We start from the raw sequence: 56,830 nt of genomic DNA on the forward strand, positions 1-56,830 counted from the left end.
GCAGCGACCTGGAGCTGTTCATGCGCCTGTCCAAGCGCACCGATATCGCCAGTCCCGACCAGGCGCCGCTGACGATCCTGGTGCCGGCGTTCGTCACGTCCGAACTGAAGACGGCGTTCCAGATCGGCTTCATGATTTTCATCCCGTTCCTGATCATCGACCTGGTGGTCGCTAGTATCCTGATGGCCATGGGTATGATGATGCTGTCCCCGCTGATCATTTCCCTGCCGTTCAAGATCATGCTCTTCGTGCTGGTAGATGGCTGGGCCTTGATCATCGGCACCTTGGCGGGCAGTTTCGGCGGTGTTTAGACCAATTGCGCGGGTAGGACAATATGACGCCTGAAGTAGCGGTAGACCTGTTCCGCGAAGCGCTCTGGCTGACCACGGTAATGGTTGCCATCCTGGTTATCCCGAGCCTGCTGGTGGGGTTGTTGGTGGCGATGTTCCAGGCCGCCACGCAGATCAACGAACAGACCCTGAGCTTCCTGCCGCGCCTGCTGGTGATGCTGGTGACGCTGATTGTAGCCGGTCCCTGGCTGGTTCAAACCTTCATGGAATACATCCTGCAGTTGTACGGCAGTATTCCGCAGTTGATCGGCTGAGCCGATGTCGATGCTCGAGCTGACGGACACCCAGATCAGTACTTGGGTGGCGTCGTTCATCCTGCCGCTGTTCCGCGTCGCCGCAGTGCTGATGAGCATGCCGGTTTTTGGTACGACCCTGGTCCCGACTCGGGTGCGCCTGTATCTGGCCCTGGCGATCACAGTGGTCATCGCCCCGGGACTGCCGCCGATGCCGCCCGTCAACACCCTGGACCTCAGTGCGCTAATGTTGGTGGCCGAACAGATTCTTATCGGTGCCTTGATGGGCTTCTCGTTGCAGTTGTTCTTCCAGGCATTTGTGGTTGCCGGACAAATCATCTCGATCCAGATGGGCATGGCGTTCGCCTCCATGATCGACCCCACCAACGGCGTAAACACCGCGGTGATCGGGCAGTTCCTGACGATGCTGGTGACACTGTTGTTCCTCGCCATGAACGGACATCTGGTGGTGTTCGAAGTGCTGACCGAGAGCTTCACGACGATGCCGGTGGGCAGCGCGATGCTGGTGAACCATTTCTGGGATATTGCCGGCAAGCTCGGCTGGGTCCTCGGCGCGGCGATGCTGCTGGTGTTGCCGGCGATCACCGCACTGCTGGTGGTCAACATTGCCTTTGGCGTAATGACCCGGGCGGCACCGCAATTGAACATCTTTTCCATCGGTTTTCCGCTGACCCTCGTGCTGGGCATGGTGATTTTCTGGGTCACCGTGGGGGACATTCTCAACCAGTATCAGCCGCTGGCCACCCAGGCCTTGCAGCTGCTACGCGATATGGCACAGGCGCGCTGAACCATGGCTGAAAGCGAGAGTGGCCAGGACAAGACAGAAGACCCCACGGAGAAACGCAAGAAAGAATCCAGGGATAAAGGCGAGGTCGCACGTTCCAAGGAGCTCAATACACTTGCGATCATGCTCGCCGGCGCTGGCGGCTTGCTGATTTATGGCGGTGGGCTGGCTTTGGATTTGCTGGAAATCATGCGCCTGAACTTCTCTCTGCCCCGAGAGGTGCTGCTGAGTCCTGGCGCGATGACGCAGTACTTGTTGAATTCGGGCAAGATCGCAATCATTTCGATGCAGCCGATCCTGATTTTTTTGCTGCTGGCGGCGTTTCTGGGGCCAATTTCCTTGGGCGGATGGCTGTTTTCCGGTAAGACCATGGCCCCGAAATTCAGCCGGATGAACCCCGCTGCGGGCCTCAAGCGCATGTTCTCTACCACGGCTGTGATGGAGCTGCTGAAGGCGCTTGGGAAGTTTCTGCTGATCCTGTTCGTTGCGCTGACAGTGTTGCAGGCTGACATCGACGACCTGCTGCGTATCGCCCATGAGCCGCTGGAACAAGCCATTATCCATAGCGTGCAGCTGGTTGGCTGGAGCACCTTGTGGATGGCCTGCGGCCTGATTCTGATTGCCGCCATCGACGTGCCGATCCAGCTTTATCAAAGCAAGCAAAAGCTGATGATGACCAAGCAGGAAATTCGCGACGAGTACAAGGAGCAAGAAGGTAAGCCCGAAGTCAAACAGCGGATCCGTCAGTTGCAGCGCGAAGTGTCCCAGCGGCGCATGATGGCGGCCATCCCCGACGCCGATGTGGTCATCACCAACCCGACCCATTTCGCCGTGGCGCTCAAGTACGACCCCGAAAAAGGCAACGCACCGGTGTTGCTGGCCAAGGGTAGCGATTTCCTGGCCCTGAAGATTCGTGAAATCGCCGTGGCCAACGAAGTGATGCTGCTCGAATCTCCGGCGTTGGCGCGGTCGATCTACTACTCCACCGAGCTCGACCAGGAAATCCCGGGTGGCCTGTATCTGGCCGTGGCCCAGGTGCTGGCCTACGTCTACCAGATCCGTCAGCACCGCGCTGGCAAGGGCAAGCGCCCCGAACCGCTCAAGGATCTGCCGATTCCGCCGGATCTGCGGCGCGATTCCTGAGTCGGTCGGCACCCCTCCAAACCTATCTAATCCAACCTCCGGCAAAAGTTGGAAGGCTTCTTGCAATACCCCGTCTGCGCCCCTTCCGGGCGTCAAAAGTTTGCTTCACAGGAACGGGGAATTTTGGTGGATCGCTCTCAGTTACTCAGCAATGCGCGCAGCAATGTAGCAGACCTCAGCCGGGGTAATCTGGGCGTGCCGCTGTTGCTGCTGATCATGCTCGCCATGATGATGCTGCCGGTACCGCCGTTCTTGCTGGACGTGTTCTTCACGTTCAACATCGCCTTGTCGATCGTCGTTTTGCTTGTCTGTGTGTACGCTCTGCGACCATTGGATTTTGCGGTATTCCCGACCATTCTGCTGGTGGCGACGCTGATGCGATTGGCGCTGAACGTGGCGTCGACGCGAGTCGTCATGATCCATGGTCACGAGGGGCACGCCGCCGCTGGTAAGGTGATCCAGGCCTTCGGCGAGGTGGTGATCGGTGGTAACTACGTGGTCGGTATCGTGGTCTTCGCCATTTTAATGATCATCAACTTCGTCGTGGTGACCAAGGGTGCCGGGCGGATTTCCGAGGTGAGCGCGCGTTTTACCCTCGACGCGATGCCCGGCAAGCAGATGGCAATCGACGCCGACCTCAACGCCGGCCTGATCGACCAGGGCCAGGCCAAGGCCCGTCGTCTTGAAGTCGCCCAGGAAGCCGAGTTCTATGGTTCCATGGACGGTGCCAGCAAATTCGTGCGCGGCGACGCCATCGCCGGCCTGTTGATTCTGTTCATCAACCTGATCGGCGGCATGGCCGTCGGTATCTTCCAGCATGGAATGACCTTCGGTGACGCCGGCAAGGTCTACGCCTTGCTGACCATCGGTGACGGTTTGGTGGCGCAATTGCCATCACTGTTGTTATCCACAGCCGCCGCCATCATGGTGACCCGTGCTTCGGGCTCCGAAGACATGGGCAAGCAGATCAACCGCCAGATGTTCGCATCGCCCAAGGCCCTGGCCGTGGCCGCTGGCCTGATGGCGGTAATGGGCCTGGTGCCGGGCATGCCGCACTTTTCCTTCCTGACCATGGCTGCCCTGGCGGCTGGCGGCGCCTACCTGTTCTGGAAGAAGCAGAACGTGCAAAAGGTCCAGGCGTTGGAAGAGGTCAAGCGCCAGCAGGAACTGCTGCCGTCGCCGGCGCGCGCCATGGAAACCAAGGAACTGGGTTGGGACGACGTGACGCCGATCGACATGATCGGCCTGGAAGTCGGCTACCGCCTGATTCCTTTGGTCGACCGCAACCAGGGTGGTCAATTGCTGGCGCGGATCAAGGGCGTACGCAAGAAGCTCTCCCAGGACCTGGGCTTCCTGATGCCCACCGTGCACATCCGCGACAACCTCGACCTGGCACCGAGCGCCTATCGCCTGACGCTCATGGGCGTGATCCTGGCCGAAGCCGAGATCTACCCGGACCGCGAGCTGGCGATCAACCCGGGGCAGGTCTACGGTTCGCTCAACGGCATTACCGCCAAGGATCCGGCTTTCGGCCTGGAAGCGGTGTGGATCGAAATCAGCCAGCGAGCCCAGGCCCAGTCCCTCGGTTACACCGTGGTGGACGCCAGCACTGTGGTCGCGACTCACTTGAACCAGATTCTGTACAAGCACTCCAGCGAGCTGATCGGCCACGAGGAAGTCCAGCAACTGCTGCAAGTACTGGCCAAAGGCTCGCCGAAGCTGGCGGAAGAATTGGTGCCGGGCGTGGTTTCGCTGTCGCAATTGCTCAAGGTATTGCAAGCGCTGCTGGCCGAACAAGTCCCGGTTCGCGACATTCGCAGCATCGCCGAAGCGATCGCCAACAACGCTTCGAAGAGTCAAGATACCGCCGCCTTGGTGGCTGCGGTGCGAGTCGGCGTATCCCGCGCAATCGTCCAAAGCATTGTAGGCACTGAGTCCGAGCTGCCTGTGATCACTCTGGAACCAAGGTTGGAACAGATATTGCTCAATAGTTTGCAGAAGGCAGGACAAGGCTCGGAAGAGGGTGTCCTGCTGGAGCCAAGCATGGCCGAGAAGCTGCAACGTTCGTTGATCGATGCGGCCCAACGGCAAGAGATGCAAGGCCAACCGGTGATCCTGCTGGTGGCCGGTCCGATTCGCGCGATGCTCTCGCGATTCGGGCGCCTCGCGGTCCCGGGGCTGCATGTGCTGGCGTACCAGGAAATACCGGACAACAAGCAAGTGACCATCGTTGCGACAGTAGGGCCCAACGGCTGAGGTAGTGGTTTATGCAAGTGAAGCGTTTTTTCGCCGCCGATATGCGTCAGGCCATGAAACTGGTTCGTGACGAGCTGGGCGCTGAAGCAGCCATCATCGGCAACCGTCGTATCGCCGGCGGTGTCGAGCTGACGGCAGCTCTGGATTACAAATTGTCGGCGCTGGCCCCACGGGTTCCCAACATGGAACTCGAGGATGAGCTGCGCAAGACCCAGTCGCGCATCGCCAGCGCCCAGGCCGAACTGAGCCTGCGCAGCAGCGAAGGCGAGGGCAGCGCTGGCACCAATCGCCAATTGTTCGCCGGTCAGCCATTGACTGCCGGCCTGCCGCTGACCGCTGCCGAACCGCTGATCGAGCCAGCCCTGGCCGAGCCGCGTCGTCCGGCACCGGTGCAGGCAGCGCCAGCGGCGGGTGTTGACCCACGTGCCCTGGACTCGATGCGTTTCGAACTCAACAGTTTGCGCGAGCTGATGGAAGTCCAGCTTGGCTCGCTGGCCTGGAACCAACTGCAAGGTAGCCGTCCGGCCCAGGCCAACCTGTGGCGTCGCCTGCAACGCATTGGCCTGTCCGGTCCGTTGTCGCGGGACCTGCTGGCGCTGATCAACGGCATCGAAGAGCCTCGCCAGGCCTGGCGCATGTTGCTCGCGCACCTGGCGCGGATGATCGCCACGCCGGAAGTCGAGCCATTGGAAGAGGGCGGTGTCATCGCCATGGTCGGCCCGGCCGGCATGGGCAAGACCACCACCCTGGCCAAGCTCGCGGCTCGTTATGTACTCAAGTACGGCGCTCAGAGCATCGCCCTGGTGAGCATGGACAGTTTCCGCATCGGCGCCCAGGAACAACTCAAGACCCTGGGTCGGATCCTCAATGTGTCGGTGACCCATGTGGATCCGGGCCAATCCCTGGCCCAGGCGCTGGAGCCTTTGATGCGCAAGCGCGTCGTGCTGATCGACACCGCCGGCCTGCAAGCCAGCGATCCGGCCCTGCGCATGCAGCTCGAAAGCCTGGCCGGGCGTGGCATCAAGTCAAAAAATTATCTCGTGTTGGCAACCACCAGCCAGAAACAGGTTCTAACCGCCGCATACCACAGCTACAAACGCTGCGGGCTGGCCGGCTGCATCCTGACTAAACTGGACGAAACGGCAAGCCTGGGCGAGGTGTTGAGCCTGGCAATCGGTCATGAACTACCGGTGGCCTACCTGACCGACGGACCGCGGATCCCGGATGATTTGCATCTGCCGCGCCGTCATCAACTGGTCAGTCGTGCCGTGAGTGTGCAAATGCAGGAAGAACCCAGCGAAGAAGCCATGGCTGACATGTTCGCTGATATCTACCACAGCCCGACCAAGCAGGTTGGCTGAGGTAATCATGAATATTTTTTGTACCTACATCGATGGTCTGCCATGCATTGTTCCGAGTGAACGCGCAGCCAGTAATGTGGCCTCCGTCTAAGTAAGACAAGGTAAAGAACGAACATGGGCAGCATGCATCCCGTACAGGTGATCGCGGTGACCGGCGGCAAAGGTGGCGTCGGGAAGACTAACGTGTCAGTGAACTTGTCCCTGGCTCTGGCAGAGCTTGGCCGACGGGTCATGCTGCTGGACGCCGACCTGGGCCTGGCGAACGTCGACGTGTTGTTGGGGCTTACCCCCAAGCGCACGCTGGCGGACGTGATCGAAGGTCGCTGTGAACTGCGCGACGTGCTCCTGCAGGGGCCGGGCGGGATTCGCATCGTGCCGGCTGCCTCCGGCACCCAGAGCATGGTTCACCTGACGCCGGCGCAGCACGCGGGCCTGATCCAGGCTTTCAGCGACATCGGTGACAACCTCGATGTGCTGGTGATCGACACGGCTGCCGGCATCGGCGACTCGGTCGTCAGTTTCGTGCGCGCCGCCCAGGAAGTGCTGCTGGTGGTGTGCGACGAACCGACGTCCATCACCGACGCGTATGCCCTGATCAAATTGCTTAACCGCGACTATGGCATGAACCGCTTTCGCGTCCTGGCCAACATGGCCCAGAGCCCGCAGGAAGGTCGCAACCTGTTCGCCAAGTTGACAAAGGTCACGGATCGCTTCCTGGACGTCGCCCTACAATACGTTGGCGCAGTGCCTTACGACGAAAGCGTACGCAAGGCAGTCCAGAAGCAACGTGCCGTTTATGAAGCCTTTCCACGTTCCAAATGCGCGCTGGCGTTCAAGGCGATCGCCCAGAAGGTCGATACCTGGCCACTGCCGGCCAACCCACGCGGGCATCTGGAATTTTTCGTCGAGCGTCTTGTGCAACAAACAGCAGGGCCCGTGTTATGACAGCCAGCGGTTACAACCATCTCTACAAAAAATCGGCACGGGACGCCCAGTACGAATTGATCGAGCGCTACGCGCCCTTGGTCAAGCGCATCGCCTATCACTTGCTGGCGCGCCTGCCGGCCAGTGTCCAGGTCGAAGACTTGATCCAGGCGGGCATGATCGGCTTGCTCGAAGTGTCGAACAAATACGACGCGAGCAAGGGCGCCAGTTTCGAGACGTACGCCGGTATCCGCATTCGCGGGGCGATGCTCGATGAGGTCCGCAAGGGCGACTGGGCGCCGCGTTCGGTGCATCGAAATACGCGTATGGTCAGTGACGCGATTCGCGCTATCGAAGCTAAAACCGGACGTGACGCTAAAGATCACGAGGTTGCGGCCGAACTCCAGTTGAGTCTCGATGATTATTACGGGATTTTGAACGATACCTTGGGCAGTCGCCTGTTCAGTTTCGACGACCTCTTGCAGGACGGCGAACACGAAGGGCTGCACGAGGATAACGCGAGTGCTCACATGGAGCCGTCGCGTGACCTGGAAGATGAACGTTTCCAGAGCGCGCTGGCGGATGCGATTGCCAATCTGCCGGAACGTGAGCGACTGGTCTTGGCGCTGTACTACGACGAAGAGCTGAACCTCAAGGAAATCGGTGAGGTCCTGGGGGTCAGCGAATCGCGGGTCAGCCAGTTACACAGCCAGTGCGCGGCCCGCTTGCGGGGGCGTTTGGGGGAGTGGCGAGCGCGCTGACGGGCAGTGTGGGGACGCTGCGAGCGGGGTGGCATGGCATGTGTGTGCCGGGCCAGTCTCATCCGTTGTGCTCCAGACCGTTGTCGAGTGTTATGCCGGAATTGATTGAAATGGCGCGTCCAGGTGCTGGGCGCGTTTAAGACTGCTTGGAGGTCGAATTGGACAAGAACATGAAAATCCTCATCGTTGATGACTTCTCAACGATGCGGCGGATCATAAAAAACCTGTTGCGTGACCTCGGGTTCACCAACACGGTCGAGGCCGACGATGGCATCACTGCCATTCCCGTCCTCAATAGCGGGAGCATCGACTTTCTGGTGACTGACTGGAACATGCCTGGCATGACCGGTATCGACTTGCTGCGCCACGTGCGCGCCGACGAAAAACTCAAGCACCTGCCGGTGCTGATGGTCACCGCCGAAGCCAAGCGCGAGCAGATCATCGAAGCGGCCCAGGCCGGTGTAAACGGCTATGTGGTCAAACCCTTCACGGCCCAGGCGTTGAAAGAGAAGATCGAAAAAATCTTCGAACGCATCGGTTAACGGCGCCACGGGGGAGCTATGGACAACGAATCTTCAATGGGCGATTTCGAATCGACCCTGAAAAAACATGCCCGCGAACTGGTCGACAGCCTTGAAAAGGGCCGCTTCGGCGATGCGGTTCAAATGATTCATGAGCTCAACCAGACCCGCGATCGGGGCCTGTACCAGGAAGTCGGCAAGCTCACCCGTGAACTGCACAGCGCGATCGTCAATTTCCAGATCGATCCGCATATGCCGCAGGCCGAGGAAGTCTCGCAGATCACCGACGCTACAGAGCGTCTGGGTTATGTGGTCAAGCTGACCGAAGCCGCGGCCAACCGCACCATGGACCTGGTGGAAAGCGCAACACCCCTGGTCAACGGCCTGAGTGATGAAGCCCAGGCGTTGAGCACCGATTGGGGACGGTTCATGCGTCGCGAAGTCGGCGCCGAAGAGTTCCGGGAACTGGCCCGTCGGGTCGACGGTTTCCTGACGCGCAGCAGCACCGAGAACCGTGCCGTGGCGAGCAACCTCAACGACATTCTGCTGGCCCAGGATTACCAGGACCTGACCGGTCAGGTAATCAAGCGCGTGACCCAACTGGTCACCGAAGTGGAAAGCAATTTGCTCAAGCTGGTGTTGATGGCCAGCCAAGTCGACCGCTTTGCCGGCATCGAACACGACCGTGAAGCGATGCTTGCTGAAAAAGATCCACAAAAACATCTCTCTCAGGGTGAAGGTCCGCAGATTCATGCCGATAAAAGAGAAGACGTTGTGTCCGGTCAGGACGATGTGGACGATTTGCTGTCCAGCCTTGGATTTTGAGTTTTAGCCCTATTTTAGGAGCAGCCATTAATGAGCTTCGGCGCCGATGAAGAGATCCTTCAGGATTTCCTGGTTGAGGCCGGCGAGATTCTAGAGCAACTTTCCGAACAACTGGTCGAGCTGGAAAGCCGACCTGATGATGCGGATCTGCTCAATGCAATTTTTCGCGGTTTCCACACTGTAAAAGGAGGCGCCGGCTTCCTCCAGCTCAACGAGCTGGTGGAGTGCTGCCACATTGCCGAGAACGTGTTCGACATCCTGCGCAAGGGTGAGCGTCGCGTTGATTCGGAGCTGATGGACGTGGTGCTCGAAGCGCTGGATGCGGTCAATAGCATGTTCAGCGAAGTGCGCGAGCGTTCGCCGATCACCGCTGCCACGCCTGAGCTGCTCGCCGCGCTGTCGCGCTTGGCGGAGCCGCAATCGGCTGACGAAGCCGCGCCAGCCGAACCTGTGGCTGAAGAGCCGGTTGCCGAGGAATCCGGTGACATTACCGATCATGAATTCGAATCGCTGCTGGACTCGCTGAACGCCGTCAAGGCCCAGGCCGAGGCTCCGGCCGCGCCTGCTGCGCCAGCCACCGGCGCAGCTGCCAGCGACGAAATTACCGACGCCGAGTTCGAGTCGCTGCTCGACCAGCTTCACGGCAAGGGTCAGTTTGCTGCCGATGCCGTCGCAGCCCCGGCGGCCCCGGCCCCGGCCGCGCCAAAGGCGGCTGGCGATAATTCCGACATTACCGATGATGAATTCGAGGCGTTGCTCGATCAGCTGCATGGCAAGGGAACCTTTGCCGTCGATGCGCTGGATTCGGCCATCGCTTCCGCGCCGACCCCGGCCAAGCCAGCCGCCGCGGCAGCTGGCAGCGACCTGATCAGCGACCACGAATTCGAATCACTGCTCGACGAGTTGCACGGCAAGGGCAAGTTCAGCGAAGTCGGTACGGCCTCTGCTGCGCCGGCGGCTACCGCTGCGGCTGTCGCCAAGGCCGCGCCAAAACCGGCCGCCAAGGCGCCCGAGCCCAAGGCCGAGACACCCAAGCCCGCCGCTGCTGCACCGGCGCCTGCCCGTGCGCCGGCTGCTCCGCCCGCGGAAAAACCGGCCAGTGAAGCCGAGACTACCGTTCGGGTCGACACCGCGCGCCTGGACGAGATCATGAACATGGTCGGCGAACTGGTGCTGGTGCGTAACCGTCTTGTGCGCCTGGGCCTCAACAGCCAGGACGAAGCCATGTCCAAGGCCGTGTCGAACCTCGACGTGGTCACGGCCGACTTGCAGACCGCGGTCATGAAGACCCGGATGCAGCCGATCAAGAAAGTCTTCGGGCGCTTCCCGCGCCTGGTTCGCGACCTGGCTCGCCAGCTCAAGAAAGAAATCAACCTGGAACTGGTGGGTGAAGAGACCGACCTCGACAAGAACCTTGTCGAGGCCCTGGCCGACCCGCTGGTCCACTTGGTGCGCAACGCGGTCGACCACGGCATCGAGTCGCCGGAAGAACGCGAGGCCTCCGGCAAGGTTCGCGGCGGCAAGGTGATCCTGGCTGCCGAGCAGGAGGGTGACCACATCCTGTTGTCGATCTCCGACGACGGCAAGGGTATGGACCCGAATGTGCTGCGCGCCATCGCGGTGAAACGCGGCGTGATGGACAAGGATGCGGCCGATCGCCTGAGCGAATCCGAGTGCTACAACCTGATCTTCGCCCCGGGCTTTTCGACCAAGACCGAGATTTCCGACGTGTCGGGTCGTGGCGTGGGCATGGACGTGGTGAAAACCAAGATTTCCCAGCTCAACGGCTCGATCAACATCTATTCGACCAAGGGCCAGGGCTCGAAGATTGTCATCAAGGTCCCGTTGACCCTGGCGATCATGCCGACCCTGATGGTGATGCTGGGCAACCAGGCCTTCGCCTTCCCGCTGGTCAACGTCAACGAGATTTTCCACCTCGACCTGTCGCGCACCAACGTGGTGGACGGCCAGGAAGTGGTCATCGTCCGGGACAAGGCGCTGCCACTGTTCTACCTCAAGCGCTGGCTGGTCAGCTCCGCCGCTCATGTCGAGCAGGGCGAAGGCCATGTGGTGATCCTGTCGGTGGGCACCCAGCGGATCGGCTTCGTTGTCGATCAGTTGGTGGGCCAGGAAGAAGTGGTCATCAAGCCATTGGGCAAAATGCTCCAGGGCACCCCAGGCATGTCCGGCGCCACCATCACCGGCGACGGCCGCATCGCGTTGATTCTCGATGTGCCTAGCATGCTCAAGCGCTACGCCGCTCGGCGTATTTGATTCTGGAGGGGTGTGGCCCAGCGCCGCGCCTCGTCTAACGGAGTGTTTATGGTAGTTAAAGTCCTGGTGGTGGACGATTCGGGGTTCTTCCGCCGCCGCGTCTCGGAAATTCTTTCAGCGGACACGAGCATTCAGGTCGTCGGCACGGCGACCAATGGTAAAGAGGCGATCGATCAAGCCCTGGCACTCAAGCCAGACGTGATCACCATGGACTACGAGATGCCGATGATGGATGGCATCACGGCGGTGCGGCATATCATGCAGCGCTGCCCGACTCCGGTATTGATGTTTTCATCCCTGACTCACGAAGGCGCTCGCGTCACCCTCGATGCGCTGGACGCCGGGGCCGTGGATTTCCTGCCAAAGAATTTCGAAGACATTTCGCGCAACCCGGACAAGGTCCGGCAGATGCTGTGCGAGAAAGTCCACAGCATCTCCCGCAGTAACCGGCGCATCAGCGCCTACAGCGCACCTGCGCCTGTGCCTACTGCCGCGCCGACGCCGACGCCTGCGCCAACACCAACGCCAGCCTCGCCCAGCGGTTTCAACCCGGCACCGGTTCGCAGTGCTCCGGCACCTGCTCCCGCTCGTTCGGCGCCTGCCAGCGCTTCGTCGCCGGCGCCCAAGCGCAAGGCCTACAAGCTCGTCGCCATCGGCACGTCCACGGGCGGCCCGGTCGCGCTGCAGCGGGTCCTGACCCAGTTGCCGGCCAATTTTCCGGCCCCCATTGTGCTGATCCAGCATATGCCTGCCGCGTTCACCAAGGCTTTCGCCGAGCGCCTGGACAAGCTGTGCAACATCAGCGTCAAGGAAGCCGAAGATGGCGACATCCTGCGTCCAGGCCTGGCACTGCTGGCACCGGGTGGCAAGCAAATGATGATCGACGGCCGTGGCGCGGTGAAAATCCTGCCGGGCGATGAACGTTTGAACTACAAGCCATGCGTCGACATTACCTTCGGTTCCGCCGCGAAATCCTACGGCGACAAAGTTCTGGCGGTGGTGCTCACCGGCATGGGCGCCGACGGTCGTGAAGGCGCGCGCCTGCTCAAGCAGGGTGGCAGTGCGATCTGGGCCCAGGACGAAGCCAGTTGCGTGATCTATGGCATGCCGATGGCGATCGTCAAGGCGGACCTGGCCGACGCGGTCTACAGCCTGGACGACATCGGTAGACACCTGGTCGAGGCGTGCCTGTAATGGATGTGCTCAGCCTGATCGGCATCATCATGGCGTTTGTCGCCATCATTGGTGGCAATTATTTGGAAGGCGGTCACCTGGGCGCGCTGGCCAACGGCCCGGCCGCATTGATCGTGATCGGTGGCACCGTCGGCGCCGCGTTGTTGCAATCGCCGATGAGCGCGTTCAAGCGCGCCATGCAGGTACTGGTCTGGATTTTGTTCCCGCCTCGGGTCGATCTGGCCGGCGGCATCGACCGCGTCGTCAACTGGAGCCTCACCGCGCGCAAGGAAGGCTTGCTGGGTCTGGAAGGGGTGGCCGATGCCGAACCCGACAACTACTCGCGCAAAGGCCTGCAATTGCTGGTGGACGGCGCCGAACCGGAAGCGATCCGCAGCATCCTGGAAGTGGATTTCTACACCCAGGAAAGCCGCGACATCGAAGCGGCCAAAGTCTTCGAAAGCATGGGCGGCTACGCGCCGACCATCGGTATCATCGGCGCGGTCATGGGCCTGATCCACGTGATGGGCAACCTGGCCGATCCGTCGCAACTGGGCAGCGGTATCGCCGTGGCCTTCGTTGCCACGATCTACGGCGTGGCGAGTGCCAACCTGGTGTTGTTGCCGATTGCCGCCAAGCTCAAGTCGATTGCGTTGCGCCAGTCGCGCTACCGCGAAATGCTGCTGGAAGGGATCCTGTCGATCGCCGAAGGTGAAAATCCGCGCTCCATTGAGTTGAAGCTCCAAGGCTTCATGGACTAAGGCCATGGCACGTCGCAGACACCGTGAAGAACACGTCAACCATGAACGCTGGCTGGTTTCCTATGCCGACTTCATCACGCTGCTGTTCGCCTTTTTCGTGGTCATGTATTCGATCTCGTCGGTCAACGAAGGCAAGTACAAAGTGATCTCCGAGGCGTTGATCGGGGTCTTTACCGACTCCGACCGCGCCCTCAAGCCCATTCCCATCGGTGACGAGCGTCCAAAGACGACGACCCCGGCCAAGCCACTGGTCAGGGACGCCGAGCAGGTCGACGCCGGCATTGCCGGTGGCAGCGATCCGCTGAAGAGCATCGCCGATGACATCAGCGCGGCGTTCGGCGACCTGATCAGCTCCAACCAGATGACCGTGCGCGGCAATGAGTTGTGGGTCGAGATCGAACTCAATTCCAGCCTGTTGTTCGGCAGCGGCGACGCGATGCCCAGCGACATGGCGTTCACCATCATTGATAAGGTCGCGACAATCCTGAAACCGTTCGACAACCCGATCCACGTCGAAGGTTTCACCGATGACCAGCCGATCCGCACCGCGCAGTACCCGACCAATTGGGAATTGTCCTCGGCCCGTTCGGCGAGCATCGTGCGCATGCTGGCAATGCAGGGCGTCAATCCCGGTCGGCTGGCATCGGTGGGCTATGGCGAGTTCCAGCCGGTGGCGAACAACGCCACCGCCGAAGGGCGTGCGCGCAACCGGCGGGTGGTGCTGGTGGTCTCGCGCAACCTCGATGTCCGTCGCAGCCTGACCGGTACGGGCACCGCGAACGCAAAACCGGATGCGGCATTGAAGCGGGCTGGCACACAAACTGCACCGCCCCCGGTCAAGTCGCCGGTAAGACAGAACGCCGTCAATTCTCCGTCACCGGCATTATAACCGAGCTATTTCTCGGTCGGGCGCGTCTCGATCGGGAGGAACGATCCGAATGAGAGTCTGGGCAGTCGCCAATCAAAAAGGTGGTGTGGGCAAAACCACATCCTCCATCGCTTTAGCCGGTTTGCTGGCCGAGGCGGGCAAGCGCGTGGTCATCGTCGATCTGGACCCCCACGGCTCGATGACCAGTTATTTCGGCTACGACCCCGACAGCCTGGAGCACAGCAACTACGACCTGTTCCTGCATAAGGGCGTTGTGCCCGAAGGCTTGCCAGGACAATTGCTGCTCTCCACCAGCGACGAGCGGATTTCCCTGTTGCCGTCGAGCACGGCCCTGGCGACCCTGGAGCGCCAATCGCCCGGCCAGAGCGGCCTGGGCCTGGTCATCGCCAAGAGTCTGGCGCAGCTGTGGCAGGATTTCGATTATGCAATCATCGACAGCCCACCGTTACTCGGGCTGCTGATGGTCAATGCGTTGGCGGCCAGCCAGCAATTGGTGATTCCAGTACAGACTGAACACCTGGCGGTCAAAGGGCTGGAACGCATGGTCAACACCCTGGCGATGGTCAACCGCTCGCGCAAGCAATCGTTGGCTTTCAGCATCGTGCCGACGTTGTTCGACCGCCGCACCCAAGCGTCCCTCGGCACTCTGCGTGTGTTGCGCGATATGTACCCGGACGACATCTGGCAAGGCTACATCCCCGTCGATACCCGTCTGCGCGACGCCAGCCGCGCAGGTGTCACTCCGTCGCAATTCGACGGCAAGAGCCGTGGCGTACTGGCCTATCGCGCGCTTCTCAAGCACCTGCTGGCCCAGCAGCTCGTTCCGCAGCAGGTGGCTTGAGGTGATGAGGTTTTCCATTGACGTTGTGTTCGCTTGTGGGCGCTCAAGTCCTGCCGTATCCATGCCGATAACCTTTTCAAGTGGCGCACAGTTCCTATGAACCGCCCGATCAAGACAACCTCGCGTCCGCAAATGGCCTTGCAGTCCTATCTGGACGGGCTACTGCAGGAAGCGACTGAAGAAATACCGGCGCAGCCGAGTGCGGTCGAGGCTTTGCCCGAGCCGGTCGAAGCCGAGCCTGAAGTGGTGCTGGATGAGTTCCAGGCGGCGGTGCTCGAAGAGCAGGCCCGTGATGCGCGGCCGCCAGTGGCTGCCGCAGCAGTCGAGGCCCCGGTCAGCAAGCCGCAGGTGGCAGTGATGGAAGCGCCCGCGCCGATCCTGGCGCCGGTTTCGACCGTCGCACCGTTGTTGCAAGGCTTGGCGACGCCAGTGGTGGAAATCCACCTGCCGCCGAGCAATCCGCCGCCGCCGGTGCCGGGCGATGATCGTCCGGCGTGGGCTGCCGAGCCGTTCGAGTGCCTGTTGTTCGACGTCGCCGGTTTGACGCTGGCGGTGCCGCTGGTTTGCCTGGGATCGATTTACTCCCTGGCCGGGCAGGAATTGACGCCGTTGTTCGGCCAGCCGGAGTGGTTCCTCGGGATCCTGCCGAGCCAGGCCGGCAATTTGAAAGTGCTGGATACCGCGCGTTGGGTCATGCCGGACCGTTATCGCGATGATTTTCGCCAAGGCCTGCAGTACGTGATTTCGGTGCAGGGTTACGAGTGGGGTTTGGCGGTGCACCAGGTCAGCCGTTCGCTGCGCCTGGACCCGAACGAAATCAAATGGCGCAGCCATCGAGGGCAACGGCCATGGCTGGCCGGTACGGTGATCGAACACATGTGCGCCTTGCTGGACGTTTCCGAACTCGCGGAGCTGATCGCCAGCGGCGGGGCAAAACACCTGGACGGCGCCAAGCCGGTCCGGAAACCGAAATAAGACAACCGGTGGCGCAGGGCGCCGCCGGACAGAACACACACCGCCACAGGCGGTTTTTCGAGGGGTCAGGGTATGAATGATAAGGCGTCGTCTCTCAAGGGTTCCGAAGATCCGATCTTGCAATGGGTAACCTTCAAGCTCGACAACGAAACCTACGGCATCAACGTGATGCGCGTGCAGGAAGTGCTGCGCTATACCGAGATTGCCCCGGTGCCGGGTGCGCCAAGCTACGTGCTGGGCATCATCAACCTGCGCGGTAACGTGGTCACCGTCATCGACACTCGCCAGCGTTTCGGCTTGAATTCCACCGAGGTCAACGACAACACTCGTATCGTGATCATCGAGGCGGACAAGCAAGTGGTCGGCATCCTGGTCGACAGCGTTGCCGAAGTGGTTTACTTGCGTCAGTCGGAAATCGAAACCGCGCCTAACGTCGGTAACGAGGAATCGGCGAAGTTCATCCAGGGCGTTTGCAACAAGAACAATGAGTTGCTGATCCTGGTCGAACTGGAAAAAATGATGAGCGAAGAAGAGTGGTCGGAACTGGAGAGTATCTGATTTGATTCTTGAGGTAGCAGTCATTGTCCTGTTCCTTTTCTGGGCAGGCACGCTGGCGATGTTCGTGGCGTACATCCGCGCCCAGCGGCAGATCGCCGCTGAGCAGGCCCAGGGCGATGCGCTGCGCGACCAGCGCATCCGCGACCTGGCCAAGCGCGTCGACGATTACCAGAACGGCACCGTGCGCATGGGCGAAGCGCTCCATGAGCTGCGTGCCGTCGTCGCGCCGTTGCCGGACAAGTTGGCGCAACTGGAACAGCGCGACCCCTCCAGCCTGTCTTTCGCCCAAGCCGCCCGACTGGTCGGCATGGGCGCCAGCGTCGACGAACTGACCCAAGCCTGCGGCCTGACCCAGGCCGAGGCGGAGTTGATGAGCAAGTTGCACAAGGGCGGTTGAGGCCTTTCGCCTGATCCAACTGTGGGAGCGAGCTTGCTCCCACAGTTTTTTCTGGTACCCCAACCTTTCCAGCCCCGCCCCTGTGGCGAGGGGATTCATCCCCGCTCGGGTGCGCAGCAGCCGCCAAAAAATGGGGTCGCTGCGCAACCCAGCGGGGATGAATCCCCTCGCCACGGCTCAGTAATCATCCCCCCGATCCGTCACATCCTTTTCGACAGGCTGCGCATGCGGGTCAAAGCCCTGGGGAAACTTGCCCTTCAGGTTCCAGGCAAACGCAATGATCTCGGCAATCGTGCGGTACAGCTCTTCCGGGATGCTGTCGCCCAACTCCATCCGTGCTAGCAGTTTCACCAACTCGGCATTCTCATAAATCGGCACTTCGCTTTCCCGGGCGATGCGCAGGATTTCCTCGGCCAGGGCTTCGTCGCCCTTGGCGGTGAGGGTCGGGGCGTGGTGGCCGTCATACTTGAGGGCAATAGCCTGGCGGGGTTCGGTGTGGGTTGTCATGCGGTCTCATCCACCCAGCGTTGTTCCAGGCGAGTCTTCGGGCCTTGAGGCGGGGTGCCGACGTGGCAGTCCAGCTCGCCGACGTTCAGCCCGCACGTCACCAGGCGTTCACGCAGCGCGGCCAGGTTGCTTTCGATCAGGCTCGCGGTGTACGGCCTTTGCGCCCATAGCTGGCTCGACAAGCTGCCGCTGAGCAACTGCGCCTGGATCTGCAGTGGCCCCAGCGGCTCCATATCGAACGCCAGCTCTACTCGCCAGAGCTGCTGTTTCGGTTCGTGTTGTTCCCGGCGTTCATCGGACTGTTCCCGGGGCGGGGATTCCTCGCGTTGGAACTTGACCTGCAACGGCACGATGTCCTGCAGGTTGCGCATCGGTATCTCCAACTGCCAAGTGCTCATCAGCCGACCGTCGTCGGTCAGCCCGGTTTGCTCCAGGCTCGACAATTGATGGCTTTGCAGGCGCGACACGGCGGCAGCCGCCAGGCGCAACAGATGTTCCAGATCGCCTTCGTCGTCTTGGCCTTTGAGCAATCGCGACGGCAGGGGGAAGACTGTTGGTTGTGGCTTGGTGCTGACTTGACCGAGCATGCCCAGGGCGCTGCGTACGAAGCTGGGCAGTGCCTGGGCCAAAGTATTGGCGACGATGACCGCGGTAAGGTTGGTGGAGGCGGGCAGGGCCGGTGTCAGTTGGGCGATCAGCTTCAATAGGTCGCCTTTCATGTCCGGTGCCAGGCTCGGCGGTTGACCGGCCAGCAGTTTGCTTTCCAGGAACACGCCGCTGGCGACCATGGCCTGGGCCAGTCCCTTGGGGGTGCTCAGTTGCTGCATGTCCGGCAGGCTGGCCAACAGGCGTGTGACTGCGGCGCGCAGCTCGGGCCCGGCATCGTCGCTAGCGGGAAGGTTTTGCAGGGCGCTGAGCAAACCGTCCAGGGAACCCTGGCGGCTCACCTGCGTCACCAGTTGCTGGCTCACTGCCAATTGTTCCTGGCGATTGCTCAGGGGAACGAACTTCAACGTCTGGGCATCTTGCACCTGGGCACTCAACAGCGTGCCGATGCGCAATGGCTGGGGGCTGTCGATGTCCAGAGTACTGCCGGCCTGGGCGGTGTTGAGCAGGCTCACCAGCGAGCGATACACCGCCGGTTGCCCGGGCAATTGCGGCAACGCCTGGCTGGTCAGCACTTTGCCCTGCAGCAGCGTACCCACGGGCAGCTGCGCCGTGTCGATTCGGGTCAAGGTGGCAACGCTGGAGGCCAAGGCCTGCTGCACGGTAATCGCCAGGTTGCTGGCGGAGGGTTGGGTCACGGCCAGGCTGGTGCCTTGCGGCAATGGTTGGGTGCTGGTGGCCTGCACCGTGGCCTGGCGACCGCTTTCCAACGTGACCTTGAGCAGCAGTTGAAACGCCTGGTCCGCCTGTTTGAGCGACAGCACCTCGGCCTTGGCGGTCTGGCCGGGCCCGATCAGGCCTTCAGCCGGCGCCAGCAGCTTGAGCAGCTCGCCAGTCACCGCTGGCATACGCGTGGTTGCCGTGGGCTGAGGCAGCGGCGGGATGTTCATGTCGCCTGTCATCTGCGGTCTTACCTTGGGGAAATAAGCCCTCTTGGGAGTAGGGCTTCACATGTATAATGCCGCCCGCCTTCCAGGGAGTGGCAAAAAACCTCGCGTTTGTTGACGCAGCTCTGTGGAACAGGCCATCAATGCATCTATGCTGCACCACTTTAACGGCCGCTGCATTGCCGACTTGAACCGTATAAGGCCCGCGATCCCTTGACCAGTCCTCTCTTGCAAACCGTTGGCCTCGCCTGTGAGCGAGACCTGCGACTGCTTTTCGAAAATCTCGAATTGAGACTCTCCCGTGGCGATATGGTGCAGATCAGTGGGCCCAACGGCAGTGGCAAGACCAGCCTGTTGCGCCTGCTGGCCGGGTTGATGCAGCCCACCGCCGGCCAGGTGTTGCTCAATGGCCATCCTTTGCACAGCCAGCGCAGCGAGCTGGCCCGCAACCTGCTATGGATCGGCCATGCCGCCGGTATCAAGGATCTGCTGACCCCTGAAGAAAACCTCAGCTGGCTCTGCGCGCTGCATCGGCCGGCCGGGCGCGAGGCGATCTGGCAGGCCTTGGCGGCGGTAGGCTTGCGCGGCTTCGAAGATGTGCCGAGCCACACCTTGTCCGCCGGGCAACAACGCCGCGTGGCCCTGGCCCGGTTGTACCTCGACAGTCCGCCGCTGTGGATTCTCGACGAACCTTACACCGCCCTGGACAAGCAGGGCGTCGCGCAACTTGAAGAACATCTGGCCCGGCATTGCGAGAGCGGTGGGATGGTGCTCTTGACTACTCACCACACATTGGCCCGGATGCCGTCCGGTTATCGCAACATCGATCTGGGGAACTGGGCGGTATGAGTGTGTTTGGCCTGCTGCTTGCCCGTGAGGCGCGCCTGCTGTTCCGCCGTCCGGCCGAATTGGCCAACCCGTTGGTGTTCTTTGCGATTGTCATCGCGCTGTTCCCGTTGGCGGTCGGTCCAGAGACTCAATTGTTGCAAACCTTGTCGCCGGGCCTGGTCTGGGTGGCGGCGCTTTTGTCGGTCCTGCTCTCGCTGGACGGGCTTTTTCGCAGCGATTTCGAAGACGGTTCCCTGGAACAGTGGGTCCTTTCGTCGCACCCCCTGGCCCTTCTGGTTTTGGCCAAGGTACTGGCACACTGGGTTTTTTCCGGCCTGGCGCTGGTGTTGCTTTCACCGCTGCTGGCGATGATGCTGGGGTTGCCCGCCGAATGCATGCCGGTGTTGCTGTTGTCGCTGCTGCTGGGTACCCCGGTGCTGAGCCTGCTCGGCGCGGTGGGCGCGGCGTTGACGGTGGGGCTCAAGCGCGGCGGCCTGTTGCTGGCCTTGCTGATCCTGCCGCTGTACATCCCGGTCTTGATCCTGGGCAGCGGTGCCTTGCAGGCGGCGTTGCAAGGCATGCCGGCGACTGGTTATCTGCTGTGGCTTGGGAGCCTGACCGCCCTGGCGATAACCCTGACACCCTTTGCAATAGCCGCTGGCCTGAAGATCAGCGTCGGCGAATAATAATGAGGCCTGGTCAAGAACCGACCACTTCTTCTTGAAGTAAAGGCCGACCTGGCGACTCGTAATGGCGAGTCGCGACCGTGATGGAAACTGCAATGAACTGGACCTGGTTTCATAAGCTCGGCTCACCCAAATGGTTCTACGGCATCAGCGGCAAAATGCTGCCTTGGCTGAGCGTCGCCACCCTGTTGCTGATCGGCATCGGCCTGGTCTGGGGCCTGGCCTTCGCGCCGCCGGACTACCAGCAAGGCAACAGCTTTCGGATCATTTATATCCATGTTCCGACGGCGATGCTGGCCCAGTCGATCTACGTGATGCTGGCGGTCTGCGGTGTGGTCGGGCTGGTGTGGAAGATGAAACTGGCCGACGTCGCCTTGCAATGCGCCGCGCCCATCGGCGCCTGGATGACAGCCGTGGCGCTGGTCACCGGGGCGATCTGGGGCAAGCCGACCTGGGGCTCGTGGTGGGTCTGGGATGCACGACTGACGTCGATGCTGATCTTGTTGTTCCTGTACTTCGGTCTTATTGCGCTGGGCAACGCCATCAGCAATCGTGACAGCGCCGCCAAGGCCTGCGCGGTGCTGGCGATTGTCGGCGTGATCAATATCCCGATCATCAAGTATTCAGTGGAGTGGTGGAACACTCTGCACCAGGGCGCGACGTTCACCCTCACCGAAAAACCGGCGATGCCAATGGAAATGTGGTTGCCGCTGTTGCTGACGGCGTTGGGTTTCTACTGTTTCTTCGGCGCGGTGCTATTGCTGCGCATGCGCCTGGAAGTGCTCAAGCGCGAGTCGCGGGCCAGCTGGGTCAAGGCCGAAGTACAGAACAGCCTGGAGGTCGCTCGATGAGTTTCGCGTCATTCGGCGAGTTCCTCGCCATGGGCCATCATGGCCTGTATGTCTGGTCAGCCTATGGCATTTGCCTGGCGGTGCTGGCCCTCAACGTGGCGGCGCCGATCCTGGCCCGCAAGCGGTATCTGCAACAAGAGGCGCGTCGTCTGCGCCGGGAGAACGGCCAGTGAATCCGCTGCGCAAAAAACGTCTTGTCATCATCCTTGCGATCCTCGTCGGGGTCGGCGCCGCGGTCGGCCTGGCCCTGAGCGCTTTGCAGCAAAACATCAACCTGTTCTACACGCCGACCCAGATTGCCAACGGCGAAGCGCCCGAGGACACCCGTATCCGCGCCGGCGGCATGGTGGAACAGGGCTCGTTGGTGCGCTCCGGCGATTCACTGGACGTGAAGTTCAACGTCACCGACTTCAACAAGACCGTGACCATCATCTATCGCGGGATCCTGCCGGACCTGTTCCGCGAAGGGCAAGGCATTGTCGCCCTGGGCAAGATCAACGCCGACGGCGTGGTAGTGGCCGATGAAGTGCTGGCCAAGCACGACGAGAAATACATGCCGCCGGAAGTGACCAAGGCCTTGAAAGACAGCGGCCAGTCGGCGCCCGCGCCCGTGAAGGAGGGTTGATCGATGACCGGTCTCTTTATTCCTGAGTTGGGCCATCTGGCGATGATCCTGGCCTTGTGTTTTTCCGTGGTGCAGGCGGTGGTGCCGTTGCTCGGTGCCTGGCGTGGCGACCGTTTGTGGATGAGCCTTGCCCAGCCGGCGGCATGGGGGCAGTTCGCGTTCATGCTGTTTTCCTTCGGTTGCCTGACCTATGCGTTCATGGCCGATGATTTTTCCGTGGCCTATGTCGCCAGCAACTCCAACAGTGCCTTGCCCTGGTACTACAAGTTCAGTGCGGTGTGGGGCGCCCATGAAGGGTCGCTGTTGCTCTGGGCTTTGATTCTCGCCGGCTGGACCTTTGCAGTCTCGGTGTTCTCCCGGCAATTGCCGCAAGTGATGCTCGCCCGCGTGCTGGCGATCATGGGCATGATCAGCATCGGTTTCCTGCTGTTCCTGATCGTCACCTCCAACCCGTTCGAGCGCATCCTGCCGCAAGTGCCAATGGACGGTCGCGACCTCAATCCGTTGCTCCAGGACATCGGCCTGATTGTCCATCCACCGATGCTCTACATGGGCTACGTCGGATTCTCCGTGGCCTTCGCCTTCGCCATCGCCGCGTTGCTCGGTGGTCGCCTCGATGCGGCCTGGGCTCGCTGGTCGCGCCCGTGGACCATCGTTGCCTGGGCCTTCCTCGGCATCGGCATCACCCTCGGTTCGTGGTGGGCCTACTACGAGCTCGGTTGGGGCGGCTGGTGGTTCTGGGACCCGGTGGAAAACGCCTCGTTCATGCCATGGCTGGTCGGTACGGCGTTGATCCACTCCTTGGCCGTCACGGAAAAGCGCGGCGTATTCAAGAGCTGGACCGTGCTGCTGGCCATCGCGGCCTTCTCCTTGAGCCTGTTGGGCACGTTCCTGGTGCGTTCCGGCGTGCTGACGTCGGTGCATGCCTTTGCCTCGGACCCTGAGCGCGGAGTGTTCATCCTGATGTTCCTGCTGTTCGTGGTCGGTGGTTCGCTGACCCTGTTCGCCCTGCGTGCGCCGGTGGTGAAGAGTCAGGTTGGCTTTAACCTCTGGTCACGGGAAACCCTGCTGCTGGGCAACAACCTGGTGTTGGTGGTGGCGGCGTCGATGATCCTGCTGGGGACGTTGTACCCGCTGGTGCTCGATGCGTTGTCCGGCGCCAAGCTGTCGGTCGGCCCGCCGTACTTCAACGCGTTGTTCATTCCGCTGATGGCGATCCTCATGGTGGTGATGGCGGTCGGTATGCTGGTGCGCTGGAAAGACACGCCAGTGAAATGGCTGGTAGGCATGTTGACACCGGTGCTGCTGGGCACGACTGCCCTGGCCGTGGTGGCTGGCGTTGCCTATGGCGACTTCAACTGGGCGGTGCTGGCGACGTTTGCGCTGGCGGCCTGGGTGTTGCTGGCCGGTGTGCGGGACATCTTCGACAAGACCCGCCACAAGGGCCTGATCAAGGGCCTGCCGACGCTGACCCGCAGCTATTGGGGCATGCAGATCGCTCATTTGGGCATCGCCGTCTGTGCCTTGGGCGTGGTGTTGTCCAGCCAGAACAGCGCCGAGCGCGACCTGCGCCTGGCGCCGGGCGAGTCCATGGACCTGGGCGGTTATCAGTTCGTCTTCGAGGGTGCCAAACACTTCGAAGGCCCGAACTTCACCTCAGACAAAGCCACCGTGCGGGTCATTCGCAACGGCCAGGAAGTCACCGTGCTGCATCCGGAAAAACGTCTCTACACCGTGCAGAACTCGGTCATGACCGAAGCCGGGATCGATGCCGGTTTCACCCGCGACCTTTACGTGGCACTGGGTGAGTCCCTGGGTGATGGCGCGTGGGCGGTGCGCGTCCACGTCAAGCCGTTCGTGCGCTGGATCTGGTTCGGGGGCTTGCTCACCGGCCTGGGTGGGGTGCTGGCGGCGCTGGATCGGCGTTATCGAGTCAAGGTGAAAGCCCGGGTGCGTGAAGCCCTGGGTGTGAATGGAGCCACTGCATGAAACGTTGGTTGATGGTGTTGCCGCTGGCGCTGTTCCTGTTGATGGCGGTGTTTTTGTACCGTGGGCTGTACCTGAATCCGAGCGAGTTGCCCTCGGCGATGATCGGCAAGCCGTTCCCGGAGTTTTCCTTGCCCTCCGTGCAAGGTGACAAGACCCTGACCCGCGCCGACCTGCTGGGCAAGCCGGCGCTGGTCAATGTCTGGGGCACCTGGTGCATTTCCTGCCGGGTCGAGCACCCCGTGCTGAACAAACTGGCCCAGAACGGCGTGGTGATCTACGGCGTCAACTACAAGGACGTCAACGCCGATGCCCTTAAGTGGCTGGCCGAGTTCCACAACCCTTATCAATTGGACATCCGCGACGAAGAAGGCACCCTCGGCCTGAACCTGGGCGTCTACGGCGCGCCGGAAACGTTCTTCATCGATGCCAAGGGCATCATTCGCGACAAGTTTATCGGCGTGATCGACGAACAGGTCTGGCGCGAGAAACTGGCGGCCAAGTATCAGGCGCTGGTGGATGAGGCCAAGCCATGAAGCGCTGGTTAGCTGCCGTCGTTCTTGGCTGGAGCCTGGCCGGCGTGGCTCACGCCGCCATCGACACCTATGAATTCGCTAACGAGGGTGAACGCGAGCGGTTTCGCGAACTGACCAAGGAACTGCGCTGCCCCAAATGCCAGAACCAGGACATCGCCGACTCCAATGCTCCAATTGCCACCGACCTGCGCAGGGAAATCTTCCGCATGCTCGGCGAGGGCAAGGACAACCAGCAGATCATCGATTTCATGGTTGATCGCTACGGTGAGTTCGTGCGCTACAACCCGGCCCTATCCTCCAAGACCGCGCTGCTCTGGTTCGGCCCGGCCGGGCTGCTGCTGGGTGGTTTGGTCGTCATTGCGGTGATCGTGCGTCGCCGCCGGGTCCAGCGCAGCGCCGCCCCGGACACGCTTTCTGTCGAAGAGCGCCAGCGCCTCGACCAACTGTTGGAAAAAACCAAGCATGATTGATTTCTGGCTCGCCGCAGGACTGCTTCTCCTGGTTGCCCTGAGTTTTCTGTTGATCCCCGTCTTGCGCGGTCGCCGCGCCCAGTTGGAAGAAGACCGCACCGCGCTGAACGTGGCGTTGTATCAGGAGCGCGTTGCCGAACTGCAGGCCGAGCGGGAGGAGGGCGTGCTCAACGCCGCGCAACTGGACACCGGTCGCGCCGAGGCCGCGCGGGAACTGCTCGCCGACACCGAAGGCGCCGATGCGCCGCGTGAATCCCGCTTGGGCAAACCGTTGCCACTGCTCGCTGCTGTGCTGGTGCCGATATTGGGCCTGGCGCTGTACCTGCATTTCGGCGCCAGCGACAAGGTCGAGCTGACCCGTGAATTCGCCCAGGCGCCGCAGTCGATGGAAGAAATGACCTTGCGCCTGGAGCGCGCCGTGGCGGCACAACCGGACTCCGCCGAGGGCCTGTATTTCCTCGGTCGGACTTACATGGCGCAGGACCGGCCGGCGGACGCGGCGAAGATCTTCGAGCGCACTGTGGCGGTCGCGGGCCGCCAGCCGGAGCTGCTGGGCCAGTGGGCCCAGGCGCAGTATTTCGCCGACGGCAAGAAATGGTCGGACAAGGTCCAGGCCCTGACCGACGAGGCGCTGAAGCTCGATCCGAAGGAAGTCACCAGCCTCGGCCTGTTGGGGATTGCCGCGTTCGAAGGCGAGCGCTATCAGGAAGCGATCGATTATTGGGGACGCCTGCTGGCGCAATTGCCTGAAGGCGACAAGTCCCGTGATGCATTGCAGGGTGGCATTACCCGCGCCAGCGAGAAGCTCAAGGCCAGTGGCGGCAAGGTCGCTCAGGCGCCGGCGACCAAGGTTGCGGCGCTGCTCAAGGTGCGTGTCGACCTGGATCCGGCCCTCAAGGCCAAGGTGCAACCGGGCGACAGCGTATTCATCTTCGCCCGCGCCGTTTCCGGTCCGCCGGCGCCGCTGGCGGCCAAGCGCCTGACCGTCGCCGACCTGCCGGCCAGCGTCGAGCTGGGCGACGCCGATGCAATGATGCCGCAACTGAAACTGTCCAACTTCTCCGAAGTCCAACTGGTGGCGCGTATCTCCCGGGCCGGTCAACCGACCGCCGGCGAGTGGATCGGTCGCAGCCAACCCTTGGCGAGCAGTACCACCGCGCTGCAACAATTGACCATCGACAGTCCGGACCAATGACAGGAACTCGCACCATGACCGCCATCGCTCGTATGACCCTGCTTACGCTCGTCCTGGGCCTGAGTGCTTGTGCGGTTCAACGCCCACCGGAGCCTTCGACGCCGTTGCCGCCCATTCCGCCTTCGACACCGACCACCAAGCCGGTGCCGTCGACCGCGCCTGGCAAACCTGTAACCCCGAACAAACCGGCCAAACCAGTGCCGCGCACCTCCGCCAGCTTCGCCCCGCCACCGGGTGGCAACAGCCACTGGGATGCCAAGCTCGGAGTCTATGTCCTGGATAACCAGACCAACACCTTCTACCGCCAGCGCACCTATTACCGCTGGAACAACGGCTGGAGCCGCTCCGTCAGCCCGAACGGGCCATGGGAAGAGACCACCATCGAGGGCGTGCCGGCGGGGCTCGGACGAAAATTCAACTGACGACTGTGATCGTTCCCACGCTCCGCGTGGGAATGCCGCTCGGTAACGCTGCGTTGCGTCGTCAGAAGTGTTGAAGGTTCGACCTGTCATCCCCAGCGTCGTAGAATGCGCGCCTTTGCGAGCCTCATTGGCCAACCGCGTATTTATCGGAGCACCTGACCATGACGACCACCCCGACCGGCGATTATCTGGAAACCCTCTACGAAGGCTACGGCCAGCGTTTTCGCATGGACAAGCTGCTGCATGAGGTGCGCACCGAGCACCAGCACCTGGTGATCTTTGAAAACCCGCGCATGGGCCGGGTCATGGCCCTGGACGGTGTGATCCAGACCACCGAAGCCGATGAATTCATCTACCACGAAATGCTCACCCACGTGCCTATCCTGGCCCATGGCGCGGTCAAGCGTGTGCTGATCATCGGTGGTGGCGACGGCGGCATGCTGCGCGAAGTGACCAAGCACATCGGCATCGAGCACATCACCATGGTCGAGATCGACGGCACGGTGGTGGACATGTGCAAGGAATTCCTGCCCAACCACTCCAAGGGGGCCTACGACGACCCGCGCCTGAACCTGGTGATCGACGACGGCATGCGTTTTGTCGCCACCACCCAGGAGAAATTCGACGTCATCATTTCCGACTCCACCGATCCGATCGGTCCGGGCGAGGTGCTGTTTTCGGAAAACTTTTACCAGGCATGCCATCGCTGCCTGAACGAAGGCGGCATCCTGGTGACCCAGAACGGCACGCCATTCATGCAGCTGGGCGAAGTGCAGACCACCGCCGGGCGCTTGCACGGTTTGTTCGCCGACTGGCATTTCTACCAGGCGGCCGTGCCGACCTACATTGGCGGCGCCATGACCTTTGCTTGGGGGGCGACTGATCCTGCCTATCGCAAGTTGTCGCGTGAAACCCTGCGCGAGCGTTTCATCGGCAGCGGCATCGTCACCCGTTACTACAACCCCGAGATCCACATCGGCGCCTTTGCCATGCCGCAATATGTGCTGCAGTCGATCAATAAGCCGAGCAACGACTGAGGCCCCGGCAATTGAGACGAGATGCTTCTGTGGCGAGGGAGCTTGCTCCCGCTGGGGCGCGAAGCGGCCCTCTTGGATCTACTTGACACACCCAGTTGCCTCTGCTTGTGTTGGGGGCCGCTTCGCAGCCCAGCGGGAGCAAGCTCCCTCGCCACAAGAGCGCTCGGGCGCTTTTGTGTTTCCAGATATTCATTGAACGAAATTTTCACGAAACCTTGCGGACAATCCCACGCGCTTTTATTGCCGCGGTTATTTAATGGCAAAGCCATGGCCGTTGGTGCAAGATTTGCGCTTTCGCGAAAGCCCCGGGCCTGTCATTGGCCAACAGAGGGCGCGCCGTTGTTCTTTTTTGTTCCTCCAATTCCAATAGGTCCCTAAACGACATGGCAATCCCGGACGCCCTGAGTCAGCAGCGCACCACGCATCGCCTGCTGCAACCGACCGTCAAATCGCACCTGGCCTATACGTTGCTCTGTGCCTTGGTAATGATGGTCATGCTGAGCCTGCTGCGCGTTGCGCTGCTGGTCTATAACCGCGAAATGATCCTCGACACCCCAGCCTCCACCTTCGTTGAAGCTTTTGCCAACGGCCTGCGTTTCGACTTGCGCCTGGTCGTCTATCTCTGCATTCCGCTGCTGCTGGCTTTGTTCAGCGCGCGGGCAATGGCGGCACGTGGATTCTTTCGTTTCTGGCTGACCGTCACTTCCAGCATCGCGCTGTTCCTCGGCCTGATGGAGATGGACTTCTACCGTGAGTTCCACCAGCGCCTCAACGGCCTGGTCTTCCAGTATGTGAAGGAAGACCCGAAAACCGTGGCGAGCATGCTTTGGTACGGTTTCCCGGTAGTGCGTTACCTGCTGGCCTGGGTCGGCGGCACCCTGCTCATGAGCCTGGCGTTCAAGGGCGCCGATCGCGCCACCCGGCCGCGTGGGCCTTTCAGCGGAGGCAGCATCGGCACACGCCAGGTCGCCCCGTGGTACGGACGTGTCGCGGTGTTCATGATCTGCCTGGTGGTGGCGGTGGCCGCTGCGCGTGGCACCCTGCGCCAAGGCCCGCCGCTGCGTTGGGGCGACGTCTACACCACGGATTCGAACTTCGCCAACCAATTGGGCCTCAACGGCACGTTGTCGCTGGTGGCGGCGGCCAAGAGCCGGATGTCCGAAGACCGCGACAACATCTGGAAAGCCACCCTCGAGCAACCGCTGGCACAACAGACCGTCCGCGACATGCTGGTGATGCCCGACGACAAACTGGTGGATACCGAGACGGCCGCCGTGCGCCGCGACTACACGCCGCCGGCCGACAAGACGCTGCCGATCAAGAACGTGGTAGTGATCCTCATGGAAAGCATGGCCGGTCACTCGGTGGGCGCCTTGGGCGCGCCGGGCAACATCACGCCTTACCTGGACAAACTGTCCAAGGAAGGCCTGCTGTTCGACCGTTTCTTCTCCAACGGTACCCACACCCACCAGGGCATGTTCGCCACCATGGCGTGTTTCCCGAACCTGCCGGGCTTCGAATACCTGATGCAGACGCCGGAAGGCAGCCACAAGCTGTCGGGCCTGCCACAGTTGCTCAGCGCGCGTGAATACGACGACGTGTATGTCTACAACGGCGATTTTGCCTGGGACAACCAGTCAGGCTTCTTCAGCAGCCAGGGCATGACCAACTTCATCGGACGCAATGACTATGTGAACCCGGTGTTCTCCGACCCGACCTGGGGTGTTTCCGACCAGGACATGTTCGACCGTGGCCTGATCGAACTCAAGGCGCGGGAAAACGGCAAGCCTTTCTATGCCTTGCTGCAAACCCTGTCCAACCACACGCCGTACGCGCTGCCGACACCGTTGCCAGTCGAACCGGTCACTGACCGTGGCAGCTTGAACGAACACCTGACCGCCATGCGTTACGCCGATTGGGCGCTGGGCCAGTTCTTCGAGAAGGCGCGCAAGGAGCCTTACTTCAAGGAAACCCTGTTCGTCGTGGTCGGTGACCATGGCTTTGGCAACGAGCGCCAGATCACCGAAATGGACCTGGGTCGTTTCAACGTGCCGATGCTGCTGATCGGGCCGGGCATCCAGGAGAAGTTCGGCCAGCGCAACCACACCGTGGGCACCCAGGTCGATATCGTTCCGACCATCATGGGGCGGCTCGGTGGCCAGGTACGCAACCAGTGCTGGGGCCGCGACCTGTTGAACCTGCCGGCCGGCGATACCGGGTTTGGCGTGATCAAGCCGTCGGGCAGCGAGCAGACCACGGCGATCATCCGCGACGACAAGATCCTCGTGCTGCCAAGGGAGAAGGAAATGGCGCCGAAGATGTATCGCTACGAACTGGGCGCCAATCCGCGTGCAGAAGTCATTCCGGATGCACCGGAGACGGCCGAGATGAAACTCAAGCTCGAAGCGTTCCTGCAAACCGCGACCAAGAGCCTGATGGATAACACCGCAGGCGTTATTGACGGCAAGCCGGACTGATATCGGCGACCCATAAAAAAAGAGGCCCGAAGGGCCTCTTTTTTTTGCGCCTGGTATTTATATCTTGCCGAGTAACAGCAGGACCAACAGCACCACCAGTACTACGCCGATGATACCGGACGGGCCATAACCCCAACTTCTGGAGTGCGGGAAGACCGGCAGGCCACCGATCAGCAAGAGGATCAGGATGATGATTAGAATAGTGCCCATTGTTGATTTCCTTATTGGTCAGTTCTGGAGTGATGTAACTTTTAACTGCCAGCGCGCATGCATTAAATCCGGGCGGCTTAATAAGTCCGACCGTAACGTCCTGTAAAAAATTCAATGTTTTTTGCTGTTGCCATAAGGCATGACTTTGGCGTCCGCAGGTTTCAGGTCAAGCTTCTAGACCGCCTGCGGTTTGCCCCCGCCATTCAGCAATCTGATGGAGCGTGGGTCCGACCGGCGCCTTCGCTACACTCGGCCCATCTCTCCCGGAACAACAAGGCTGTTTCCCTATGCAAAATCGCATGATGATCACTGGTGCCGGCTCTGGCCTGGGTCGCGAAATCGCGCTGCGCTGGGCCCGCGAAGGCTGGCGCCTGGCCTTGTCCGATGTCAGCGAGCCTGGCCTGCTGGAAACCCTCAAGCTGGTGCGCGCCGCAGGCGGCGACGGCTTTGTCCAGCGCTGCGATGTGCGCGACTATAGCCAGCTCACAGCGTTTGCCCAGGCCTGCGAGGAAAAGCTCGGCGGCATCGACATCATCGTCAACAACGCCGGCGTAGCTTCAGGCGGGTTCTTCAGCGAACTGTCCCTGGAGGATTGGGACTGGCAAATCGCGATCAACCTGATGGGCGTGGTCAAGGGCTGCAAGGCGTTCCTGCCGCTGCTGGAAAAAAGCCGTGGGAAAATCATCAACATCGCTTCCATGGCTGCGCTGATGCAGGGTCCCGCCATGAGCAACTACAACGTGGCCAAGGCCGGTGTGGTGGCGCTATCGGAGAGCCTGCTGATCGAGCTGGCGCAGCAGGAGATTGGCGTGCATGTGGTTTGCCCGTCGTTCTTCCAGACCAACCTGCTGGACTCGTTCCGCGGTCCGACCCCGGCCATGAAAGCTCAAGTCGGCAAGTTGCTGGAAAGCTCGCCGATCAGCGCCGCCGACATCGCCGATTACATCTACCAGCACGTCGCCCAAGGCGAGTTCATGATCCTGCCCCATGAGCAGGGGCGCATGGCCTGGGCCATCAAGCAAAAGAATCCCAAAGTGCTGTATGACGAAATGACGGCCATGGCCGACAAGATGCGCGCCAAAGCCCGTCAGAACCAGGGTTGACCCCATGCTCCAATGTCCTCAGGATGGCGCGCTCGTGCCTTCCTGATGGACAGCTCCATGCTCAACTATTTGTGGTTTTTTCTCGCCGCACTCTTTGAAATCGCTGGCTGCTACGCCTTCTGGATGTGGTTGCGCCAAGGCAAGAGTGCCTGGTGGATCGCGCCGGCGCTGCTCAGCCTGACGCTGTTCGCCCTCTTGCTGACCCGCATCGAAGCGACGTACGCCGGTCGTGCCTATGCCGCCTACGGGGGAATTTATATCATCGCTTCCATTGGCTGGCTGGCCGTCGTGGAGCGTGCGCGGCCGCTGGGTTCCGACTGGATTGGCGTGGCGCTCTGCGTGTTGGGCGCGAGTGTGATTCTGTTCGGGCCGCGGTTCTCCGGTCCTTGAATTGACCTGGTGCCTGACCGGGTTTTGCAGGACGTTTCCTTCAGCCACCGGAGTTTTGTTTGTAGGGGGTTACTGAATTCCCGCCGGTACCTTGTGCACAGAAAACAGGCCGGGCATGGTCAAGGTCCAGACATTCTTAAGGACAATAGCCATGCTCGTACTAAGCCGCGCTGTAGGTGAATTGATTTCCATCGGTGACGACATTTCCGTCCGCGTCCTGTCGATCAGCGGCAGCACCGTGCGTTTCGGCGTGGAGGCGCCTCGGCACGTCGACGTCCATCGCTCGGAAATCTACGACAAGATCCAGAGAAAAAAGGCCCAGGCCGCACGCAAGGCCTGTTCAGTCGAATAGGTGCTTGGGCACGTCATGCTTGAGCATCAGTTGGCACTGCTCGCTTTCGGGGTCGAAGACAATCATGGCCTGGCCTTTGGTCAGGGCCTGCCTGACCCGCAGGACTCGCGTCTCCAAAGGCGTATCGTCGCCATTGTCAGTCCCATCGCGGGTGACGAAATCCTCGATCAAGCGGGTGAGCGTGTCGACTTCGAGTTGGTCGTAAGGGATCAGCATTGTAGGGCTCCGCTAAACAATGAGGCGGATGCTACGGTGGATAGGCCGTCGCGGCTAGCCTGGGCTTCGCGACGGCTGTTCCAGCGTTATCCCCCAATGCTTGAATCCGGGCTTGAATCCGGATCACTGATCCGAACGCTGCCCGATCAGGCTGTCGACTGACGGCACGCGGGTATCGCTTTCCATCTGCGCATCGTGTTCGATCTGGTGGCTGAAGCGGTCCAGCGATCCCTGGGCGGGTTGCGCGTCGCTGGCAAACACCGGCGGGCTGAGGATATACGCGCCCAGCAAGCGGCTCAGTGCGGCCAGGCTGTCGATGTGGGTGCGCTCATAGCCATGGGTGGCGTCGCAGCCGAAAGCGAGCAGGGCGGTGCGGATGTCATGGCCGGCGGTGATGGCCGAGTGGGCGTCGCTGAAGTAGTAGCGGAACAGGTCGCGGCGCGCCGGCAACTCGTTCTCGCGGGCCAACTTCAACAGGTGGCGCGACAGATGATAGTCGTAGGGGCCTCCGGAATCCTGCATCGCCACGCTCACCGCATGTTCGCTGGAATGCTGGCCGGGTGCGACCGGAGCGATGTCGATCCCGACGAACTCACTGACGTCCCAGGGCAGCGCCGCCGCCGCGCCGCTGCCGGTTTCCTCGGTGATGGTGAAGAGTGGGTGGCAGTCGATCAGCAACTCTTCGCCGCTGTCGACAATCGCCTTGAGCGCTGCCAGCAACGCGGCAACGCCAGCCTTGTCATCCAGGTGCCGGGCGCTGATGTGACCACTTTCGGTGAATTCCGGCAACGGGTCGAAGGCGACATAATCGCCGATGCCGACCCCCAGTGTTTCGCAATCGGCGCGGGTGGTGCAGTAGGCGTCCAGGCGCAGTTCGATGTGGTCCCAACTGATGGGCATTTCATCCACCGCAGTGTTGAACGCGTGCCCGGACGCCATCAATGGCAACACACTGCCGCGGATGACTCCAGTGTCGGTAAACAGGCTGACCCGGCTGCCCTCGGCAAACCGACTGGACCAGCAACCTACCGGGGCCAGCGTCAGGCGGCCGTTGTCCTTGATAGCTCGAACCGAGGCACCAATGGTGTCCAAGTGCGCCGACACGGCCCGGTCAGGGCTGTTCTGGCGACCCTTGAGGGTGGCGCGAATCGTCCCGCGCCGGGTCATTTCGAACGGAATGCCCAGCTCTTCGAGTCGCTCGGCGACATACCGCACGATGGTGTCGGTGAAACCGGTCGGGCTGGGAATGGCGAGCATTTCCAGCAGGACTTTTTGCAGGTATTCGAGATCCGGTTCGGGAATTTTACTGATCATGGAAACTCCTCACGGAACGTTAAGTGGGTATAGCAAACCTTGGCATGATCGTTCCCATGCTCCGCGTGGGAATGCAGCCCGTGACGCTCTGCGTCACCTGGACGCGGAGCGTCCCTTGAGGCATTCCCACGCAGAGCGTGGGAACGATCTTTAGAGGGCTAGACCGCCGCCTGGCTATGGGGAAACAACATATCCACAAAGCGTTCTGCGGTAGGTTGCGGTTCATGGTTGGCCAGGCCGGCGCGCTCGTTGGCTTCGATAAACACGTACTCCGGCTGATCGGCCGCAGGCACGAGCAGGTCCAGGCCGACCATGGGAATGTCCAGCGCCCGCGCGGCACGTACGGCGGCATCGTTCAGGGTCGGATGAAGAATGCCGGTCACGTCTTCCAGCACGCCGCCGGTGTGAAGGTTCGCAGTGCGGCGCACGAACAAGTGCTCGCCCGCGGGCAACACGCTGTCATAGTCGTAGCCGGCCGCACGCAACGTGCGCTCGGTCTCGGCGTCCATCGGAATCTTGCTTTCGCCTCCCGTGGCAGCCTGGCGTCGACGGCTCTGGGCTTCGATCAGTGCGCCGATACTGTGTTGGCCGTCACCGATCACTTCCGCCGGTCGCCGGATGGCCGCTGCCACCACTTCAAAGCCGATCACCACGATTCGCAGGTCCAGCCCCTCATGGAAGCTTTCCAGCAGCACGCGGCTGTCAAATTTGCGCGCCGCTTCGATGGCGTCCTGTACTTCCTCGATAGTCTGGAGGTCCACCGCCACGCCCTGGCCTTGTTCACCGTCCAACGGCTTGACCACCACGCGCTCGTGCTCATCGAGAAACGCCAGGTTGTCGTCGGCATTGCCCGCCAGTTGTTGGGCCGGCAGATTCAGGCCAGCGTTCTTCAACACTTTATGGGTCAGGCTCTTGTTCTGGCACAAGGTCATGCTGATGGCGCTGGTCAGGTCGCTCAGTGATTCCCGGCAGCGGATCCGTCGGCTGCCATGCACCAGGGTGAACAGCCCGGCCTCGGCATCATCTACCTGAACTTCGATGCCGCGCCGGTGCGCCTCATCGACAATGATTCGCGCGTACGGGTTGAATTCCGCCTCGGGACCAGGCCCGAGGAACAGCGGCTGGTTGATGCCGTTCTTGCGCTTGATGGCGAAGGTCGAGAGGTTGCGGAAGCCAAGTTTGGCGTAGAGGTTCTTCGCCAAACGATTGTTGTGTAGCACTGACAGGTCGAGGTAGCTCAAGCCTCGGCTCATGAAGTGCTCGATAAGATGACGCACCAGCACTTCGCCAACACCGGGGCGCGAGCACTGCGGGTCCACCGCCAGGCACCAGAGGCTGCTGCCGTTTTCCGGGTCATTGAAGGCTTTCTGGTGATTGAGGCCCATGACGCTGCCGATCACCGCGCCGCTGTCGTCGTCTTCGGCCAGCCAGTACACCGGGCCGCCCTGGTGGCGCGGGGTCAATCGCTGGGGATCGATGGGCAGCATGCCGCGGGCCTGGTAAAGCTGGTTGATGGCTTGCCAGTCGGAATCGCCTTGGGCCCGGCGAATCCGAAAACCGCGAAACACCCGCGTGGCTTGTCGGTAGTCACTGAACCACAGGCGCAGGGTGTCCGACGGATCGAGGAACAGATGCGCCGGTTCCAGTCCGAGCACTTGCTGGGGCGCGGCGACGTACAAGGCAATGTCGCGTTCGCCGGGCTGTTCGTTGAGCAGTTCCTGGGCCAGGCTCGCCGGGTCCGGGAAGGTATGGCCGATCAGCAATCGGCCCCAGCCACAGTGCACCGCGATCGGGTCGGCGCCCAGCTCGCTGCCGTCTTCGGCCAGGCGTGCTTGCAGGCGTTCATAGGACGGTGGCTGGCCGCGCAACAGTCGTTGGTTGTGAAGGGTCGGGTGGGGTTTCATGATTTCAGATTCCTTGCTCGCTGAGCCACAGGTTCAGCGCCGCCAATTGCCACAGCCTCGAACCGCGCAGGGGCGTCAGCTGGCCGTTGGGATCGGTCAATAAACGGTCGAGCATGGTCGGGTTGAACAAGCCACGATCCTGGCTCGGATCCAGCAGCAACTCACGAACCCAGGCCAGCGTGTTGCCTTCCAGATGCTTGAGGCCCGGCACCGGGAAATAGCCTTTCTTGCGGTCGATGACCTCGCTCGGAATCACCCGGCGAGCGGCTTCCTTGAGCACGTGCTTGCCACCATCGGGCAGCTTGAATTCAGCCGGCACTCGGGCTGAAAGCTCCACCAGCCGGTAGTCCAGGAAAGGCGTGCGTGCTTCCAGGCCCCAGGCCATGGTCATGTTGTCCACGCGTTTGACCGGGTCGTCCACCAGCATCACGGTGCTGTCCAGGCGCAGGGCCTTGTCGACTGCGGCATCGGCGCCCGGTTGGGCGAAATGTTCCTTGACGAAGTCACCGGCCGCGTCGTTGGCCGTCAGCCATTTGGGCTGCACGGTAGCGGCGTACTCTTCGTAGCTGCGGTCGAAGAAGGCCGCACGATAGGCGGCATACGGGTCGCTGGCGCCGTCCACTTGGGGATACCAGTGATAACCGGCGAACAGTTCGTCGGCGCCCTGGCCGCTTTGCACCACTTTGCAATGCTTGGCCACTTCCCGCGACAGCAGGTAGAAGGCGATGCAATCGTGGCTGACCATCGGCTCGCTCATGGCGCGGAATGCCGCGGGCAGTTGTTCGATGATTTCTTTTTCATCGATGCGCAACTGATGGTGCCGGGTGCCGTAGTGCTCGGCGATCAAGTTCGAATACTGGAACTCGTCACCGCGCTCGCCGCCAGCGTCCTGGAAGCCGATGGAGAAGGTCGACAGGTCTTCGACGCCCACTTCGCGCAGCAAGCCCACAAGCATGCTCGAATCCACGCCGCCCGAGAGCAATACGCCGACATCGACGGCGGCGCGCTGGCGAATGGCAACGGCTTCGCGGGTGCTGTCGAGCACGCGGTCGATCCAGTCTTCCAGCTTCAGATTCTGCTCGTCGGCGCGTGGGCCGTAGGGCAGCGTCCACCAGGTTTTCTGCTCCGTGGTGCCATCCGCTTCGATGCGCATCCACGTCGCGGGCGGTAGTTTCTCGATGCCCGCCAACAGCGTGCGCGGCGCCGGGACGACGGCATGGAAATTCAGATAATGATTGAGGGCTACCGGGTCGAGCACCGGATTGATGTCACCGCCCTTGAGCAGCGCTGGCAACGCCGAGGCAAAGCGCAGGCGTTGGCCGTTACGCGACAGGTACAGCGGCTTCACGCCGAGACGGTCGCGGGCGATGAACAGCCGCTTGGCGTCGCGTTCCCAGATAGCGAAGGCAAACATGCCGTTGAGCTTGGGTAGCAGGGCTTCGCCCCAGGCGTGATAACCCTTGAGCAGCACTTCGGTGTCGCCGCCGGAATGGAAGGTGTAGCCCAGGCCTTCGAGTTCGGCGCGCAGTTGCGGGTAGTTGTAGATCGCACCGTTGAATGCCAGTGACAGGCCCGATTGATTGTCGACCATCGGCTGCGCCGAGCCGTCGGAGAGGTCCATGATCTTCAGGCGACGATGGCCGAGGGCAATCGGTCCCTGGCTATGGAACCCCCACGCGTCGGGGCCGCGAGGGGCCAAGTGATGGGTGATTCGCTCTACGGCCGCAAGGTCCGCAGGTTGTTGATCGAAACGTAACTCTCCAGCTAATCCGCACATGTGGTGTGAACCCTTTGTATTTCGGCATGTGTGTCGCTACTGGTGATTCTCTCGTACCGTTTTCGTACCACTTTCAACTCGATCCAGTTTGTCCAGCTCTGCCCCGTCGCTCGGGGAACTGATCCACTTGGCGTAGGTGGAAAGCAGTACTTGCACGCTGTGTCCGAGTTGCGCGGCGATGAATGCTGGATTCATGCCGGACATCAAACACATCGTGGCGTACGTATGGCGCGTGTCATACATTCTGCGATGCCGAATTCCTAACTTCCGCAGCGCGCTCAGCCAGTAGCGTTTGGGACCTGTTTCGGATCGGACGAACAGCTCTGCCTTATCGCCTGATCCTTCCGGCGCGAACACGTAATCGGATCGTGCCGCCGTTAAAGGTCTGGCTTTTTCGAGTGCCCGTATTGCTCGATCGTTCAATAAAACTTCCCGGGGACCTTCGTCTTGGTCCGCTCCTAGATCTTTCTATAGATACGAATCCGACAGACTTTTGGCGGTTCGCTTGCGCGTGTCGACTTCGCTTCAGCGCAGCGCTATAGCGTCTCTTGGCCGCATTCCTGTTTAGAACGAGAACCCGAAAAAGCAAGGCGTAGATCTGCTGCAAACCGCTCGTCAATTCGTAGAGCTTCGCAATAACCAGATCTGCCTCGGTACGGGTGAACGGGCCGAGGCTCCGTTTGGGAACTATGGCGGCTGCTATTGAGTTGGCTGGGTTCCGGGTGATCAATTTATCCCGCACCGCCTGGGTCTGGATCGTGGTGAGCAGGCGAACGGCATCGCGCCGGCGGATGGAGCCCACTTGGCCCACCGTATGCTCTACGAATTGTCGCCATTCCCGACGAAGGAGGCAGGGGCTGTGTACCTTGCGGGCCTGCCAAACCTATTTCAAAGCATTGACCCAGCGATAGAGTGGATCACTTTGGGCGGAGATTACATATAGTAAAAAGCCCAGCGTTGGGCCGGGCTTTAGATTTTCAACTGTTCAAACTTTCCGGGAGCAGTAAATCGCCAAGTAACCTTAAAGGCTGCTCCCCCGCTTATCAGTTCTGATTGCTGAATTATTGAAGGCCACCACCTGACGAGATTCTGTGCCTTGCTCCAATAGGGCTCTTGTCCCCACTGTTTTGCCAGGCAAAAAATCGGTAACCCGCATTCGCGAAAGGCCTTCCGTTCCGCATCGCCTTTGGTGAATTTGTCTTGCGATACGACGGTCCATCGTCCATCAGCTTTCAGTTCAGAGATCCAATCGACATCGGTGGCGTTTTGCTTGAATTTATCCCGAAGCGCTACCACATGATGCCCCTCAAGCTTGCATAGTTCGTGAAGGGCTCGTGCTATTGCGGGAGGGAGATTGTTATCAATCAGGAAATTCAAGCAGCAATCCTATGCTCAAAAGTAACCGCAGCATCCACTGCGGCAGCCGGAACTTCAAAAATCATTGAGACGCGCTTTACGTCTTGGCCTTCGGCCAAATATGCATGGTAAATAGCAGCTGTATCGACGCCAGTAGAAGATAAGACAGGCTTGCCAAAATTACGATTTGGGTCGAGCACGATTGTCTTGCTTCGCTTTACTGGATACCAGCGCTGTGCACGTCCTTCTCCCGTGTAGTCGATACCTTCATAGAGGGAGGGGCCTATTACTTGCCTGAACGCATACTGCCGCTTAGCAAGGTCGAGGATGGCTTCGTCGCCGGTCTCGTCGAAAACGGTCGCAAAGATACTCCGGCCATCAGTTTGGAACCGTTTGCATGTGAACGGGTAGCGCTGAGCAAAGATCTCTCGGGCCTGCCTGGACGCCGAACGAATAGCTTGAAGGCTTACGCCGTGCTTTCTAAACGCATGTACAAACCTGATCTCTAGCAGATCGTGAAAGCCGAGAAGTTTTTCCACGGTTGAGTCTATTTCCGGCGTCCAAAGTCCAGCGTGGTCGACGCCTTCGGCTTTGTAGCCGAACATCCACCTACGTATATCTTTTGCAGGAATGCCTGTGTACAAGGCCGCCTCTGCGGGCGTGTATATCCCCACCCCAATGAGGTTGCTTGACGTGTCGAGTCTTTTCATATGCCCCCTTGTCCGTGGGTTAACAAAAAATCCATTTTGAGGATGAACGAGATTTCGTTCAACCCATCTTAGACGGACTGCTGCGTCGACGGTCACTTTCCGGCCAAAATTTTTGTGTATCAATACCTATCCGCCCCGCCCCTCCTCTCTCAGATAGCCCGGCAGTCGAATCTCGACATGAAGGATGGCGAGCCGGCCAGCAATTGATGCTGTTTGCGTTCGGACGACGCTGGAGGCGTCGAGCAGCGCTATGTATCGGGTTCAGGCCTTGCCCCGAATCAACGCCCGTAGCGCAAATCGGTTCGGATGGCAGGCTTCGGCCACGCTTCGCGGCAGTGGCAGCGGTTCGTTGTCCAGCCAGGCGGCGATCAGTTCGCCCGACAGCGGTGCGCTGATCAAGCCCCGTGAGCCGTGGCCGCTGTTGACGTACAGGCCATCGAGCCAAGGGCATGGATGGTCCGGCACTTGGCGGGCATCCTTGGCCAGGGCGCAATACGTTTCGGTGAACGCCCCGAGATCGGCCAGCGGCCCGACAATCGGCAGGTAATCCGGACTGGTGCAGCGAAACGCCGCGCGGCCTTCGAGGTCTTCAGGATCCAGGGCGCTGGTGTCCAGGCGATCCACCAGGTCGAGGGAAATCTCTTCGAGCATTTGCAGATTGCCGGCGTGCTCGGCGGCGGTGGGGGTCAGGTCGTCATTCTTGAAGTCGAAGCTGGCGCCCAAGGTGTGCTCGCCCATGCGCGGCGGGGCCACGTAGCCTGCGGCGCAGACCACCGTCGCCAGGCTTTGACTGCGGGGGGTTTGGGGCAGGCGGGTGATTTGTCCGCGAATGCGTTTGAGGGGCAGTTCGGCGGCCGGTGCGAAGCGTTTGATTTCGGCTGCGCTGGCGAGAATTACCACCGGGGCGCTGGCGACGCAACGTTGCCCATCCCAGGCCTGCCATTGGTCGCCGACACGCCGCAGTTCCAGTACTTCATGGTGTGGTAGCAGTGCTATCGCCGAGGCCGACGCTTGCCAGCGACACAAGGCTGGCGGATGAACCCAGCCGCCCTCGGGATAAAACAGGCCGCCACAGGCCAGGCCGATCCCCGCCTGCGCCTGCGCCTCGGTGCGATCGAGGATCTTCAGCAGGTCGGTTGGGAACGCGTCGGCCAGTTGCGCCTGGCGCTCGGCTTCCTTGTCGTTGAAGGCCAATTGCAAGACGCCGCAACTGTCCCAGTCAACGCCTCGCTGCAGGTTTTCCAGCAAGCGACGGGTGTAGCCGAAACCGCTGAGGATCATCTGCGACAACGCCGTGCCGTGGGCCGACAGCTTGAGGTACAGCACGCCCTGGGGATTGCCGGACGCTTCCTCGGCCAACCCGGCGTGGCGTTCCAGCAAGGTCACCTGCCAGCCGCGGGCGGCGAGACTCGCCGCGCTGGCGCATCCGGCCAGGCCGCCGCCAATCACCAAGGCCCGGCGTTCGCTGGCGTGGGGAGCGGGGCGGGCGTACCAGGGTTTGGCCAGCGCTGGCGCCGGTACTTGCTCGGGCCAGCCGAGGAACACGCCGCGAAGAATCTCCCATTTATGACCGATGCCCGGCGTGCGCTTCATCTTGAAGCCCGCCGCGTTCAGCCGGCGCCGTACCCAACCGGTGCTTGTAAAGGTGCTGAGGGTCGCCCCGGGTGCCGCCAGCCGCGCCAGTTCGGCGAACAGCTCGGCGGTCCACATCTCGGGGTTTTTCGCTGGCGCGAAGCCGTCGAGGAACCAGGCGTCGATGGGCCCGTCCAGTTGCGGCAGTTGTTCCAAGGCATCGCCAATCAACAAGGTCAGCGTCACCCGACCGTTCGCCAGGGTCATGCGTTGGAAACCCTGGTGAATCGCGACGTACTGCCCAAGCAACTGGTCAGCCTGGCGCTTGAGCTCTGGCCATAAAGCCAGGGCCCGACGCAGGTCCTCGGGCCTCAAGGGGAATTTCTCGACGCTGACAAAATGCAGTCGCGCCCCGGCCGGTGCGCATTGTTCGAACAGCTGCCAGGCGCAAAGAAAATTCAGCCCAGTGCCGAATCCTGTCTCGCCAATCACCAGTCGCCCGTCTTCTGGCAGCGCGGTAAAGCGCTCGGCCAGGTTGTTCTGCGCAAGGAACACGTAGCGGGTTTCTTCCAGGCCCGACTGGTCGGAGAAATACACATCGTCGAAAACCCGGGAACGGGGGAGACCCTGGTTGTCCCAGTCGAGTTGTGCGTGGTGCTGGATAGGTGTCATGACAGGCTCGGTGAAAACGAAGGCGCCATTCTAGCCGATCGGGCTGTCGATCGTTCCCTACGCTCCGCGTGGGAATGAAGCCCGGGACGCTCTGCGTCCCGAAAAGCCGAACGCGGAGCGTCCGTAGAGGCATTCCCACGCGAAGCGTTGGAACGATCACTGCACAGGGGGGTGTCCAATCCGCTAGTCTTGCCCCCATTCCTGGAAGGAGCTGCCCATGTTCGAGTCCGCTGAGATCGGTCACGTCGTTGATAAAGAAACCTTTGAGGCCGAAGAGCCGGCGCTGCGCGAGGCGCTGCTCGAAGCGCAGTTCGAACTGCATCAGCAGGGCCGCTTTCCGGTCATCGTCCTGATCAACGGCATCGAAGGCGCGGGCAAGGGCGAGACGGTGAAGTTGCTCAACGAGTGGATGGACCCCCGCCTGATCGAAGTGCGCACCTTCGACCAGCAGACCGACGAAGAACTGGCGCGGCCACCGGCCTGGCGCTACTGGCGGATGCTGCCGGCCAAGGGGCGCATGGGGATTTTCTTCGGTAACTGGTACAGCCAGATGCTACAGGGACGGGTCCATGGCGAGTTCAAGGACCCGCGACTCGACCAGGCGATCAACGGTGCCGAGCGCCTGGAGAAAATGCTTTGCGATGAAGGCGCGCTGATCTTCAAGTTCTGGTTCCACCTGTCCAAGAAACAGATGAAGGCCCGGCTGAAAAGTCTCAAGGACGACCCGCTGCACAGTTGGCGCATCAGCCCGTTGGACTGGCAGCAATCCCAGACCTACGACAAGTTCGTCAAATACGGCGAGCGCGTGCTACGCCGCACCAGTCGCGACTATGCGCCATGGCATGTGATCGAAGGCGTGGATGCTTGTTATCGCAGCCTCACGGTCGGTCGCATCCTGCTCGAAGGGCTGCGCCAGGCGCTGGACCGGCAGAAGATCAAGCCGGAAAAAGTCAACGTGGCGCCACTGCCGGCGCTGGACGGCCAGGTGACGTTGATTGACAGCCTGGACATGACGCTGCGCCTGGATAAAACCGATTACGAAGAACAATTGATCACCGAGCAGGCGCGGTTCGCCGGTTTGCTGCGCGACAAACGCATGCGTCGGCATGCGCTGGTGGCAGTATTCGAGGGCAACGACGCGGCGGGCAAGGGCGGGGCGATTCGCCGGGTCGCGGCGGCGCTCGATCCGCGCCAGTACAGCATCGTGCCGATTGCCGCGCCCACCGAGGAAGAAAGGGCCCACCCATACATGTGGCGCTTCTGGCGGCACATTCCGGCACGGGGCAAGTTCACCATGTTCGACCGCTCGTGGTACGGGCGGGTGCTGGTGGAGCGCGTCGAGGGCTTCTGCAGCCGCGCCGATTGGTTGCGAGCCTACGGGGAGATCAACGATTTCGAGGAACAACTGGCCGACGCCGGCGTGGTGGTGGTCAAGTTCTGGTTGGCCATCGACAAGCAAACCCAGTTGGAGCGTTTCCAGGAGCGCGAGGAAATCCCTTTCAAGCGCTTCAAGATCACCGAGGACGACTGGCGCAACCGCGACAAGTGGGATGCCTATCGCTCGGCGGTCTGCGACATGGTCGATCGCACCAGCACTGAAATTTCGCCATGGACCCTGGTGGAAGCCAACGACAAGCGTTGGGCTCGGGTCAAAGTGCTGCGCACCCTCAACGAGGCGCTGGAGGGCGCGTTCGAGCGCTCGGCCAAACAGGCGCGCAAAAAGAAATAGCCCGATGGGCACGCATACGCGGGGTGAATGATTGTCGCGTTCGGTTATGCCGTGGATTTATCCTCGAATCCACTTTTAACCGATAACAACAATGAGGTGCCGCCATGCGTGAAGTGGTGATCGTCGACAGCGTACGGACCGGTCTGGCCAAGTCCTTTCGCGGCAAGTTCAACATGACCCGTCCGGATGACATGGCGGCGCATTGTGTCAACGCGCTGCTGGCGCGTAACGACATCGACCCGGCCAGCGTCGAGGACTGCATCGTCGGCGCCGGTTCCAACGAAGGCGCCCAGGGCTTCAACATCGGCCGTAACGTGGCGGTGCTCTCACAACTGGGCACCGGCACGGCCGGAATGACCCTCAACCGTTTTTGCTCCTCAGGCCTGCAGGCCATTGCGATTGCGGCCAACCAGATCGCCTCCGGTTGCAGCGATATCATCGTCGCCGGTGGGGTCGAATCCATCAGCCTGACGATGAAGAGCGTCAATACCGAAAACCTGGTCAATCCATTGCTCAAGGAGCAGGTGCCGGGCATTTATTTTCCCATGGGCCAGACCGCCGAAATCGTTGCGCGTCGCTATCAGGTCAGCCGCGAGCAGCAGGACCGCTACGCCTTGCAGAGCCAGCAACGCACGGCCAGGGCACAGGCGCAGGGGTTGTTCGGTGACGAAATCGTGCCAATGACGGTGAAGTACCGAGTCGAGGACAAGAACACCGGCGCAGTGCAGATGCTTGACGGCGTAGTCGACCGCGATGACTGCAACCGCCCCGATACCACCTATGAAAGCCTGGCGGGTTTGAAACCGGTGTTCGCCGAGGACGGCTCGGTCACTGCGGGCAACTCTTCGCAATTGTCCGACGGCGCCTCGATGACGTTGGTGATGAGCCTGGAAAAAGCCCTGGCGCTGGGGCTCAAGCCGAAGGCGTTTTTCCGTGGCTTTACCGTGGCCGGTTGCGAACCGGATGAGATGGGCATCGGCCCGGTATTTTCGGTGCCCAAGTTGCTCAAGGCCAAGGGTTTGCAGATCGGCGACATCGACCTGTGGGAACTCAACGAGGCGTTTGCGTCCCAGTGCCTCTACAGTCGCAACCGGCTGGAAATCGACAACGAGAAATACAACGTCAACGGCGGCTCGATTTCCATCGGCCACCCGTTCGGCATGACCGGCTCGCGGCAAGTGGGGCATCTGGTGCGTGAGCTGCAACGGCGCAACCTGCGCTACGGCATCGTGACCATGTGCGTGGGCGGCGGGATGGGAGCGACGGGGTTGTTCGAGGCGGTTCGGTAGCCGCTGCTTCCAACGGCTCTTGTGGAGAGGGAGCTTGCTCCCGCTCGGCTGCGAAGCAGTCGTCAATGGGTCGATAGTTACGGATGGACAGTAGGGGGGCCGCTTTGCGGCCCAGCGGGAGCAAGCTCCCTCGCCACGGGATTTTCAGTGATCTTGGAGAATTGAATCATCCGCTGGATATACGCCGCTATTTCCTGTTCCGCCTCCTCGCGGCTGTTGAACGGACCCTCCAGCGTGGCTTCGCGGGTACTGAAGTAAAACTCGCCATTGATCCGGCAGATCCGGTCACTGCGGAAAATCGTCTTCGAGGCGTCGGTATCCTGCGCGCGCGTTCCTGGCATTTCGGGTCTCCAAAGGGGCTGCTGGGTCGTCTCTACTGAGCATATGTGTTGGCATTGATTTGCGCCTGTCCAGCCGATCGACGGCTGCGACCCATACAATCTCATCGATGGTGAAGACCCAATTGTCCCTGTGTCGCCGAGCGATCCGAGCCTAGAATGGGCGCTCATGTCTTGGTTCCGAGGGTTGCATGCACATATCGTCCGGTCGCTGGGTCTACGGGCTTTTTCTCGCCTTGCTGACCGCCCTGCTGTGGGGAATCCTGCCGATCAAGCTCAAGCAAGTGCTGCAAGTGATGGATCCGGTCACGGTCACCTGGTTTCGGCTGTCGGTGTCTGGTGGCCTGCTGTTCATTTACCTGGCGGCGACCCGCCGCTTGCCCAGCCGCAAAGTGCTCGGGCCGCGTGGCGGTTGGCTGGTGGCGATGGCGGTGTTGGGGCTGGTAGGTAACTACGTCCTGTACCTGATGGGCTTGAACCGCTTGAGTCCCGGCACCGCGCAACTGGTGGTGCAAATGGGCCCGATCATGCTGCTGGTCGCCAGCCTGTTTGTGTTCAAGGAGCGTTTCAGCGTGGGGCAGGGCATCGGCTTGCTGGTGCTGCTGATCGGCTTCGCGCTGTTCTTCAATCAGCGCCTTGTTGAGCTGTTGACGTCGTTGAGCGACTACACCGCTGGCGTCTTGCTGGTGTTGCTGGCTTCGACCGTCTGGACGTTCTACGCCCTCGGCCAGAAGCAGCTGTTGACGGTATGGAATTCGTTGCAGGTGATGATGGTGATCTACCTGTTCTGCGCGCTGTTGCTCACGCCCTGGGTGCACCCGTTGGAGGCGTTGCAACTGAGCCCCTTGCAAGGCTGGCTGTTGCTCGCTTGTTGCCTCAACACCCTGATCGCTTATGGCGCGTTTGCCGAGGCGTTGGCCCATTGGGAGGCCTCGCGAGTCAGCGCGACCCTGGCGATTACGCCGCTGGTGACGTTCGCCGCCGTGGCAATGGCTGCCTGGTGGTGGCCGGACTATGTGCATGCCGAGCAGATCAATCTGCTGGGGTATGGCGGGGCGGTATTGGTGGTGCTGGGCTCGGCGTTGGTTGCGCTGGGTCCATCGCTGGTCGCCGGGCTCAGGGCCCGGCGCGAGCGGATGGTTGCAGGACGATAGAGCGCCTGATGTTCGTTCCCACGCAGGGCGCGGGAACGCACTCACTGGTCAGCAATGCTCAGCCCTGGCTACCGGCCTCCAGCATGTTCTCCGGCCTGACCCAGGCATCGAATTCTTCATCGGTCAGATACCCCAGCTGCAACGCAGCTTCGCGTAGGGTCAGCCCTTCGCCGTAGGCTTTCTTGGCGATTTCGGCGGATTTGTCGTAGCCGATGTGCGGGTTCAGTGCCGTCACCAGCATCAATCCACGCTCCAGGTGCGCCGCCATCTGCTCGGCATCCGGTTCGAGGCCGGCGATGCAGTGCTGCTGGAAGTTGCTGCAGCCGTCGGCCAGCAGGCGGATCGATTGCAGCAGGTTGTGGATGATCACCGGTTTGAACACGTTCAACTGCAAGTGACCCTGGCTGGCGGCGAAACCGATTGTCACGTCGTTGCCCAATACCTGGCAAGCCAGCATTGACAAGGCTTCGCACTGAGTCGGGTTGACTTTGCCGGGCATGATCGAACTGCCTGGTTCGTTGGCGGGCAGTTTCACCTCGGCAAACCCGGCCCGCGGCCCGGAGCCCAGCAGGCGCAGGTCGTTGGCGATTTTCATCAAGGTCACGGCCAGGGTTTTCAGCGCGCCGGACAGCGTGGTCAGCGGCTCATGGCCGGCCAGCGCGGCGAACTTGTTCGGCGCGGTGATGAACGGCAAGCCGGACAACGCCGCCAATTCAGCGGCAATCGCTTCGCCGAAGCCATGGGGCGAATTGAGCCCGGTGCCCACCGCGGTGCCGCCCTGGGCCAGCTCGCAGACCGCCGGCAAGGCCGCGCGGATTGCCCGTTCGGCGTAGTCGAGTTGGGCAATGAACGCGGACAGCTCCTGGCCGAAGGTGATTGGCGTGGCATCCATCATGTGCGTGCGACCGGTCTTGACCAGCTTCATATGGCGCGCCGCCAGTTCCGCGAGGCCGCCAGACAATTCGCTGATGGCCGGCAACAATTGCTGGTGCACGGCCTGGGCAGCGGCGATGTGCATGGCGGTGGGGAAACAATCGTTGGAGCTCTGCGAGCGGTTGACGTGATCGTTGGGGTGTACCGGGCTCTTGCCGCCGCGCGGGTTGCCCGCCAGCTCGTTGGCGCGTCCGGCGATCACCTCGTTGACGTTCATGTTGCTCTGGGTCCCGCTGCCGGTCTGCCAGACCACCAGCGGGAACTGGTCGTCATGCTGGCCGGCCAACACCTCGTCGGCTGCCTGTTCGATCAAACGGGCGATGTCGGCGGGCAGGTCGCCATTGCGGTCGTTGACCCTGGCGGCGGCTTTCTTGACCAGCGCCAAGGCATGCAGCACCGACAGCGGCATGCGTTCATCGCCGATGGCAAAATTGATCATGGAGCGCTGTGTCTGGGCGCCCCAATAGGCTTCATCCGGGACTTCAACCTGGCCAAGGCTGTCGGTTTCGATACGGCTCATCGGGTCAAACTCCTGTTGGTCTGAATGCGCAGTTTAGGCCCAGACGGGCGACATGGGTTCCCTCAATCTAGGGAGGAGCGGTTCGGTCCGTCAATCGGACCCTCCGAGGAACGGGGTTGAGCCCCGGCGTTTTTTAGGCGCAGAATGGTCGCCCTTGGGGTTTTGCCTCGCCTGTTAGATAAGGAAACTCGATGACCCGTCTTCGTGCCATCTGTACCGCAGTTGCTCTGGTGTGTGCCAGCGGCCCTGTTCTTGCCGATACCGCCAGCCACAACGCCAGTGCCGAAGCGTTCCTGACCCTGGCGCACGCCGACAAGCTGGGTACTCCGGTCTACATGCAAGTCCAGCAGATGTTCGCCCAGCGCTTTGAACAGACCAAGGCCCCTGAGTCGAAAAAGGCCACCCTCGAGACTTACCAGGCCAAGGCCAACGCCGCGCTGGACCAGGCCATCGGCTGGAACAAGCTCAAGCCGGACATGGTCAAGCTCTACACCAGCAACTTCAGCGAGTCCGAGCTCAAGGACCTGGTGTCCTTCTACCAGTCGCCCCTGGGCAAGAAAGTCTTGGAAAAAATGCCCCAGCTGACTCAGCAATCGGCCCAACTGACCCAGGCCAAGCTGGAAAGCGCGGTACCGGTGGTCAACAAGCTGCTGTCGGACATGACCGCCGAGCTCGAGCCAAAAGCCGCCGCCCCGGCCAAGAAAAAGCCATAAGCGGAGCCCTGGCATGAGCATGCAACAACGCATCGAATCGACCCTCGGGCTGCTGCAGCCCGAGCACCTGCAAGTGTTGGACGAAAGCCACATGCACAGCCGTGGCCAAGAAACCCACTTCAAGGCCGTGGTGGTCAGCCAGCAGTTCGAAGGGCTCAACCGAGTCAAGCGTCACCAGAAGGTCTACGGCACGCTCGGCGAGCTGATGGGTGAATTCCATGCCTTGGCGCTGCACACCTACACGCCCGAAGAATGGGCCCGGATCGACGCGGCCCCGGCTTCGCCGACCTGTGCCGGCAATCGGCAGTAGCCAGCGACAAGCTTCAAGCTTCAATCGACAAGCTATGCGTAGGGCTTGAGCTTATCGCTTGAAGCTTGTAGCTTGCCGCTGCTTTTTTATATCCGGTTCACCCCTTACGAGGGTAGCCACCTGGAGAAATACCCATGACACCACCGATTGTCGTGGCGGCACTGTATAAGTTCGTCACCCTGGAAGATTACGTCGAGCTGCGCGAGCCCCTGCTCAAGGCGATGCTCGACAACGGCATCAAAGGCACCCTGCTGATTGCCGAGGAAGGCATCAACGGCACGGTTTCCGGTACCCGCGAGGGGATCGACGGGTTGATGGCCTGGCTCAAGAACGATCCGCGCATGGACGATATCGACCACAAAGAGTCGTATTGCGAAGAGCAGCCGTTCTACCGCACCAAGGTCAAGCTCAAGAAAGAAATCGTCACCCTCGGCGTCGAAGGCGTGGACCCGAACAAGCGGGTCGGCACCTATGTCGAGCCACAGGACTGGAACGCGCTGATCAATGATCCGGAAGTCTTGCTGATCGACACCCGCAACGATTACGAAGTGGCGATCGGCACCTTTGAAGGTGCCGTCGATCCGAAGACCACCAGCTTCCGCGAGTTCCCCGAGTACATCAAAGCCAACTTCGACCCGGCCAGGCACAAGAAAGTCGCCATGTTCTGCACCGGCGGCATTCGTTGCGAGAAGGCTTCGAGCTACATGCTTGGCCAAGGATTCGACGAGGTCTATCACCTCAAGGGCGGCATCCTGAAGTACCTCGAAGAGGTGCCTCAGGAAGAAACCAAATGGCGCGGTGACTGCTTTGTGTTCGACAACCGCGTGACCGTGCGTCATGACCTCAGCGAAGGCGACTACGATCAATGCCATGCCTGCCGTACCCCGGTGAGCGTGGAGGATCGCGAGTCGCAACACTATGTGCCTGGCATCAGTTGCCCGCATTGCTGGGATAAGTTGAGCGAGAAGACCCGTCGCAGCGCCATCGACCGGCAAAAGCAGATCGAATTGGCCAAGGCACGCAACATGCCCCATCCGATCGGCTACAACTACAAGCAATCATCTTCCGAGGCTTGAGCCATGGCGTCGCGCCTGCTGTATGTAATGGACCCGATGTGTTCCTGGTGCTGGGGCTTCGCGCCAGTGGCCGAGGCGTTGGCCGAGCAGGCCCAGGCCGCAGGTGTGGAATTGCACTTGGTGGTGGGCGGCTTGCGCACCGGCAGCGGTTCGGCCCTGGAGCCGACGACCCGGCGCTATATTCTTGAACATTGGCAGGCGGTCACCGAGGCCACCGGCCAGCCGTTCAAGCTTGAAGGCGCGCTGCCGGACGGTTTCGTCTACGACACCGAACCCGCGTGTCGGGCGCTGGTGACAGCGCGCAGCCTGGCGCCGGACCTGGCCTGGAAGCTGCTGAAGCTGATCCAGCGGGCTTTTTATGTGCACGGTCGCGACGTGACCCACGCCAGCGTCCTGGTGGAGCTAGCCGAGCAGGCCGGGTTGCCCCGCATTGAGTTCGCCGCAGCATTCGACCGCGCCGAACAACATGCAGCCACGGCCGCCGATTTCACCTGGGTACAAGATTTGGGCATTGCCGGGTTTCCCACGCTGCTGGCCGAGCGCGACGGCCAGTTGGCCTTGCTGACCAACGGCTACCAACCCTTGGACCAATTGTCGCCGTTGCTCGGGCGTTGGCTGGAGCGCGCGGCCTGTGCCTGACCTGCCCGATGATGGCGCACCCGCCACGCGCCGCATCGATCGCTTGAGCTGGGCGGAAATTCGTCGCCTGGCCCTCACGCACAAGAAAGCCCTGTGGATCGCCAACGGCGTCGCCGTGCTGGCGACGTTGTGCAGCGTACCGATCCCGCTGCTGTTACCGCTACTGGTGGACGAAGTGCTGCTAGGCCACGGCGATGCGGCATTGAAAATCATGAACAATGCGCTGCCGACAGCCTGGCAAAGCGCGGCCGGTTACATCGGGCTGATGCTGCTGGTGACGTTGATGCTGCGGTGCGGCGCGTTGCTCTTCAACGTCTTGCAGGCGCGACTGTTCGCCAGCTTGGCCAAGGATATTGTCTATCGCATCCGTATCCGGCTGATCGAGCGTCTCAAGCGAATTTCCCTCGGTGAATATGAAAGCCTCGGCAGCGGTACGGTGACCACGCACTTGGTCACCGACCTCGACACCCTCGACAAGTTCGTCGGCGAAACCCTCAGTCGGTTCCTGGTCGCCATGCTGACCTTGGTGGGCACCGCCGGCATCCTGATGTGGATGCATTGGAAGCTGGCGCTGCTGATCCTGTTGTTTAATCCCTTGGTGATCTACGCCACCGTGCAGCTGGGCAAACGGGTCAAGCACCTGAAGAAACTGGAAAATGACAGCACCTCGCGCTTTACCCAGGCCCTGACCGAAACCCTGGACGCTATCCAGGAAGTGCGGGCCGGCAACCGCCAGGGGTTCTTCATCGGCCGACTGGGGATGCGCGCCCGGGAAGTGCGGGACTTCGCGGTGAATTCGCAGTGGAAAACCGATGCCTCGAACCGTGCCAGCGGTTTGCTGTTTCAGTTTGGTATCGATATTTTCCGCGCCGCGGCCATGCTCACCGTGCTGTTTTCCGACCTGTCCGTCGGCCAGATGCTCGCGGTGTTCAGTTACCTGTGGTTCATGATCGGCCCGGTGGAACAACTGCTGAACCTGCAATACGCCTACTACGCGGCATCAGGCGCCTTGAACCGCATCAATGAACTGCTGGCACGGGCCGACGAGCCGCAGTACCGCGGCGGCGTCAACCCGTTCAAGGGGCGCGACACCGTCGGCATCGACATCCAAGGGCTCAGGTTCGGCTATGGCGAGGAAATGGTGCTCGATCAACTGAACCTGTCCATTTCGCCGGGGGAGAAGGTCGCGATCGTTGGCGCCAGCGGCGGCGGCAAGAGCACCTTGGTGCAACTGTTACTGGGTCTCTACACGCCGCAGGCCGGCAGCATCCGGTTCGGCGGCGCGACCCAGCAGGAAATCGGCCTGGAAACCATCCGGGAAAATGTCGCGGTGGTGCTGCAACATCCTGCGCTGTTCAACGACACGGTGCGCGCCAACCTCACCATGGGCCGCGAGTGCAGCGACGAGGACTGCTGGCGGGCACTGGAAATCGCCCAACTGCACAGCACGATCCGAGAGCTGCCTAGTGGCCTGGACAGCATCGTCGGGCGTTCCGGTGTGCGTTTATCGGGCGGGCAGCGCCAACGACTGGCCATCGCCCGCATGGTCTTGGCCGATCCGCGCGTGGTGATCCTCGACGAAGCCACCTCGGCGCTGGACGCCGCCACGGAATACAACCTTCATCAGGCACTGGCGCGGTTCCTGAGTGGACGCACGACGTTGATCATTGCGCACCGGTTGTCCGCGGTAAAACAGGCTGACCGTGTGCTAGTGTTCGACGGCGGACAAATTGCCGAGGATGGCGACCATCAGCAATTGATTGCCGATGGTGGTTTGTACGCCAGGCTTTATGGGCATTTGCAGCGGCACTGATTGCCTGGGATGTGAGTCGATTGTAGCGCGGGCTCAGCTCTCAAGGTTGGGGCGTTTGCCCCACGTAACGTTCAACGAATCTGCTCCACGCGAATGACCGAATTCCTTCATGACGATCGCACAGGAATCGCACGGAGGCAGCGTCGTGGCAATGGTCATTGAACGGATATCTGCGTTATTGGAATATTTTTCACGGATGAAACCGACCAGCTTGCTTTCGCTGTCAGCGGAGGTCACTTGATGTTGTATGTCCGAACGACTCGAGTGTGGTATCGATAGCACCCTGTTATCTGGGCCAATTGAAAGGGAGGTGGGCACAACAGGGCCCGCAATATCATCCACGTTAAAGTAGTTGATTCCATTGACTGCTACTTGTCCAGGATTGGAATTGAACAAGGGTAAATGCCGAGTAAAATCGTTGACGCCGGAGACGCTGACATAGACTTCGGTTTTTCCTGAAGCAAGGACAAGGTGGGCGAATGCTATATTTTTTTTATGCCTTGGAAGTATATTCTGCAGCGCTGTCATGGCCTCGTTTATAGAGAGGGATTCTTTTTTGAAGAGTGCGCCGAAAACGGAAGTGGTCAGGTTCGTCACCTGCCATGGGGCGGATGTGGCGGGCTTCCATAAGGCGGTGCCGTTGGGCAATTCGACGGCAATCATTCTCGTGCGATTATCAAATAGAAGTGCTTCGGCAGGGGAGGTGTCGACTGTTATCCATTTCATGTTTTTGGGCGGGTCTGGGGCGACGCCGATAGGGATCGAGACCTCGCTCATATTTTTCAGCGCTTGTTCAACTTTTTCTATACCGTGTACCCGTGCTGCATTGTTTGCATTGAGTGAGCCATCATAAATTCGTTTCAACTCCTCTCCGTATCCTTCTTTCCACGCACTGGGCTCCTGTTTTAGCAGTTTCAATGTTTTGGTGTCATTCGTGGCGGAGAGTCTAAATGCGTAGTAATTGTCATTTAGTCGGGTGAAGATGTAATTGAATTTCTCATCGAGAGAGGGCGCGATGATTGCCCCGATTCGATGGACGTCGTTGATACCCTCTGCGGTGCCGGTGACCCTGACGCCGGCATATATACCCGTCTGAAATTCTATCGTTACGTCTATTGTTAGCTTAGGTTTGGGGGTTCTGGTAGGCAGGTAGATCCATTCTGGTTTACCTGTATATCTGATGTGGGTGCCATTTTTGAATTCATATATCTTTCCTTGATAATTGAATATGGCTCTATCTCTAATGCTCGCTGGTTCGACGAGAACGTCGCCAAACCAGGGTGCCCAGCTCTTTTCTGAACTGACTGTTCCCAGGGCAGGGCGCTCGAAAATATCGCCGGTCAGCGAGTAAGAACTGCAAATTTTATTTAGCGGCATGGTAATTTCCTAAAGTTTTTAGTGATGTCCAGGGTGTCGACCCTGCGCAGGGCGCTGTCTTCCAATCGATAAGGAACGTCATCCAAATAGAAGGTCCGGCTACCGTCGACTTCCAGCACTTCTTTCACGCGAGTGTTGCCAGGAATCTTGAAGAGGCTATCGGATTCGGTTTTGCCCAACAGGTCGTATCGGGAAGGGCCAAACGACAATCCGGAACGTTCAGCCGCCAGGGCAGGTCCGTAGGGTTTGGTGGACAAAGGGTCGACCAAGCGAAAGTCGGATTTGCCTCGGGAGGTAATTTCACGCACTGGGACATCTTCCATCCCATAGACGGAGGCCAGCTGGTCCTTCGCTGACAAAGGGCGCCATCGGCCAGGATCAGTCGCTTGAGGCATGCCTTGCAAAAAGTCATATCGACCTGCTCGGCCGCTTAATGTCTTGAGACTGAGATAACCTTTTTTACTGAGCCTGAACAGGCTCAGGCCACCCGCCTTAAGCAGCGAGGGAATGCCATCAAATGGATTCAAAGTGGAATTGAGAAAAACGCCTACTTTAGGTGCAAGTAAAGGCAGTTTTTTAGTAAGAGTAAGTTTGCCCCCCGCTCTGATTACTTTCATGGAGCCGGACGCAAATTTCCCAAGGGGACAGACGAAGGCTGCGAGGTCAAGAGTTAAACCCAACAAACCTTCTAGTATTTTCTCTCTTGTTCCTGCGCTCAGGTTCTCTATGCTATCCCAGAATGGAATGAATGATTTTATTACGCTTATTACCTGGTCAAAATTTTCCTGTTGGCGGTCAAATTCGGTTTGGCCGTAACAGGTGCGGCGCAACTCCGTTTCGTCAGTAAAAAGGAGGCGGTCGGCAATGTGATTGGCGATCGACTGGATGGACGTCGATTCCAAAGTGGTAGGAGTAATGTGGGGGAGATCACTGTTCATTAATCTACCCAGCGTGCCGCCAATTTGCTCCATGAAGACTGGGCATTGCATGTTTTTTTTGGGAGCTGTTCCGTTGAGGTGAGCATTCCAATCGAAAGGCAGGCGTGGATTTCTATTTTGGATCGAAGAAGGCACGGCGGGCGGCGGTATATTGGCGCCGATATAGTGCGGCGCGATATCCAGTCGAGGACGAATTATGCCCGCTCGCGGCACAAGTTCGTAGTACGTTACCTTGTCGGCATAAGTGGCGCCTAAAATAAAACCGCAGCGGGCGCGGAGCGAACCAGCAGTTGATTGTCTGAGACGGTATAGCCTGATTGTGCCGTATTCCAATGCCCGTCGATCAATCAAAGGAAGCGAGGCGATTAGGTGAATGATCAATTGCTGGTAGGCACTGCTAATGAGCTTGATATAACTCTTGAAATCGCTGTCGAATAGACCTTCTATGTTTGGCAGTGTTTTTCCTTTGAGCTTGTGGCCGAAAAGACTGGTATCCAATATGCCCTCTTTGGACAGTGTTAACCACGCCCCAGAGGGCGGGTTGATGTACCATTTTGCTTTGCTCAGCTCTCCAGATGCATACACATCAACAAGCGAGTAACTGGAGTGGACCGGCGGGCCGCTTCTCCATGTACCCGTTCCGGTGGAGAAAGCGGAGGCCTCTCTCTCCAGTTTCCAGTCCTCCGTCAAGAAGCGCGTATGTCCAAGTAGCTTTGTCAGTTCATATGTCGCCATCTTCAGTCTGTCGGGCGGCGTTTTATCGAGATCGGTGACAGCACTGCTCAACTGGGTGATGGCCTCATCGAGTTTTTGCATCGCCTTTTCGATGGTCTGCGCCGGGTAGTCTGCATCGGTACGTTCAGGAACGAAGCCATTGGTAATCGCCCAGTCCAGAGCGGGTTGGAGCCTTGTCAGGGAGGCAAGTTTCAGATCTTCGGCGTTGCCTTCATCCATGTATTCGTTGGGTAGGTCCATCAGTTGCTGAGGGCTCAATCGTTGCAGCAGCGTTGGATCAATGGCATTGGCAAGCTGAACGCCATGGGCAAAGTTGACCCAGACAGTCGAGCTCCGGTAGGGCAGTTCCGAGGGAATGTCGGGGATCTGGAAGTCCGGGGGAAACGATGGGCGATACAAGCAGGCCAGCAGGATGGATTCATTCACCGATGAAGCGCGGTTCGAGGTACATAGATGTGACTCGAACGCCAGCCATATCGCTTCGTAGCTCTTGCCCCAGTTGGAGGGTGCCTGCCATTGATAACCAGCGATAGCGCCATCTTGCTCGTGTTTCCCTGCCAGTAACCAAAGATCAATGGCTTTGACCAGCAATTTGATTCGTACGCTTGGAGCACTGTCTTCGCCGTGATTACCGCCGTACCACTCCAAGGCTTGCAACAGCGCTTTTGTCAACGCCTCAGCCTCTTCTGACAACAGGATTTTTTCGAGATAAAACGATGGTTTTGCTCGTAGGTCCTGGATCGTCAGGTTGGCTATGTCTATCGGACTGAGGTGGGCCAGTAATGATGTGCGAAGGTTGGGAAGGTGTTCACGCATCGTTTCCATAATCAGATCGTCGACGGACCTGTCCTCAACGGCGGAGCCGTGACCCAATCCGTCGAGACGCAATGCGTCGCCCAGTCCTAGTGAATGACGGGCGCGCTTCTCTTCCAATGCCTGGATCGCGGCTTCGCGTTGTTTATCATCCAGCGGATCGAGGAGCGGAATCCCGTAGAACCAGGCCATTCTTGCGAACGTAACCTCGCCATTCTGACGAATCTGGCCTCCCAGTTTTCGAACGGCTTTTTCAATACTGGTAAGCCACCCGTCCCATACGGGATTCTTGCCAAGTGGAATTGCAGTGGTTACTTCGCTGTCGCTCGACCGTGTTTCGTAGACGGCTTTTCCGTCTTTCAACGTGACGGTTAAACGGTGCGGTGAGGCTCCTGTTGTTTTGCAGGATGCCAGGTAGTGTTCATTTTGCGCCAACGCTTGTAGCGAGCGCTGTCCGGTCTCGTCCTCCAAGTACATCGGAGAACAACGCTTTGGCTTTATCAAGGTATTGGCAAGCTGCTCGGGGGATGTGTTTCGGATCAGCGAGAGCAAAGAATCGTAGTCGCCCAATGAGCCTTCATATTTTTCGGCAGGAGATGGGACTGGGCTCAGTGATGAGGCCATTGGCAGTTCGGGCGTGAGCAGTGATGACATATC

Annotated in this window: 54 protein-coding genes and 1 pseudogene (2 of these 55 cut by a window edge); 41 read left to right on the forward strand and 14 right to left on the reverse strand. The window is 60.5% G+C overall.

The genetic code is table 11. The annotated features are described in order from the left end of the window. From fliP to HU806_RS05670, 18 genes are all read left to right on the forward strand, one after another. A protein-coding gene (fliP, locus tag HU806_RS05585) for a flagellar type III secretion system pore protein FliP (RefSeq protein ID WP_186610438.1) crosses the window boundary here: on the forward strand, window positions 1-311 show its final stretch. 439 nt of this gene lie to the left of the window's left edge; only the last 311 of its 750 coding nucleotides appear in the window; its start codon lies off the left edge, out of view; its stop codon occupies window positions 309-311. Window positions 312-334: 23 nt separating this feature from the next. After that, the gene (fliQ, locus tag HU806_RS05590; protein WP_024618176.1) at window positions 335-604 is read left to right on the forward strand and encodes a flagellar biosynthesis protein FliQ; all 270 of its coding nucleotides are present in this window, start codon (window positions 335-337) and stop codon (window positions 602-604) included. Window positions 605-608: 4 nt separating this feature from the next. Then, window positions 609-1,391: a flagellar biosynthetic protein FliR gene (gene fliR / locus HU806_RS05595; protein ID WP_186610439.1), complete on the forward strand. Its 783-nt coding sequence runs from the start codon at window positions 609-611 to the stop codon at window positions 1,389-1,391. A gap of 3 nt (window positions 1,392-1,394) precedes the next feature. Then, on the forward strand, window positions 1,395-2,531 hold the full coding sequence (flhB, locus tag HU806_RS05600; RefSeq protein WP_186610440.1) for a flagellar biosynthesis protein FlhB: 1,137 nt from the start codon (window positions 1,395-1,397) through the stop codon (window positions 2,529-2,531). Between the two features lie 126 nt (window positions 2,532-2,657). Next, window positions 2,658-4,787: a flagellar biosynthesis protein FlhA gene (gene flhA, locus HU806_RS05605; protein WP_186610441.1), complete on the forward strand. Its 2,130-nt coding sequence runs from the start codon at window positions 2,658-2,660 to the stop codon at window positions 4,785-4,787. 11 nt (window positions 4,788-4,798) lie between these two features. Next, entirely contained in the window at window positions 4,799-6,148 is a 1,350-nt protein-coding gene (flhF, locus tag HU806_RS05610) for a flagellar biosynthesis GTPase FlhF (protein WP_186610442.1), read from the forward strand. A gap of 114 nt (window positions 6,149-6,262) precedes the next feature. Beyond that, window positions 6,263-7,093, forward strand: a complete 831-nt coding sequence (fleN, locus tag HU806_RS05615; RefSeq protein WP_003184001.1) for a flagellar synthesis regulator FleN — start codon at window positions 6,263-6,265, stop codon at window positions 7,091-7,093. Beyond that, on the forward strand, window positions 7,090-7,833 hold the full coding sequence (fliA, locus tag HU806_RS05620; protein ID WP_014337177.1) for an RNA polymerase sigma factor FliA: 744 nt from the start codon (window positions 7,090-7,092) through the stop codon (window positions 7,831-7,833). Before fleN ends, fliA begins: the two co-directional genes overlap by 4 nt. Before the next feature lie 170 nt (window positions 7,834-8,003). Then, entirely contained in the window at window positions 8,004-8,375 is a 372-nt protein-coding gene (locus HU806_RS05625) for a chemotaxis response regulator CheY (protein WP_008006721.1), read from the forward strand. An 18-nt stretch (window positions 8,376-8,393) separates the two neighbouring features. Next, window positions 8,394-9,179: a protein phosphatase CheZ gene (locus HU806_RS05630; RefSeq protein ID WP_186610443.1), complete on the forward strand. Its 786-nt coding sequence runs from the start codon at window positions 8,394-8,396 to the stop codon at window positions 9,177-9,179. Between the two features lie 30 nt (window positions 9,180-9,209). After that, the gene (locus HU806_RS05635) at window positions 9,210-11,453 is read left to right on the forward strand and encodes a chemotaxis protein CheA (RefSeq protein ID WP_186610444.1); all 2,244 of its coding nucleotides are present in this window, start codon (window positions 9,210-9,212) and stop codon (window positions 11,451-11,453) included. A gap of 48 nt (window positions 11,454-11,501) precedes the next feature. Continuing rightward, on the forward strand, window positions 11,502-12,647 hold the full coding sequence (gene cheB / locus HU806_RS05640) for a protein-glutamate methylesterase/protein-glutamine glutaminase (protein WP_186610445.1): 1,146 nt from the start codon (window positions 11,502-11,504) through the stop codon (window positions 12,645-12,647). Next, complete coding sequence (locus tag HU806_RS05645) at window positions 12,647-13,387, forward strand: flagellar motor protein (RefSeq protein WP_186610446.1); 741 nt, start codon at window positions 12,647-12,649, stop codon at window positions 13,385-13,387. The genes cheB and HU806_RS05645 overlap by 1 nt, the downstream gene beginning before the upstream one ends. A gap of 4 nt (window positions 13,388-13,391) precedes the next feature. Continuing rightward, window positions 13,392-14,276, forward strand: coding sequence for a flagellar motor protein MotD (gene motD, locus HU806_RS05650; RefSeq protein ID WP_186610447.1), 885 nt, complete (start codon window positions 13,392-13,394; stop codon window positions 14,274-14,276). Window positions 14,277-14,325: 49 nt separating this feature from the next. Beyond that, window positions 14,326-15,117, forward strand: coding sequence for a ParA family protein (locus tag HU806_RS05655; RefSeq protein ID WP_186610448.1), 792 nt, complete (start codon window positions 14,326-14,328; stop codon window positions 15,115-15,117). A gap of 96 nt (window positions 15,118-15,213) precedes the next feature. Then, complete coding sequence (locus tag HU806_RS05660) at window positions 15,214-16,092, forward strand: CheW domain-containing protein (RefSeq protein WP_186610449.1); 879 nt, start codon at window positions 15,214-15,216, stop codon at window positions 16,090-16,092. A 72-nt stretch (window positions 16,093-16,164) separates the two neighbouring features. After that, on the forward strand, window positions 16,165-16,650 hold the full coding sequence (locus HU806_RS05665; RefSeq protein ID WP_024778681.1) for a chemotaxis protein CheW: 486 nt from the start codon (window positions 16,165-16,167) through the stop codon (window positions 16,648-16,650). 1 nt (window position 16,651) lies between these two features. Continuing rightward, complete coding sequence (locus tag HU806_RS05670; RefSeq protein ID WP_186610450.1) at window positions 16,652-17,047, forward strand: DUF2802 domain-containing protein; 396 nt, start codon at window positions 16,652-16,654, stop codon at window positions 17,045-17,047. Between the two features lie 177 nt (window positions 17,048-17,224). Here HU806_RS05670 and HU806_RS05675 read toward each other — a convergent pair whose 3' ends face one another. Both HU806_RS05675 and HU806_RS05680 read right to left on the reverse strand, forming a co-directional pair. Next, entirely contained in the window at window positions 17,225-17,554 is a 330-nt protein-coding gene (locus HU806_RS05675; RefSeq protein ID WP_186610451.1) for an EscU/YscU/HrcU family type III secretion system export apparatus switch protein, read from the reverse strand. Next, a complete protein-coding gene (locus tag HU806_RS05680; protein WP_186610452.1) occupies window positions 17,551-19,122 on the reverse strand; it encodes a flagellar hook-length control protein FliK in 1,572 nt (523 codons plus the stop codon). Before HU806_RS05680 ends, HU806_RS05675 begins: the two co-directional genes overlap by 4 nt. A 198-nt stretch (window positions 19,123-19,320) precedes the next feature. Here HU806_RS05680 and ccmA point away from each other — a divergent pair, with 198 nt between their 5' ends. The 12 genes from ccmA to HU806_RS05740 all read left to right on the forward strand — a co-directional run bounded on the left by ccmA (window position 19,321) and on the right by HU806_RS05740 (window position 30,220). Further along, a complete protein-coding gene (ccmA, locus tag HU806_RS05685; RefSeq protein ID WP_186610453.1) occupies window positions 19,321-19,956 on the forward strand; it encodes a cytochrome c biogenesis heme-transporting ATPase CcmA in 636 nt (211 codons plus the stop codon). Then, entirely contained in the window at window positions 19,953-20,621 is a 669-nt protein-coding gene (gene ccmB / locus HU806_RS05690; RefSeq protein WP_186610454.1) for a heme exporter protein CcmB, read from the forward strand. The genes ccmA and ccmB overlap by 4 nt, the downstream gene beginning before the upstream one ends. Before the next feature lie 95 nt (window positions 20,622-20,716). Continuing rightward, a complete protein-coding gene (locus tag HU806_RS05695; protein ID WP_186610455.1) occupies window positions 20,717-21,472 on the forward strand; it encodes a heme ABC transporter permease in 756 nt (251 codons plus the stop codon). Continuing rightward, window positions 21,469-21,645, forward strand: coding sequence for a heme exporter protein CcmD (gene ccmD, locus HU806_RS05700; RefSeq protein WP_186610456.1), 177 nt, complete (start codon window positions 21,469-21,471; stop codon window positions 21,643-21,645). Before HU806_RS05695 ends, ccmD begins: the two co-directional genes overlap by 4 nt. Further along, the gene (gene ccmE, locus HU806_RS05705) at window positions 21,642-22,097 is read left to right on the forward strand and encodes a cytochrome c maturation protein CcmE (RefSeq protein ID WP_186610457.1); all 456 of its coding nucleotides are present in this window, start codon (window positions 21,642-21,644) and stop codon (window positions 22,095-22,097) included. The genes ccmD and ccmE overlap by 4 nt, the downstream gene beginning before the upstream one ends. A 3-nt stretch (window positions 22,098-22,100) precedes the next feature. After that, window positions 22,101-24,086, forward strand: a complete 1,986-nt coding sequence (locus tag HU806_RS05710) for a heme lyase CcmF/NrfE family subunit (protein ID WP_186610458.1) — start codon at window positions 22,101-22,103, stop codon at window positions 24,084-24,086. Beyond that, window positions 24,083-24,619 (forward strand): DsbE family thiol:disulfide interchange protein, encoded by a 537-nt coding sequence (locus tag HU806_RS05715; protein ID WP_186610459.1) that lies wholly within the window; start codon window positions 24,083-24,085, stop codon window positions 24,617-24,619. The genes HU806_RS05710 and HU806_RS05715 overlap by 4 nt, the downstream gene beginning before the upstream one ends. Then, window positions 24,616-25,089 (forward strand): cytochrome c-type biogenesis protein, encoded by a 474-nt coding sequence (locus tag HU806_RS05720; RefSeq protein ID WP_186610460.1) that lies wholly within the window; start codon window positions 24,616-24,618, stop codon window positions 25,087-25,089. Before HU806_RS05715 ends, HU806_RS05720 begins: the two co-directional genes overlap by 4 nt. Beyond that, a complete protein-coding gene (ccmI, locus tag HU806_RS05725; RefSeq protein WP_186610461.1) occupies window positions 25,082-26,284 on the forward strand; it encodes a c-type cytochrome biogenesis protein CcmI in 1,203 nt (400 codons plus the stop codon). The genes HU806_RS05720 and ccmI overlap by 8 nt, the downstream gene beginning before the upstream one ends. 14 nt (window positions 26,285-26,298) lie before the next feature. Continuing rightward, complete coding sequence (locus HU806_RS05730; protein WP_186610462.1) at window positions 26,299-26,706, forward strand: hypothetical protein; 408 nt, start codon at window positions 26,299-26,301, stop codon at window positions 26,704-26,706. A gap of 161 nt (window positions 26,707-26,867) precedes the next feature. Continuing rightward, window positions 26,868-27,743, forward strand: a complete 876-nt coding sequence (gene speE / locus HU806_RS05735; RefSeq protein ID WP_186610463.1) for a polyamine aminopropyltransferase — start codon at window positions 26,868-26,870, stop codon at window positions 27,741-27,743. 383 nt (window positions 27,744-28,126) lie between these two features. After that, window positions 28,127-30,220: an LTA synthase family protein gene (locus HU806_RS05740; protein ID WP_186610464.1), complete on the forward strand. Its 2,094-nt coding sequence runs from the start codon at window positions 28,127-28,129 to the stop codon at window positions 30,218-30,220. Between the two features lie 57 nt (window positions 30,221-30,277). Here HU806_RS05740 and HU806_RS05745 read toward each other — a convergent pair whose 3' ends face one another. After that, complete coding sequence (locus HU806_RS05745; RefSeq protein ID WP_003183939.1) at window positions 30,278-30,430, reverse strand: DUF3309 family protein; 153 nt, start codon at window positions 30,428-30,430, stop codon at window positions 30,278-30,280. A 287-nt stretch (window positions 30,431-30,717) separates the two neighbouring features. Between HU806_RS05745 and HU806_RS05750 the strand changes: the two genes are divergently transcribed. The 3 genes from HU806_RS05750 (at window position 30,718) to csrA (ending at window position 32,275) form a co-directional block, all read left to right on the forward strand. Further along, window positions 30,718-31,533, forward strand: coding sequence for an SDR family oxidoreductase (locus HU806_RS05750; protein ID WP_186610465.1), 816 nt, complete (start codon window positions 30,718-30,720; stop codon window positions 31,531-31,533). 57 nt (window positions 31,534-31,590) lie between these two features. Continuing rightward, the gene (locus HU806_RS05755; RefSeq protein WP_186610466.1) at window positions 31,591-31,923 is read left to right on the forward strand and encodes a YnfA family protein; all 333 of its coding nucleotides are present in this window, start codon (window positions 31,591-31,593) and stop codon (window positions 31,921-31,923) included. A gap of 151 nt (window positions 31,924-32,074) precedes the next feature. Further along, window positions 32,075-32,275, forward strand: a complete 201-nt coding sequence (gene csrA, locus HU806_RS05760; RefSeq protein ID WP_186610467.1) for a carbon storage regulator CsrA — start codon at window positions 32,075-32,077, stop codon at window positions 32,273-32,275. Here csrA and HU806_RS05765 read toward each other — a convergent pair. The 7 genes from HU806_RS05765 to mnmC all read right to left on the reverse strand — a co-directional run bounded on the left by HU806_RS05765 (window position 32,264) and on the right by mnmC (window position 41,796). After that, on the reverse strand, window positions 32,264-32,491 hold the full coding sequence (locus HU806_RS05765) for a YheU family protein (protein WP_047226285.1): 228 nt from the start codon (window positions 32,489-32,491) through the stop codon (window positions 32,264-32,266). The genes csrA and HU806_RS05765 overlap by 12 nt on opposite strands. A gap of 123 nt (window positions 32,492-32,614) precedes the next feature. Further along, a complete protein-coding gene (locus HU806_RS05770) occupies window positions 32,615-33,805 on the reverse strand; it encodes an osmoprotectant NAGGN system M42 family peptidase (RefSeq protein WP_189664296.1) in 1,191 nt (396 codons plus the stop codon). A 158-nt stretch (window positions 33,806-33,963) separates the two neighbouring features. Beyond that, window positions 33,964-35,709: an N-acetylglutaminylglutamine synthetase gene (ngg, locus tag HU806_RS05775; RefSeq protein ID WP_186610468.1), complete on the reverse strand. Its 1,746-nt coding sequence runs from the start codon at window positions 35,707-35,709 to the stop codon at window positions 33,964-33,966. A 4-nt stretch (window positions 35,710-35,713) separates the two neighbouring features. Continuing rightward, window positions 35,714-37,486: an N-acetylglutaminylglutamine amidotransferase gene (locus HU806_RS05780; RefSeq protein WP_186610469.1), complete on the reverse strand. Its 1,773-nt coding sequence runs from the start codon at window positions 37,484-37,486 to the stop codon at window positions 35,714-35,716. A 969-nt stretch (window positions 37,487-38,455) separates the two neighbouring features. Further along, window positions 38,456-38,863 carry a PIN-like domain-containing protein gene (locus tag HU806_RS05785; protein WP_186610470.1) on the reverse strand — a complete coding sequence of 136 codons (408 nt, stop codon included), beginning with the start codon at window positions 38,861-38,863 and terminating at the stop codon, window positions 38,456-38,458. After that, entirely contained in the window at window positions 38,860-39,552 is a 693-nt protein-coding gene (locus tag HU806_RS05790) for a DUF433 domain-containing protein (RefSeq protein ID WP_346657152.1), read from the reverse strand. Before HU806_RS05790 ends, HU806_RS05785 begins: the two co-directional genes overlap by 4 nt. A gap of 261 nt (window positions 39,553-39,813) precedes the next feature. Beyond that, on the reverse strand, window positions 39,814-41,796 hold the full coding sequence (mnmC, locus tag HU806_RS05795) for a bifunctional tRNA (5-methylaminomethyl-2-thiouridine)(34)-methyltransferase MnmC2/FAD-dependent 5-carboxymethylaminomethyl-2-thiouridine(34) oxidoreductase MnmC1 (RefSeq protein WP_186610471.1): 1,983 nt from the start codon (window positions 41,794-41,796) through the stop codon (window positions 39,814-39,816). Between the two features lie 217 nt (window positions 41,797-42,013). Here mnmC and pap point away from each other — a divergent pair, with 217 nt between their 5' ends. Both pap and HU806_RS05805 read left to right on the forward strand, forming a co-directional pair. Beyond that, window positions 42,014-43,525 (forward strand): polyphosphate:AMP phosphotransferase, encoded by a 1,512-nt coding sequence (pap, locus tag HU806_RS05800; protein ID WP_186610472.1) that lies wholly within the window; start codon window positions 42,014-42,016, stop codon window positions 43,523-43,525. A gap of 104 nt (window positions 43,526-43,629) precedes the next feature. Next, complete coding sequence (locus HU806_RS05805) at window positions 43,630-44,814, forward strand: thiolase family protein (protein ID WP_186610473.1); 1,185 nt, start codon at window positions 43,630-43,632, stop codon at window positions 44,812-44,814. Window positions 44,815-44,981: 167 nt separating this feature from the next. On the opposite strand, the pseudogene HU806_RS05810 reads toward HU806_RS05805, so the two are convergent. Further along, window positions 44,982-45,155: pseudogene (locus HU806_RS05810) on the reverse strand (DUF6316 family protein); the annotation flags it as partial. Between the two features lie 188 nt (window positions 45,156-45,343). On the opposite strand from HU806_RS05810, the gene HU806_RS05815 reads away from it, so the two are divergent. Further along, window positions 45,344-46,306: a DMT family transporter gene (locus HU806_RS05815; RefSeq protein WP_186610474.1), complete on the forward strand. Its 963-nt coding sequence runs from the start codon at window positions 45,344-45,346 to the stop codon at window positions 46,304-46,306. 58 nt (window positions 46,307-46,364) lie between these two features. Here HU806_RS05815 and HU806_RS05820 read toward each other — a convergent pair whose 3' ends face one another. After that, a complete protein-coding gene (locus HU806_RS05820; RefSeq protein WP_186610475.1) occupies window positions 46,365-47,759 on the reverse strand; it encodes a class II fumarate hydratase in 1,395 nt (464 codons plus the stop codon). Window positions 47,760-47,950: 191 nt separating this feature from the next. Between HU806_RS05820 and HU806_RS05825 the strand changes: the two genes are divergently transcribed. From HU806_RS05825 to HU806_RS05845, 5 genes are all read left to right on the forward strand, one after another. Then, window positions 47,951-48,472, forward strand: a complete 522-nt coding sequence (locus HU806_RS05825) for a DUF2059 domain-containing protein (protein WP_186610476.1) — start codon at window positions 47,951-47,953, stop codon at window positions 48,470-48,472. Between the two features lie 13 nt (window positions 48,473-48,485). After that, the gene (locus tag HU806_RS05830) at window positions 48,486-48,782 is read left to right on the forward strand and encodes a BolA family protein (protein ID WP_186610477.1); all 297 of its coding nucleotides are present in this window, start codon (window positions 48,486-48,488) and stop codon (window positions 48,780-48,782) included. A gap of 134 nt (window positions 48,783-48,916) precedes the next feature. Further along, the gene (gene trhO, locus HU806_RS05835) at window positions 48,917-49,858 is read left to right on the forward strand and encodes an oxygen-dependent tRNA uridine(34) hydroxylase TrhO (protein WP_186610478.1); all 942 of its coding nucleotides are present in this window, start codon (window positions 48,917-48,919) and stop codon (window positions 49,856-49,858) included. A 36-nt stretch (window positions 49,859-49,894) separates the two neighbouring features. Next, window positions 49,895-50,497 carry a DsbA family protein gene (locus HU806_RS05840; RefSeq protein WP_186610555.1) on the forward strand — a complete coding sequence of 201 codons (603 nt, stop codon included), beginning with the start codon at window positions 49,895-49,897 and terminating at the stop codon, window positions 50,495-50,497. Next, window positions 50,490-52,310, forward strand: coding sequence for an ATP-binding cassette domain-containing protein (locus tag HU806_RS05845; RefSeq protein WP_186610479.1), 1,821 nt, complete (start codon window positions 50,490-50,492; stop codon window positions 52,308-52,310). Before HU806_RS05840 ends, HU806_RS05845 begins: the two co-directional genes overlap by 8 nt. A 33-nt stretch (window positions 52,311-52,343) precedes the next feature. On the opposite strand, the gene HU806_RS05850 is transcribed toward HU806_RS05845, so the two are convergent. Next, the gene (locus tag HU806_RS05850; RefSeq protein ID WP_186610480.1) at window positions 52,344-53,687 is read right to left on the reverse strand and encodes a deaminase domain-containing protein; all 1,344 of its coding nucleotides are present in this window, start codon (window positions 53,685-53,687) and stop codon (window positions 52,344-52,346) included. Beyond that, a protein-coding gene (locus HU806_RS05855) for a hypothetical protein (RefSeq protein ID WP_238350123.1) crosses the window boundary here: on the reverse strand, window positions 53,678-56,830 show its 3' portion. Its footprint extends 3 nt past the window's final position; the window shows 3,153 of its 3,156 coding nt (coding positions 4-3,156); its start codon lies off the right edge, out of view; the stop codon is at window positions 53,678-53,680. The genes HU806_RS05850 and HU806_RS05855 overlap by 10 nt, the downstream gene beginning before the upstream one ends.

This window comes from Pseudomonas sp. SWRI154, assembly GCF_014268645.1.
GTDB classification, from domain to species: domain Bacteria; phylum Pseudomonadota; class Gammaproteobacteria; order Pseudomonadales; family Pseudomonadaceae; genus Aquipseudomonas; species Aquipseudomonas marvdashtae.

Bases quoted from the DNA above. Each gene is read 5' to 3' on its own strand.
- HU806_RS05695 (WP_186610455.1), top strand. From the start codon at position 20,717: ATGAACTGGACCTGGTTTCATAAGCTCGGCTCACCCAAATGGTTCTAC.
- HU806_RS05815 (WP_186610474.1), top strand. From the start codon at position 45,344: ATGCACATATCGTCCGGTCGCTGGGTCTACGGGCTTTTTCTCGCCTTG.
- HU806_RS05630 (WP_186610443.1), top strand. From the start codon at position 8,394: ATGGACAACGAATCTTCAATGGGCGATTTCGAATCGACCCTGAAAAAA.
- HU806_RS05830 (WP_186610477.1), top strand. From the start codon at position 48,486: ATGAGCATGCAACAACGCATCGAATCGACCCTCGGGCTGCTGCAGCCC.
- HU806_RS05710 (WP_186610458.1), top strand. From the start codon at position 22,101: ATGACCGGTCTCTTTATTCCTGAGTTGGGCCATCTGGCGATGATCCTG.
- HU806_RS05645 (WP_186610446.1), top strand. From the start codon at position 12,647: ATGGATGTGCTCAGCCTGATCGGCATCATCATGGCGTTTGTCGCCATC.
- motD (WP_186610447.1), top strand. From the start codon at position 13,392: ATGGCACGTCGCAGACACCGTGAAGAACACGTCAACCATGAACGCTGG.
- fleN (WP_003184001.1), top strand. From the start codon at position 6,263: ATGGGCAGCATGCATCCCGTACAGGTGATCGCGGTGACCGGCGGCAAA.
- pap (WP_186610472.1), top strand. From the start codon at position 42,014: ATGTTCGAGTCCGCTGAGATCGGTCACGTCGTTGATAAAGAAACCTTT.
- HU806_RS05655 (WP_186610448.1), top strand. From the start codon at position 14,326: ATGAGAGTCTGGGCAGTCGCCAATCAAAAAGGTGGTGTGGGCAAAACC.
- speE (WP_186610463.1), top strand. From the start codon at position 26,868: ATGACGACCACCCCGACCGGCGATTATCTGGAAACCCTCTACGAAGGC.
- fliR (WP_186610439.1), top strand. From the start codon at position 609: ATGTCGATGCTCGAGCTGACGGACACCCAGATCAGTACTTGGGTGGCG.
- HU806_RS05820 (WP_186610475.1), bottom strand. From the start codon at position 47,759: ATGAGCCGTATCGAAACCGACAGCCTTGGCCAGGTTGAAGTCCCGGAT.
- flhB (WP_186610440.1), top strand. From the start codon at position 1,395: ATGGCTGAAAGCGAGAGTGGCCAGGACAAGACAGAAGACCCCACGGAG.
- HU806_RS05635 (WP_186610444.1), top strand. From the start codon at position 9,210: ATGAGCTTCGGCGCCGATGAAGAGATCCTTCAGGATTTCCTGGTTGAG.
- HU806_RS05790 (WP_346657152.1), bottom strand. From the start codon at position 39,552: ATGAAAAGACTCGACACGTCAAGCAACCTCATTGGGGTGGGGATATAC.
- HU806_RS05625 (WP_008006721.1), top strand. From the start codon at position 8,004: ATGAAAATCCTCATCGTTGATGACTTCTCAACGATGCGGCGGATCATA.
- HU806_RS05745 (WP_003183939.1), bottom strand. From the start codon at position 30,430: ATGGGCACTATTCTAATCATCATCCTGATCCTCTTGCTGATCGGTGGC.
- HU806_RS05825 (WP_186610476.1), top strand. From the start codon at position 47,951: ATGACCCGTCTTCGTGCCATCTGTACCGCAGTTGCTCTGGTGTGTGCC.
- fliQ (WP_024618176.1), top strand. From the start codon at position 335: ATGACGCCTGAAGTAGCGGTAGACCTGTTCCGCGAAGCGCTCTGGCTG.
- csrA (WP_186610467.1), top strand. From the start codon at position 32,075: ATGCTCGTACTAAGCCGCGCTGTAGGTGAATTGATTTCCATCGGTGAC.
- cheB (WP_186610445.1), top strand. From the start codon at position 11,502: ATGGTAGTTAAAGTCCTGGTGGTGGACGATTCGGGGTTCTTCCGCCGC.
- HU806_RS05770 (WP_189664296.1), bottom strand. From the start codon at position 33,805: ATGATCAGTAAAATTCCCGAACCGGATCTCGAATACCTGCAAAAAGTC.
- HU806_RS05850 (WP_186610480.1), bottom strand. From the start codon at position 53,687: ATGCCGCTAAATAAAATTTGCAGTTCTTACTCGCTGACCGGCGATATT.
- HU806_RS05840 (WP_186610555.1), top strand. From the start codon at position 49,895: ATGTGTTCCTGGTGCTGGGGCTTCGCGCCAGTGGCCGAGGCGTTGGCC.
- HU806_RS05730 (WP_186610462.1), top strand. From the start codon at position 26,299: ATGACCGCCATCGCTCGTATGACCCTGCTTACGCTCGTCCTGGGCCTG.
- ccmI (WP_186610461.1), top strand. From the start codon at position 25,082: ATGATTGATTTCTGGCTCGCCGCAGGACTGCTTCTCCTGGTTGCCCTG.
- HU806_RS05720 (WP_186610460.1), top strand. From the start codon at position 24,616: ATGAAGCGCTGGTTAGCTGCCGTCGTTCTTGGCTGGAGCCTGGCCGGC.
- HU806_RS05755 (WP_186610466.1), top strand. From the start codon at position 31,591: ATGCTCAACTATTTGTGGTTTTTTCTCGCCGCACTCTTTGAAATCGCT.
- HU806_RS05715 (WP_186610459.1), top strand. From the start codon at position 24,083: ATGAAACGTTGGTTGATGGTGTTGCCGCTGGCGCTGTTCCTGTTGATG.
- HU806_RS05805 (WP_186610473.1), top strand. From the start codon at position 43,630: ATGCGTGAAGTGGTGATCGTCGACAGCGTACGGACCGGTCTGGCCAAG.
- ccmB (WP_186610454.1), top strand. From the start codon at position 19,953: ATGAGTGTGTTTGGCCTGCTGCTTGCCCGTGAGGCGCGCCTGCTGTTC.
- mnmC (WP_186610471.1), bottom strand. From the start codon at position 41,796: ATGACACCTATCCAGCACCACGCACAACTCGACTGGGACAACCAGGGT.
- HU806_RS05665 (WP_024778681.1), top strand. From the start codon at position 16,165: ATGAATGATAAGGCGTCGTCTCTCAAGGGTTCCGAAGATCCGATCTTG.
- HU806_RS05675 (WP_186610451.1), bottom strand. From the start codon at position 17,554: ATGACAACCCACACCGAACCCCGCCAGGCTATTGCCCTCAAGTATGAC.
- HU806_RS05750 (WP_186610465.1), top strand. From the start codon at position 30,718: ATGCAAAATCGCATGATGATCACTGGTGCCGGCTCTGGCCTGGGTCGC.
- HU806_RS05765 (WP_047226285.1), bottom strand. From the start codon at position 32,491: ATGCTGATCCCTTACGACCAACTCGAAGTCGACACGCTCACCCGCTTG.
- ccmD (WP_186610456.1), top strand. From the start codon at position 21,469: ATGAGTTTCGCGTCATTCGGCGAGTTCCTCGCCATGGGCCATCATGGC.
- flhF (WP_186610442.1), top strand. From the start codon at position 4,799: ATGCAAGTGAAGCGTTTTTTCGCCGCCGATATGCGTCAGGCCATGAAA.
- HU806_RS05680 (WP_186610452.1), bottom strand. From the start codon at position 19,122: ATGACAGGCGACATGAACATCCCGCCGCTGCCTCAGCCCACGGCAACC.
- HU806_RS05740 (WP_186610464.1), top strand. From the start codon at position 28,127: ATGGCAATCCCGGACGCCCTGAGTCAGCAGCGCACCACGCATCGCCTG.
- ngg (WP_186610468.1), bottom strand. From the start codon at position 35,709: ATGAAACCCCACCCGACCCTTCACAACCAACGACTGTTGCGCGGCCAG.
- HU806_RS05660 (WP_186610449.1), top strand. From the start codon at position 15,214: ATGAACCGCCCGATCAAGACAACCTCGCGTCCGCAAATGGCCTTGCAG.
- fliA (WP_014337177.1), top strand. From the start codon at position 7,090: ATGACAGCCAGCGGTTACAACCATCTCTACAAAAAATCGGCACGGGAC.
- trhO (WP_186610478.1), top strand. From the start codon at position 48,917: ATGACACCACCGATTGTCGTGGCGGCACTGTATAAGTTCGTCACCCTG.
- HU806_RS05780 (WP_186610469.1), bottom strand. From the start codon at position 37,486: ATGTGCGGATTAGCTGGAGAGTTACGTTTCGATCAACAACCTGCGGAC.